At 73.1% G+C, this 57,671-nt stretch carries 39 protein-coding genes, 5 tRNA genes and 2 riboswitches (1 of these 46 running past the window's edge); of the genes, 19 read left to right on the top strand and 25 right to left on the bottom strand.

The genetic code is table 11. The annotated features are described in order from the left end of the window. Positions 1 to 586: 586 nt before the first annotated feature. On the bottom strand, positions 587 to 1,135 hold the full coding sequence (locus tag ACFVHO_RS14575) for a MarR family winged helix-turn-helix transcriptional regulator (RefSeq protein ID WP_030362703.1): 549 nt from the start codon (positions 1,133 to 1,135) through the stop codon (positions 587 to 589). A gap of 115 nt (positions 1,136 to 1,250) precedes the next feature. Here ACFVHO_RS14575 and ACFVHO_RS14580 point away from each other — a divergent pair, with 115 nt between their 5' ends. Further along, complete coding sequence (locus tag ACFVHO_RS14580) at positions 1,251 to 2,525, top strand: MFS transporter (protein ID WP_385713674.1); 1,275 nt, start codon at positions 1,251 to 1,253, stop codon at positions 2,523 to 2,525. A gap of 24 nt (positions 2,526 to 2,549) precedes the next feature. Here ACFVHO_RS14580 and ACFVHO_RS14585 read toward each other — a convergent pair whose 3' ends face one another. Then, the gene (locus ACFVHO_RS14585) at positions 2,550 to 4,235 is read right to left on the bottom strand and encodes a SpoIIE family protein phosphatase (RefSeq protein ID WP_385713495.1); all 1,686 of its coding nucleotides are present in this window, start codon (positions 4,233 to 4,235) and stop codon (positions 2,550 to 2,552) included. A gap of 260 nt (positions 4,236 to 4,495) precedes the next feature. Further along, positions 4,496 to 5,854 (bottom strand): NAD(P)/FAD-dependent oxidoreductase, encoded by a 1,359-nt coding sequence (locus tag ACFVHO_RS14590; RefSeq protein ID WP_385713497.1) that lies wholly within the window; start codon positions 5,852 to 5,854, stop codon positions 4,496 to 4,498. Positions 5,855 to 6,226: 372 nt separating this feature from the next. Here ACFVHO_RS14590 and ACFVHO_RS14595 point away from each other — a divergent pair, with 372 nt between their 5' ends. Further along, entirely contained in the window at positions 6,227 to 7,051 is an 825-nt protein-coding gene (locus ACFVHO_RS14595; RefSeq protein WP_385713499.1) for a TetR/AcrR family transcriptional regulator, read from the top strand. Between the two features lie 220 nt (positions 7,052 to 7,271). Further along, the gene (locus tag ACFVHO_RS14600; RefSeq protein ID WP_385713501.1) at positions 7,272 to 9,347 is read left to right on the top strand and encodes a sigma-70 family RNA polymerase sigma factor; all 2,076 of its coding nucleotides are present in this window, start codon (positions 7,272 to 7,274) and stop codon (positions 9,345 to 9,347) included. Positions 9,348 to 9,369: 22 nt separating this feature from the next. Here the strand turns inward: ACFVHO_RS14600 and ACFVHO_RS14605 are convergent, their stop codons facing one another. After that, positions 9,370 to 12,753, bottom strand: coding sequence for an ATP-binding protein (locus tag ACFVHO_RS14605; protein WP_385713502.1), 3,384 nt, complete (start codon positions 12,751 to 12,753; stop codon positions 9,370 to 9,372). Between the two features lie 528 nt (positions 12,754 to 13,281). Then, positions 13,282 to 15,381, bottom strand: a complete 2,100-nt coding sequence (locus tag ACFVHO_RS14610; protein WP_385713504.1) for an asparagine synthase-related protein — start codon at positions 15,379 to 15,381, stop codon at positions 13,282 to 13,284. Positions 15,382 to 16,207: 826 nt separating this feature from the next. On the opposite strand from ACFVHO_RS14610, the gene ACFVHO_RS14615 reads away from it, so the two are divergent. The 4 genes from ACFVHO_RS14615 (at position 16,208) to ACFVHO_RS14630 (ending at position 21,609) form a co-directional block, all read left to right on the top strand. Next, positions 16,208 to 17,662, top strand: coding sequence for an MFS transporter (locus ACFVHO_RS14615; RefSeq protein ID WP_385713505.1), 1,455 nt, complete (start codon positions 16,208 to 16,210; stop codon positions 17,660 to 17,662). A gap of 114 nt (positions 17,663 to 17,776) precedes the next feature. Beyond that, the gene (lhgO, locus tag ACFVHO_RS14620; RefSeq protein WP_385713507.1) at positions 17,777 to 18,982 is read left to right on the top strand and encodes an L-2-hydroxyglutarate oxidase; all 1,206 of its coding nucleotides are present in this window, start codon (positions 17,777 to 17,779) and stop codon (positions 18,980 to 18,982) included. 321 nt (positions 18,983 to 19,303) lie between these two features. Then, positions 19,304 to 20,191, top strand: a complete 888-nt coding sequence (gene trmB, locus ACFVHO_RS14625; RefSeq protein ID WP_385713509.1) for a tRNA (guanosine(46)-N7)-methyltransferase TrmB — start codon at positions 19,304 to 19,306, stop codon at positions 20,189 to 20,191. A gap of 59 nt (positions 20,192 to 20,250) precedes the next feature. Continuing rightward, complete coding sequence (locus tag ACFVHO_RS14630; RefSeq protein WP_385713511.1) at positions 20,251 to 21,609, top strand: PrsW family intramembrane metalloprotease; 1,359 nt, start codon at positions 20,251 to 20,253, stop codon at positions 21,607 to 21,609. A 28-nt stretch (positions 21,610 to 21,637) separates the two neighbouring features. On the opposite strand, the gene ACFVHO_RS14635 is transcribed toward ACFVHO_RS14630, so the two are convergent. The 8 genes from ACFVHO_RS14635 to ACFVHO_RS14670 all read right to left on the bottom strand — a co-directional run bounded on the left by ACFVHO_RS14635 (position 21,638) and on the right by ACFVHO_RS14670 (position 30,117). Then, positions 21,638 to 22,582 carry an aldo/keto reductase gene (locus ACFVHO_RS14635; protein ID WP_385713512.1) on the bottom strand — a complete coding sequence of 315 codons (945 nt, stop codon included), beginning with the start codon at positions 22,580 to 22,582 and terminating at the stop codon, positions 21,638 to 21,640. Positions 22,583 to 22,724: 142 nt separating this feature from the next. Then, positions 22,725 to 23,831 (bottom strand): M23 family metallopeptidase, encoded by a 1,107-nt coding sequence (locus tag ACFVHO_RS14640; protein ID WP_385713514.1) that lies wholly within the window; start codon positions 23,829 to 23,831, stop codon positions 22,725 to 22,727. Positions 23,832 to 23,842: 11 nt separating this feature from the next. After that, a riboswitch (cyclic di-AMP (ydaO/yuaA leader) is annotated at positions 23,843 to 23,978 on the bottom strand. A gap of 230 nt (positions 23,979 to 24,208) precedes the next feature. Continuing rightward, a complete protein-coding gene (locus ACFVHO_RS14645) occupies positions 24,209 to 25,498 on the bottom strand; it encodes a PP2C family protein-serine/threonine phosphatase (RefSeq protein WP_385713515.1) in 1,290 nt (429 codons plus the stop codon). 173 nt (positions 25,499 to 25,671) lie between these two features. After that, positions 25,672 to 26,940, bottom strand: coding sequence for an MFS transporter (locus tag ACFVHO_RS14650; RefSeq protein ID WP_385713517.1), 1,269 nt, complete (start codon positions 26,938 to 26,940; stop codon positions 25,672 to 25,674). After that, positions 26,937 to 28,109, bottom strand: a complete 1,173-nt coding sequence (locus tag ACFVHO_RS14655) for a PLP-dependent cysteine synthase family protein (RefSeq protein WP_385713519.1) — start codon at positions 28,107 to 28,109, stop codon at positions 26,937 to 26,939. Before ACFVHO_RS14655 ends, ACFVHO_RS14650 begins: the two co-directional genes overlap by 4 nt. 76 nt (positions 28,110 to 28,185) lie before the next feature. Next, the gene (locus tag ACFVHO_RS14660; RefSeq protein WP_385713521.1) at positions 28,186 to 28,569 is read right to left on the bottom strand and encodes a hypothetical protein; all 384 of its coding nucleotides are present in this window, start codon (positions 28,567 to 28,569) and stop codon (positions 28,186 to 28,188) included. 167 nt (positions 28,570 to 28,736) lie between these two features. Next, positions 28,737 to 28,810, bottom strand: a tRNA-Met gene (locus tag ACFVHO_RS14665). A 77-nt stretch (positions 28,811 to 28,887) separates the two neighbouring features. Continuing rightward, positions 28,888 to 30,117, bottom strand: a complete 1,230-nt coding sequence (locus ACFVHO_RS14670; RefSeq protein ID WP_385713523.1) for an alginate lyase family protein — start codon at positions 30,115 to 30,117, stop codon at positions 28,888 to 28,890. A 184-nt stretch (positions 30,118 to 30,301) separates the two neighbouring features. Between ACFVHO_RS14670 and ACFVHO_RS14675 the strand changes: the two genes are divergently transcribed. Further along, positions 30,302 to 31,288, top strand: a complete 987-nt coding sequence (locus tag ACFVHO_RS14675; protein WP_385713525.1) for an ATP-binding cassette domain-containing protein — start codon at positions 30,302 to 30,304, stop codon at positions 31,286 to 31,288. After that, complete coding sequence (locus ACFVHO_RS14680) at positions 31,285 to 32,046, top strand: ABC transporter permease (RefSeq protein WP_385713527.1); 762 nt, start codon at positions 31,285 to 31,287, stop codon at positions 32,044 to 32,046. Before ACFVHO_RS14675 ends, ACFVHO_RS14680 begins: the two co-directional genes overlap by 4 nt. 19 nt (positions 32,047 to 32,065) lie before the next feature. Here ACFVHO_RS14680 and ACFVHO_RS14685 read toward each other — a convergent pair whose 3' ends face one another. Then, a complete protein-coding gene (locus ACFVHO_RS14685; protein ID WP_385713529.1) occupies positions 32,066 to 35,410 on the bottom strand; it encodes a BTAD domain-containing putative transcriptional regulator in 3,345 nt (1,114 codons plus the stop codon). 202 nt (positions 35,411 to 35,612) lie between these two features. Here ACFVHO_RS14685 and ACFVHO_RS14690 point away from each other — a divergent pair, with 202 nt between their 5' ends. Continuing rightward, positions 35,613 to 36,080 carry an RICIN domain-containing protein gene (locus ACFVHO_RS14690; protein WP_385713531.1) on the top strand — a complete coding sequence of 156 codons (468 nt, stop codon included), beginning with the start codon at positions 35,613 to 35,615 and terminating at the stop codon, positions 36,078 to 36,080. Between the two features lie 86 nt (positions 36,081 to 36,166). Here the strand turns inward: ACFVHO_RS14690 and cobN are convergent, their stop codons facing one another. After that, entirely contained in the window at positions 36,167 to 39,763 is a 3,597-nt protein-coding gene (cobN, locus tag ACFVHO_RS14695) for a cobaltochelatase subunit CobN (protein ID WP_385713676.1), read from the bottom strand. A gap of 67 nt (positions 39,764 to 39,830) precedes the next feature. After that, positions 39,831 to 39,972, bottom strand: a riboswitch (cobalamin riboswitch). A gap of 63 nt (positions 39,973 to 40,035) precedes the next feature. On the opposite strand from cobN, the gene ACFVHO_RS14700 reads away from it, so the two are divergent. The 3 genes from ACFVHO_RS14700 (at position 40,036) to ACFVHO_RS14710 (ending at position 43,544) form a co-directional block, all read left to right on the top strand. Continuing rightward, positions 40,036 to 41,346 carry a precorrin-3B synthase gene (locus ACFVHO_RS14700; protein WP_385713532.1) on the top strand — a complete coding sequence of 437 codons (1,311 nt, stop codon included), beginning with the start codon at positions 40,036 to 40,038 and terminating at the stop codon, positions 41,344 to 41,346. Between the two features lie 63 nt (positions 41,347 to 41,409). Further along, positions 41,410 to 42,036 (top strand): precorrin-8X methylmutase, encoded by a 627-nt coding sequence (locus ACFVHO_RS14705; RefSeq protein WP_385713677.1) that lies wholly within the window; start codon positions 41,410 to 41,412, stop codon positions 42,034 to 42,036. Beyond that, positions 42,033 to 43,544 carry a precorrin-2 C(20)-methyltransferase gene (locus ACFVHO_RS14710; protein WP_385713534.1) on the top strand — a complete coding sequence of 504 codons (1,512 nt, stop codon included), beginning with the start codon at positions 42,033 to 42,035 and terminating at the stop codon, positions 43,542 to 43,544. Before ACFVHO_RS14705 ends, ACFVHO_RS14710 begins: the two co-directional genes overlap by 4 nt. Positions 43,545 to 43,579: 35 nt before the next feature. Here the strand turns inward: ACFVHO_RS14710 and ACFVHO_RS14715 are convergent, their stop codons facing one another. Beyond that, positions 43,580 to 44,335: a cobalt-precorrin-6A reductase gene (locus ACFVHO_RS14715; protein ID WP_385713535.1), complete on the bottom strand. Its 756-nt coding sequence runs from the start codon at positions 44,333 to 44,335 to the stop codon at positions 43,580 to 43,582. Between the two features lie 11 nt (positions 44,336 to 44,346). On the opposite strand from ACFVHO_RS14715, the gene ACFVHO_RS14720 reads away from it, so the two are divergent. Beyond that, positions 44,347 to 45,462, top strand: a complete 1,116-nt coding sequence (locus ACFVHO_RS14720) for a cobalt-precorrin-5B (C(1))-methyltransferase (RefSeq protein WP_385713537.1) — start codon at positions 44,347 to 44,349, stop codon at positions 45,460 to 45,462. A 76-nt stretch (positions 45,463 to 45,538) separates the two neighbouring features. Here the strand turns inward: ACFVHO_RS14720 and cobM are convergent, their stop codons facing one another. From cobM to ACFVHO_RS14750, 6 genes are all read right to left on the bottom strand, one after another. Then, the gene (gene cobM, locus ACFVHO_RS14725) at positions 45,539 to 46,288 is read right to left on the bottom strand and encodes a precorrin-4 C(11)-methyltransferase (protein ID WP_385713538.1); all 750 of its coding nucleotides are present in this window, start codon (positions 46,286 to 46,288) and stop codon (positions 45,539 to 45,541) included. Beyond that, positions 46,285 to 47,586 (bottom strand): precorrin-6y C5,15-methyltransferase (decarboxylating) subunit CbiE, encoded by a 1,302-nt coding sequence (gene cbiE / locus ACFVHO_RS14730; protein WP_385713540.1) that lies wholly within the window; start codon positions 47,584 to 47,586, stop codon positions 46,285 to 46,287. Before cbiE ends, cobM begins: the two co-directional genes overlap by 4 nt. A gap of 170 nt (positions 47,587 to 47,756) precedes the next feature. Then, positions 47,757 to 47,829 (bottom strand) — tRNA-Lys (locus tag ACFVHO_RS14735). 161 nt (positions 47,830 to 47,990) lie between these two features. After that, the gene (locus ACFVHO_RS14740) at positions 47,991 to 50,267 is read right to left on the bottom strand and encodes a DEAD/DEAH box helicase (protein WP_385713542.1); all 2,277 of its coding nucleotides are present in this window, start codon (positions 50,265 to 50,267) and stop codon (positions 47,991 to 47,993) included. Positions 50,268 to 50,518: 251 nt separating this feature from the next. After that, positions 50,519 to 51,088 carry a hypothetical protein gene (locus ACFVHO_RS14745; RefSeq protein WP_385713544.1) on the bottom strand — a complete coding sequence of 190 codons (570 nt, stop codon included), beginning with the start codon at positions 51,086 to 51,088 and terminating at the stop codon, positions 50,519 to 50,521. Between the two features lie 193 nt (positions 51,089 to 51,281). Beyond that, on the bottom strand, positions 51,282 to 51,632 hold the full coding sequence (locus ACFVHO_RS14750) for a metallopeptidase family protein (protein WP_016643405.1): 351 nt from the start codon (positions 51,630 to 51,632) through the stop codon (positions 51,282 to 51,284). An 82-nt stretch (positions 51,633 to 51,714) separates the two neighbouring features. On the opposite strand from ACFVHO_RS14750, the gene ACFVHO_RS14755 reads away from it, so the two are divergent. The 4 genes from ACFVHO_RS14755 to ACFVHO_RS14770 all read left to right on the top strand — a co-directional run bounded on the left by ACFVHO_RS14755 (position 51,715) and on the right by ACFVHO_RS14770 (position 53,643). Beyond that, the gene (locus ACFVHO_RS14755) at positions 51,715 to 53,274 is read left to right on the top strand and encodes a metallophosphoesterase (protein WP_385713546.1); all 1,560 of its coding nucleotides are present in this window, start codon (positions 51,715 to 51,717) and stop codon (positions 53,272 to 53,274) included. An 82-nt stretch (positions 53,275 to 53,356) separates the two neighbouring features. Then, positions 53,357 to 53,429: transfer RNA gene (locus tag ACFVHO_RS14760), tRNA-Glu, on the top strand. A gap of 38 nt (positions 53,430 to 53,467) precedes the next feature. Continuing rightward, positions 53,468 to 53,542: transfer RNA gene (locus ACFVHO_RS14765), tRNA-Asp, on the top strand. A gap of 27 nt (positions 53,543 to 53,569) precedes the next feature. Further along, positions 53,570 to 53,643 (top strand) — tRNA-Phe (locus ACFVHO_RS14770). Positions 53,644 to 54,034: 391 nt separating this feature from the next. Here ACFVHO_RS14770 and ACFVHO_RS14775 read toward each other — a convergent pair. The 3 genes from ACFVHO_RS14775 to ACFVHO_RS14785 form a co-directional block, all read right to left on the bottom strand. Further along, positions 54,035 to 54,862 carry a cytochrome c biogenesis CcdA family protein gene (locus tag ACFVHO_RS14775; RefSeq protein WP_385713548.1) on the bottom strand — a complete coding sequence of 276 codons (828 nt, stop codon included), beginning with the start codon at positions 54,860 to 54,862 and terminating at the stop codon, positions 54,035 to 54,037. Further along, positions 54,859 to 55,725 carry a DsbA family protein gene (locus ACFVHO_RS14780; protein WP_385713549.1) on the bottom strand — a complete coding sequence of 289 codons (867 nt, stop codon included), beginning with the start codon at positions 55,723 to 55,725 and terminating at the stop codon, positions 54,859 to 54,861. Before ACFVHO_RS14780 ends, ACFVHO_RS14775 begins: the two co-directional genes overlap by 4 nt. Before the next feature lie 78 nt (positions 55,726 to 55,803). Further along, complete coding sequence (locus ACFVHO_RS14785; RefSeq protein WP_385713550.1) at positions 55,804 to 56,244, bottom strand: hypothetical protein; 441 nt, start codon at positions 56,242 to 56,244, stop codon at positions 55,804 to 55,806. 83 nt (positions 56,245 to 56,327) lie between these two features. Between ACFVHO_RS14785 and hrpA the strand changes: the two genes are divergently transcribed. Next, positions 56,328 to 57,671: the start of an ATP-dependent RNA helicase HrpA gene (hrpA, locus tag ACFVHO_RS14790; RefSeq protein ID WP_385713551.1), read on the top strand. 2,622 nt of this gene lie beyond the right edge of the window; only the first 1,344 of its 3,966 coding nucleotides appear in the window; the start codon lies at positions 56,328 to 56,330; its stop codon lies beyond the right edge, outside the window.

Here is a 57,671-nt window from a genome sequence, read left to right on the forward strand (position 1 = left end):
CGCCACCGGACATGATGTCCAGTAGACGGGGTATCAACATATCTGGCGTTGACTTTTGGCACGCTGTTGAGTTCTCAAGGAACGGACGCTTCCTTTGTACTCACCCTCGCGGGCTTTCCTCCGGGCGCTTCCCTTCGGTGTTTCTTTTGTTCTTGCGTTTCCGACTCTATCAGATCTTTCCGGCTTCCCGTTCCGACCCGATTTCCTCGGTGCTTTCCGGCCTTTCGGCCTTCCGGCGATGTTGACTCTATCAGATCCTTTCGGGCCTGATTCCCAGTCAACCGGGGTTGTCCTCGCGGCTGTTGGGCCGTTCCGACGTCTCAAACTTTAGCGGATTCTCCCGGCAGTTCCTAATCGGGCCGTTTCCGGTCGCGACAAGATCAGGGAAATGAATTCGGGCGTGCCGAAATCATCCCCGGAGGGAGATCGTGCAGGTGGTTTGAGTGGCCGCGTGAGCGGCGGGAGTTGCTGTCGCAGAACCGTTACGGCTCGGCGGCAACCCGAAGAACCTTACGGATCGGGCAGACGACTGTCAACCCGCGCCGGTCGGAGGCTCAGCACCCCTCTATAGAGAGGGAGCCGAGGGTCAGTCGAGGTCGGTGAGGCGGCCGCCCGCGTCCGGCTGGGCGTGCTCGACCCGGCGGAGGAGTCGGGTGAGGACCTCGCCGAGTACGCCGCGTTCCACGGGGGTGAGGTCCTGGAGGAGGTCGTCCTCGAAGACCGTGGCGAGGCGCATCGCCTCCAGCCACTTCTCCCTGCCCTCCGCGGTCAGCTCGACGATGACGCGTACCCGGTTGTTCTCGTCGCGCTCGCGCGTGACGAGGCCTTCGCTGACCATGCGGTCGATCCGGTGGGTCATCGCGGCGGGTGTGAGGCCGAGGCGCTTGGCCAGGTCGCCGGGGCCCATTTGATACGGGGCGCCGGACAGGACCAGGGCCTTGAGGACCTCCCACTCGGCGTTGCTGATGCCGAGGGTCGCGGTCTGGCGGCCGTAGGCGACGTTCATGCGGCGGTTGAGGCGGCCGAGGGCCGAGACGATCTTCTCGACCTGGGGGTCGAGGCCCTGGAACTCCCGCTGGTAGGCGGCGATCTGCTCTTCGAGTGTCGGCTCTGTGGGGCCGGGGGTATCGCCCATGGCCGCAGTATGGCACGGGGCCGCTTGCCGTCGAAGTCCTTCGGTGTGTATTGTTTAGATCCTAACTTTAGCTTCGAAGTCTTCAGTCCTAAGGCAGGTGAAAGTGAACAAGGCGATGGGCGCTGCGATGGGCCGGATCCACGTGGGCAACGCGCTGAGTGCGTTCGGTCTGGGTTTTACCGTCCCCTTCTTGTACGTGTACGTGGCGCAGGTCCGGGATCTCGGCGCGGTGACCGCGGGCCTCGTGCTCGCCGCGTTCGCCGTGGCCGCGCTGATCGTCCTGCCCTTCTCGGGCCGGGCGATCGACCGGCGCGGACCACTGCCCGTGCTCATCGCCGCACTGTCCACCGCCGCTGTCGGCGCGCTCAGCCTGGGTCTGTCCACCAGCGCCCCGTTCGTGCTGCTCTCGGCCGGCGCGCTCGGCGCGGGTCAGGCCGTGATGCAGCCGGCGCTCGCCACGATGATCGTGGAGTGCTCCACGCCCGCGACCCGCACGCGTGCCTTCGCCATGCAGTTCTTCCTGCAGAACCTGGGCCTCGGCATCGGCGGCCTCATCGGCGGCCAGATCGTGAAGCACGAGCGGCCGGGTGACTTCACCCTTCTGTTCGCCATCGAGACCGTGATCTTCCTGGTGCTCATCGGCGTCATGCTGACGGCTCGGATACCTCGCTCGGCGCGCATCGCGGACGCCACGCCCCAGGCCGGCGGCAGCATCAGGGACGTATTCCGCAACCGCGTGATGCTGCAGCTGTGCGTCCTCGGCTTCGTGCTGTTCTTCGCCTGCTACGGCCAGTTCGAGTCGGGCCTCTCGGCGTACGGCGTCGAGGCCGCCGGGATATCCCCGTCCACGCTCGGCATCGCCCTGGCCGCCAACACCGGCGCCATCGTGATCGCGCAGTTCGCCGTCCTGCGGTTCGTCGAGCGCCGCAAGCGCTCGCAGGTGATCGCCGCCGTCGGCCTCATCTGGGCCGTGGCCTGGATAGCCGCCGGATACGCGGGGCTCGGGCACGGCAGCCAGGCCATGGCGACCGCCGCGTTCATCTCGACGTACGCGCTCTTCGGACTCGGCGAGACGATGCTCGCGCCGACCGTCGCACCGCTGGTCGCCGACCTCGCGCCGGAGTCCATGGTCGGGCGGTACAACTCCGCCTTCGCGCTGGTCAAGCAGCTCGCGCTCGCGGTCGGTCCGGCCGTGGGCGGGCCGATGGGCGCCACGCTGCACGCTCCGTACATCGTGACGTTCCTGCTCTTCTCGCTCGGCATCACGGTGCTCGGGCTGCGCCTCGGCCGACACCTCAGCCCGGCGCAGAACCACCCGCACCTGCAGAAGAGCCGCGTGGTGGCGCAGGGAGCGCCGGACGCCCCGGAGACCGTGAGCGCCCACTCCTAGGAGTGGGGTCCGCGGAATCGCCGGCTACGCGCGCGGGAGCGCGAACTCGCACCAGACCGCCTTGCCGCCCCCGGGCGTGCGCCGTGAGCCCCAGTTCGAGGCGATCGTGGCGACGATGGCGATGCCCCGGCCCGCCTCGTCGGCGGGCTCGGCTCGGCGGCGGCGCGGCAGGTGGTCGTCGCCGTCGGTGACCTCGATGATCAGGCGGCGGTCGGTGCGGCGCAGGCGCAGCCGCATTGGTGGGGTGCCGTGCTGCAGGGAGTTCGCGACGAGTTCGCTGGCCGCGAGGACACCCAGGTCGTGCAGTTCGGGCGGGAAGCGCCAGCTGGCGAGGACGCCGGTGGCGAAGGCCCGCGCGCGGGGCGCGGCCTCCACTCCGCCGAGGAGTTCGAGCGCGGCGTTGCGGAACAGGTCCGCGTGCACGCCCGTGCGGGCGGGCTGCTGCAGGACGAGGACCGCCACGTCGTCGTCGTGGTCGGCGGTCACGCCCAGGGCACGGATCAGGCGGTCGCACACCACCTGGGGCGTACCGGTGGCCCCGGCCAGGGCCCGCTCCAGAGCGGCCACGCCCTCGTCGATGTCCTCGCTGCGGCGCTCGACCAGGCCGTCCGTGTAGAGCACGGCGGTGGAGCCGGGGCCGAGCGGCAGAGAGCCGGAGGCGTGCAGCCAGCCGCCGGTGCCCAGCGGCGGGCCCGTGGGCTCGTCGGCGCGGTGGATCGTGCCGTTCTCGTCGCGTACGAGGATCGGCAGGTGGCCCGCGGAGGCGTACGCGAGGCTGCCCTCGTTCGGGTCGTGGACCGCGTACACACAGGTCGCGATCTGGCTGGCGTCGATCTCCGAGGCGAGGCCGTCCAGGAGCTGGAGGACCTCGTGCGGCGGCAGGTCGAGGCGGGCGTACGCGCGCACGGCCGTGCGCAGCTGGCCCATGACGGCCGCCGCGCGCACCCCGCGGCCCATGACGTCGCCGATGACCAGGGCGGTGCGGCCGCCGCCGAGGGTGATCACGTCGTACCAGTCGCCGCCGACCGCAGCGTCCGTTCCGCCCGGTTGGTACGTGGCGGCGATGCGCAGGTCGTCGGGCTGCTCCAACTCCTGGGGCAGCAGTGAGCGTTGCAGCGTCACGGCCGTCTCGCGCTGGGTGCGCTCGCTGGCGCGCAGGCGTTCGGCGGCCTCGGCGTGGTCGGTGACGTCGGCGGCGAAGACGAGCACACCGCCCTCGCCGTCGCCCGCGGGCCCGCCGAGGGACAGCGGCACGGGCGTGCACGTGAAGGTGTAGGAACGGCCGCCGGGCGCCTTGCGGGACTTGACCGTGCGCGGCTTGGCGCTGCGCAGGACCTGGTCGAGGAGCGGCAGCAGGCCGACCGCGTCCAGCTCGGGCAGCGCCTCGCGCGCGGGCGCGCCCACGGGGCGGTCGCCGAACGCCGTGGTGTAGGCGTCGTTGACGTACGCGATGCGGTGGTCGGCGCCGTGCACGAGCGCGACGAGGGCGGGGATGCGGTCGAGGACCTCACGGGCCGGGAGTTCGTCGACCCCGGCGGGCGTGTCCTCGAGGCTCCGCGTGTCCGCGAGGCGCTCGGCGCGAGCCGCCTCGACCCGGGCCGCGGGGACGGAGCTCTCGCCCAGCTGTGCCGGGGAACCGCCGGCTTTGGTGCGCGCCGCGGCGCGGCGCTGTGTTCCGGGGAGCCGGGCGCTCCAGCGCGTGAAGTTCACTGCGGTAGGCCTCGTGGTGTCGCTTCTGGATCGGGCGGGGGTGTGCGGCCGGGGGTCCGGCCGGTGGCGCGGCGGCTGTGGGCGCCGCCTCCCGGGAAGACACAGCATGGCGTGGAGCGGACGTTTTCTCTTGGGCGTGCCCGTCTTGGGCGTGCCCGCCCATCATGGTCACACGTCCAGTCTGGCCGACGGGACTGACATCCGTCAGACGCCGGACCCGCCCGGGCAGTTCCTGTCGGAGGTCTCGGAGGTCTCAGGGGTCATCGGGACTCCTTCGGGCGCTCGCCCCCGGCCGCGAGTTCGAACTCGGCACGCGGGTGTTCGAGCGACCCCAGGGAGACGATCTCGCGTTTGAACAAGCCGGACAGGATCCATTCGGCGAGCACGCGGGACTTGCGGTTGAGGGTGGGCACCCGGCTGAGGTGGTAGACGCGGTGCATGAACCAGGCAGGGTAGCCCTTCAGCTTGCGTCCGTAGACGTGTGCGACACCTTTGTGCAGTCCCAGGGACGCCACCGAGCCGACGTACTTGTGCGCGTACTCCTGGAGGGGCTTGTGGCGCACGCTCGCGGCGATGTTGTCGCCGAGGACCTTGGCCTGGCGCACGGCGTGCTGAGCGTTGGGGGCGCATTCCTTGCCGGGCTCGTCGGCGGTGACGTCGGGGACGGCGGCGGCGTCGCCCGCGCCCCACGCGTGCGGCGCGCCGTCTACGGCCAGCTCGGCGGTGCACTTCAGGCGGCCGCGTTCGTTCAAGGGCAGGTCGGTGGCGGCGAGCAGGGGGTGCGGTTTGACGCCCGCGGTCCACACGACGGTGCGGGTGGGGAAGCGGGCGCCGTCGTCGAGCACGGCGACGCGGTCCTCGCAGGACTCCAGGCGGGTCTCCAGGCGTACGTCGATGTTGCGTTTGCGCAGCTGGCTGACCGCGTACTTGCCCATCTCCGCGCCGACCTCGGGCAGGATCCGCCCGGACGCCTCGACGAGGATCCACTTCATGTCCTCGGCCTTGACGTTGTGGTAGTACCGCGCGGCGTAGCGGGCCATGTCCTCCAGTTCGCCGAGCGCCTCCACGCCCGCGTACCCGCCGCCCACGAAGACGAAGGTCAGGGCGGCGTCGCGGACGGCCGGGTCGCGGGTGGAGGAGGCGATGTCCATCTGCTCGATGACGTGGTTGCGCAGCCCGATGGCCTCCTCGACGGTCTTGAAGCCGATGCCGTAGTCGGCGAGGCCGGGGACCGGCAGGGTGCGGGAGATCGAGCCGGGCGCGAGGACCAGTTCGTCGTACGTGATGTCGAGCGGGCCCGCGCCCTCCTCGACGGTGGCGAGCGTGGTGAACGACGCGGTGCGCTTGGCGTGGTCGACGGACCGCACCTCGCCGACGATCACCCGGCATTTGTCGAGAACCCGGCGCAGCGGTACGACGACATGGCGCGGTGAGATCGAACCGGCCGCCGCCTCGGGCAGGAACGGCTGATACGTCATATAAGGATCTGGCGAGATCACGACGATCTCCACCGCGCCCTGCTTGAGCTCCGGCTTCAGTTTCCGCTGGAGGTGCAGCGCGGTGTACATCCCGACGTAGCCACCACCGACAACGAGAATGCGCACAGGTTCCGTCACCATCCCATGACGCACCCGCACTTCGTGTTTGTCCACAGGCTCGACAATTTGTATGACAGGAAGTCGCTGTCGGCGCCGCGCCGCCCAGCCGTCGGGGCTGATGGAATGTGCGCAGGTCAGAGAGGGCTGGCAGGGTGGTGGCGTGGGGGGCAATCGGGTGGGAAACGGTGCGTACTCCGATCGGGGGGCTCCTTGTGCGGAACCCACCCCTTCTGAATTGACTCTGGCTCAACTATGTTCGTGTGACGTCGGGGTGTCGGGGGATGCGCTCGTCGGGTCCGGTTTGCCGGACTCGTGGAGGAGCTTCACCCGCACGCCGGTCATCGATGGCGGGGAGTGTCTCCGGGGGGAGACGTCATTACCGGGGGAACGTATATGCACATTCAGGACTCTCACTGGACTTCCGCGACCGCGTCGGCAGCTGCCGTCGCCACGGGCGGAAACGGCCGCGACCTGGCAGACGGAGCGCGTTCGACACCGCTGCGCGTGGACGCGCAGCGGAATCTCGAACACGTGCTGCGCGCGGCGCGTGAGGTATTCGGAGAGCTGGGGTACGGCGCACCGATGGAGGACGTGGCTCGCCGCGCCCGCGTCGGTGTGGGAACGGTCTACCGCCGCTTCCCCAGCAAGGACGTACTGGTGCGACGGATAGCCGAGGAGGAGACCTCCCGGCTGACGGAACAGGCCCGGGCGGCGCTCGGCCAGGAGGACGAGCCGTGGTCGGCGCTCTCGCGCTTCCTGCGGACGTCGGTGGCGTCGGGCGCGGGGCGGCTGCTGCCGCCGCAGGTGCTGCGGGTGCAGAACTCCGAGGGTGCCGACGGCACTGATGGCGCCGAGGGCATCGCGGGTGCGACGGGAGCGGCGGGCATCGCCGGGACGGTCGGCTCGGCGGAGGCCCGGGTGCCGCAGCAGCGGCAGGTGACCTCGCTGTCCGGGCCCGAGCTGCGGCTCGTGGAGCAGCGGCCGGCTCCGGCGGCGGAGAGTGACGACGCCGGAGCGGCGGCGCTGCTCGAGGTCGTCGGCCGGCTCGTGGAGCGGGCGCGGGCGGCCGGTGAGCTGCGCGCGGACGTGACGGTGTCGGACGTGCTGCTCGTGATAGCCACGGCGGCGCCCTCGCTGCCGGACGCCGCGCAGCAGGCGGCGGCCTCGTCGCGGCTGCTCGACATCCTGCTCGAGGGGCTCCGGTCCCGGCCCGCATAGCCGTTCACGTGGGACATTCGGGCCCTGGCAAGCCCTGAATGCTCAACTCCCGTTCTTTCCACGGGAGTTGAGCATTCCCCGAATGAGTGAACGCTAGTGCTCCATTACGGGAACCCGCCCCGGACGGGTGGTTGCTCGTCCTCGCTATTCGATGGAGCGCGACCGTGTGGCACTCTTGCCCGGTGTTCGGGTCCGAGTGTGCATGCGGAGGCTTTCCGCGATGAGTGTTGACGGGCGGGACGAGCCCACCCCCGGTGGGGGTGAGTCGAGCGGGCTTCCTCCCCGGCAGGTGCCGAACCAAGGCGGTCCCGGTAGCAGTGGCGGGGCCGCGGGCTCCGGCGCCGCGGGTGGTCCGGCGGGCGGATCGGCGGGCGGTGGCTCCGGCGGGTCCGGGGCGGCCGGGCCCGATCCCAGTGTGCCGACGCAGCGTGAGCGCGGGTCGGAGACGGCTCCGGGAGCCGGTCCGGCCGGTGGCCCTGCGGGCGGTTCCGCCGGGGGCACGGAGGCCGTGGTGCCCGGTGCCCGCATCGGCCCCGACGTCCCGCCCTCCGACGCCGACCTCATCGAGCGCATGCGCGCGGGCGACGACTCCGCGTACGCGGAGCTGTACCGCAGGCATGCCGAATCGGTACGCCGCTACGCCCGCACCTGCTGCCGCGACGCCCACACCGCCGACGACCTCACCGCCGAGGTGTTCGCGCGGATGCTGGGAGCCGTGCGCTCCGGCTCCGGGCCCGAGCACGCGGTGCGCGCCTATCTGCTGACCACGGTGCGGCGCGTCGCGGCCGGGTGGACGAAGTCCGCGAAGCGGGAGCAACTGGTCGACGACTTCGCGGTCTTCGCCGCGCAGGCCGCCCGGGGCTCCGAGGTGTCCGACGACACCGCGGCCATGGGCTCCTTCGGAACGGGTACGGACCTCGGCGCGGACGTGCGCGCCATGCACGAGGCCGAGCAGTCCCTGGCCATGCAGGCGTTCCGCAGCCTGCCCGAGCGCTGGCAGGCCGTGCTGTGGCATACGGAGGTCGAGGACGAGTCCCCGAGCGACGTCGCCACGCTCTTCGGCCTGGACGCCAACGGCACCCGCGTGCTCGCGAGCCGTGCCCGCGAAGGCCTCAAGCAGGCCTACCTCCAGGCCCATGTGAGCGCCACGCGCACCGAGAGCGAGGAGTGCGCGCGCTACGCCGACCGGCTCGGCGCCTACGCCCGCGGCGGACTGCGCACCCGTGCCGAGCGCGGACTGCGCAAGCACCTGGAGGAGTGCGCCGACTGCCGGGTCGCCGCCGGTCAGATCAAGGAAGTCGCGAGCAGCATCCCCGCCGTCGTGCCGATCGCCGTCATCGGTTGGTTCGGTGCCGCCGGGTACGGGAAGGTGGCCGCCCTCGTCGGCGGCGGCGTCGCGGGCGCGGGTGCGGCGGGGGCCGCCGGGGCCGCGGCGGGTGGTGCCGGTTCGGCCGGGGCCGGGGGCGCGGCCGCGTCCGAGGGGCTCGGCGCGCCCGCCAAGGCCGGGATCGCGGCGGGTGTCGTCGTCGCGGCCGGGGTCGCCGTGGCGATCGCGCTCGCCGGTGACCCCAAGCCCAAGGAGGACCCGCCGAAGGCGAAGGCACCGGTATCCGCGCCCGTCCTGCCGGACGATCCGCCGCCCCCCAGACCCGAGCCCAAGCCGGAGCCGCCCGCTCCGAAGCCCAAGCCGCCCCCACCACCGAAGCCGACGCCGAAACCCACCCCCAAGCCGACGCCGAAGCCGACCCCGAAGCCGAAGCCGCCTCCGGAGAAGCCCAAGCCCAAGCCGCCCCCGCCGCCCAAGCCGAGGCCGACACCTCCCAAGCCGACCCCGAAGCCACCGCCCCCACCGCCGCCCGCGCCTCGGGTCTTCCAGTGGAACCAGCTGGAGTACGGCCTGGGCGGCGACGGCACCAAGCCCGAGATGCGGCTCGGCGAGAGCAGCTGGGTGTGGCAGCGCTGGGGCATGTCCGTCGCCGACAAGCGCTACGGCCACGGCGTCACCGTCCACGGCCGCTCCTCGGTCACCATCGACCTCAACCGCAAGTGCTCCTCCTACGAGGCACTCGTCGGCGTGGACGACATGACGATGGGCCTCGGCAAGGTGCGCTTCTCCGTGTACGGCGACGGGGTGCCGCTGTGGCGCTCCCCGCTGATCAAGGGCGGCGACGCGGCGGTACCCGTACGCGTCGGCCTGACCGGCCGCAAGACGATCCGCCTGGTCGTCGAGCCCCACACGCCGTTCTCCTCGACGGCCCTGGCGGACTGGGCGCAGTCGCGGCTGTCGTGCATCTGAGCCACCGGGGCGACTCAGGCCTTCAAGGGCTCAGGTCCTCCAGGGCCTCGGCCATCGTCATCTCGCCGCCCGCGGTGCTCTGACGCTCGTACGCCTCGGCGCCGAGTGCCGCGCGGGCCGCTCCGGCCGTGTGCTCGGCCTCGACCCGATCCGGCATGGGGCGTTCGTGACCGCCGCGCCAGTGGGTGGCGAAGGCCAGCAGGCGGGCCGCGCGGGAGTGGTCGCCGGCCTGTGACTTCAGCAGGGCGGCGGCGTCGATCAGGCCCGCGATGACCATCTCCGAGCACCGCGTGCGCATGGCCTCCGGCAGCACCTCGGTGAGGACGGCCAGACCGGCGTCCGGGCCGGACTCGGCCGCCGTGATCCGGGCGTCCACACCGCCGAGGCCCGCGGCGAACTGGGGCGGCAGCGTGCCGCGCTCGGACGCCTCACGGGACTCCACCCACAGGGTGCGAGCCCGCGCCACGTCGCCGTCGTGCAGCGCCATCTCGGCGCTCATGAGGCGGACGAAGGCACGGGAGTCCATGACGCCGTACTGATCGCCCGCGGCGTTGGCCTCGTCCAGGCCCTTCACGGCCAGGTCGCGGTCGCCCGAGCGGTAGGCGATCTCCGCCAGGCGGGCGATCAGGAAGGGCGCCTCCGCGTGCGCGCCGACCTCGTAGGCGAGCCGCAGCGCCTCGTCGTACTCCTGCCGAGCGGCCTCGTACCGGCTGCGGGCCATCGCCGCCTCCCCCGCCGCGCTGCACACCTGCGCGCGCAGCCACCGGTCGCCCACCCGTCTGCTCAGCCCCCGCAGCTCCACCAGGTCGTCGTCGACACCGCTCAGGTTGCCCTGTCGGTCGACGCTGGTGTGCACCCGGAACATCAGCGTGATCGCGACCTCCCAGTCGCCGCCGAACCGGCGGCAGTTGGCGACCGCCAGGTCCAAGTACCCCAGGACGTCCGCCTCCCGGCTCAGGGAGTCCTCGAAGTAGAGCGTGAACGGCCACACCAGGCCGGGAAACCGGCCGCTCTCGGGCACCGGACGGGTGAACACGTTCCGCACCCGCAGGATGTAGTCCGGCTCCAGGTCACCGTCGAGCACCTCCGAAGGCCTGGCCTCCACCGTCAGGAACAGATGCAGCATGCGCAGGCGCATACGGGGCCAGAACACCGGGGCGTCCTCGTCCGCGAGGTCCGCGTCCAGGCCGGCGGCACCCGCGGTGAGCGACGCGGCGCTCGCCCCGGACCCGTCGAAGGTGCCCGGCGGCAGCGTCAGGGCGAGGACGCGGCCGACCCACACCGCGCCCTCCGTGCGGTAGTTCCGCAGCCACCAGAACCAGCCGAGGCCCAGGGCCAGCGCCGTGGCCAACGCCTCGTCGCGGGACTCCACGGAGCGCTGCAGGGCCGCGCGGAGGTTGTCCAGCTCGGCCTCCAGGCGGTGGATCCACGGCAGTTGCTCGGCGGAGCGGAGCAGCGGCTCAGCCTTCTCGACCAGCACGCGGAAGTACGCGCTGTGCCGCCGCTCGGCCTCGGCGCGCACCTCGGGGGTCTCGGCGGCGCGCTCCGTCGCGTACTCGTGGATGGTCTCCAGGAGGCGATAGCGCATCCCCGGGCCCGCGCCGCCGGTCCGCCCGCCCTCCCCCGCCGGGTCGTACGCGTCGGCGACGACCAGGGACTTGTCGACGAGCGCACCGATGAGGTCCGCGGCCGATCCGGAGCAGACCGCCTCGGCGGCCTCCAGGTCCCAGCCGCCCGCGAAGACGGACACCTCGCGCAGGACCGTGCGCTCGGCGGCGTCGAGCAGGTCCCAGGACCAGTCGACGACCGCCCGCAGGGTCTGCTGGCGGGGCAGGACCGTGCGGGAACCGCTCGTGAGCAGGCGGAAGCGGTCGTCCAGACGGTCGGCGATCTGGCGGGGCGTGAGCAGCCGCAGGCGGGCGGCCGCCAGCTCGATCGCCAGCGGCAGGCCGTCGAGGCGGCGGCAGATCTCCGTCACCGACTCCGCGTCCCCGGCCGCGTCGAAGCCGGGGCGCACGGCCGCCGCCCGCTCGGCGAACAGCCGGTGCGCCGGGTCCGGCGGGAGCGGCTCGACCGGGCGCACGCACTCGCCCGGCACGCCGAGGGGCTCGCGGCTGGTCGCGACGATGGTGAGCCCCGGGCAGCGGGTGAGCAGCGTCTCCGCCAACTCGGCGGCGGCGCCGATGACATGCTCGCAGTTGTCAAGGATCAGGAGCAGGCTGCGCGCTGCGCAGTACTCGACGAGCAGGGCGAGCGGGTCGCCGTGCGGGATCGTCAGCTCACTGGTCATCAGCACGGTCTCGCGCAGGCCGAGGGCGCTGACGACCGCTCCGGGGACCGCCTCCGGCCGGTCGAGCGGGGCGAGCTCGGCCAGCCACGCGCTCGGATGCCCGGCGGCGGCTTCCTCTGCGAGGCGGGTCTTCCCGGAGCCGCCCGGTCCCGTGAGCGTGACCAGACGTGCCCTCCGCATATCCGAACGGATGGCCCCGAGTTCGGGTTCCCGCCCCACGAAGGAAGTCAGCCGGGGGCGGAGATTTCCCTGACGCTCGGCGGGGGGACGGGGGGTTGAGGGGGGTGTGGTGCTGGTGGGGCGCTCGCTGTCCGAGGGACGCACGGGCTGGGGCGCGACCTCGTCCCACGCGCTGGCCCGCTCCTTGCCCTGCGCCTCCCTCGACTCCGACGGCTTCGACGGCTCGGCCAGCAACTCCGCGTGCAGGGCGCGCAGTTCCGGGCCGGGGTCCGTGCCGAGTCCCTCGGCGAGGGTGCGGCGGGCGTCCTCGTACGCGGCGAGGGCGTCCGCGCCGCGGCCCGCGTCGCGCAGGGCGCGGATGAGGAGGGCGCGCAGGGCCTCGTCGTACGGCTGGTCGGCGGTCAGCTCCCGCAACTCCGGTACGACGTCCTGGGCGTGGCCGAGCAGCAGTTCCGCCTCGACCCGGGCGCGGGTGGCCTCCTGGCGGCGGGCCTCCGGGCGGGTGGCCGCGGTGCGGTCGGGGAGGTCGGCGAGGGCCGGGCCGTGCCACAGGGCGAGGGCCTCGCGCAGGAGGCGGGCGGCGGTCGCCGGGTCGTCGTGGGCCAGGGCGGTGGTGCCCTCGCGGGTCAGGCGTTCGAAGCGGTGCAGGTCGACCGCGTCGGGCGGGGTGATGAGGCGGTAGCCGCCGGGGCCGGAGGCGATGGTGTCCCGGCCGAGGGCCCTGCGGAGCCGGCCCACGAGGGCCTGGAGGGCCGCGGGGGCGTCCGCCGGTGGCGCGTCCGCCCAGATGTCGTCGATGAGGGTGTCGACCGGGATCGTACGGTCGGCTCTCAACGCCAGGGCCGCGAGCAGCGAGCGCAGGCGGGGGCCTCCGACGGGCAGGGGTGCCCCTTGGTCGTCGTGCGCCTGCGTGGCGCCCAGGATCTGGTACCGCACTGGGTCATTGTGGCCGGTGGGGGGCGACTGCGTCGCGCAGGATTCTGGCGGGGCGCCTTGGGGGGTGGGGTTCGCCGGGGCGGCGGAGAGTGTGGGCGTGTGGCGCCGCCGGGGTGGGGTGCGCTTGGCGTCGCGGTGCTGTGGGGCTGGGGGTGCGTCTCCCCTGACGTCGGGGGGCCGTCGGCCTCCGGACGGGCGTACGTGGCACCGCTGTGGCAGCCCACCCGCAGCGACAGCCCGGCCAGGCACCCGACTACGGCCCGGAGGCTGATGTTCCAGTAAACGGGATGGGGGTCCCCTGCTCCTTAAGAGCTTGGGGGAGGGTGGGAGAGATCCGCCGCGGAGCGGTGGGGCAGGTGGGGCCCGCCCCGGGGTCGGCCAGCTCCACGCCGAGGTCGGCGGCCCCACGCCGAGGTCCAGAGCCCCGCCCCGGGGTCCAGAGCCCCACGCCGAGGTCCAGGGCCTCGCCCCGAGGTCCAGAACCCCGCCCGGGGTCGCCGCCCCCGTCCCCCGAGCCCCGCGCAGCGGCTAGCGGCCCGCTCCCAGTGCCCCCCGCTGCGGCACGACGGAGCCCGTCGGGACGGCGCGCTGGCGGGCGGGGGTGCCGGTCCAGCAGGTGCCGCGGCGGGCGAGGAGGCGGCGGAGCCAGATCTCGGTGGAGACGAGGTCGGCGAGGCCGTCCAGCGGCAGGTGTTCGCCGTCGGCGGCGGCCCGCAGGGCCTTGCGGACGACGCGGGCCTCGACGAGGCCGGCCTGCGCGAGCAGAGGCGTGTCGAAGAGGTCGACGAGGTCGTGCACGGCGGCCCGGAGGCCGGTGCGGGCGGCGGCGGCCGCGGAGGCGTGCGAGGGGGCGCCCCAGCCGGGCGGGAGTTCGGTGACGCCGGCGCCTTCGAGGACGCTGCGGAGGATCGCGGCGCGCGCCCCGGGCTGCACCCGCAGGGACTCCGGCAGCGCCCGGCAGGCGCGTACGACCTGGTTGTCGAGGAACGGCGCGTGCAGCCGCTGGAAGCGGACCTCGGCGGCCTGCTCCAGGACGCGCAGGTCGGCGGCGTGCCGGAACAGCGCGGCCCGCGCGCGGAACTCACCGGGCCGCTGCCCGGGCCCGGGGCCCGGCCGCATCGCTGTCTCCTGGAGGCGAACCGATACTTCAGCGAGGGCCTCACCGGTCAGCCAGCGCGCGGCCGGCCCCGGTCTGGCCCAGGCCAGGGCGGCGAGCGAGGCGCCCACGGCCCCGCCGGGCTCCTCGAAGTGGCGGTGGAGCAGGCGGTCGGCGAGGGACTGCACACCCGCGCGGTGCGTCGTACGGGCGAGCTTGCGGGCGGCGCCGTACACGCGCGCGGGGACCATGACGGAGCCCTCGGCCTTGGCGAGGGCCGTCACGGGCCGCACCAGGTGCCGCCGCTTGCGGTCCATCAACAGGTCGGCCAGGCGCGCCGGATGGGCGTCGAGGACCTGCCGCGCGCCGTACCCGGTGAAGTGGTCGGCGCTGCCCGCGGCGAGCCGTGCGCGGTGGCGCTGGGCGGTGACGATGACGGCACTGGGCTCGTCGGTGAGCGGCCCGTCGAGGTCGGCGTACGGCAGGGCCTCCTCGCCCGCCGCGACGACGACGTGGTGCAGCCGGGGGTTGGCGGCGATGGCGCCCGCGCGCTCCAGCTCGGCCTCGCGGCCGCCGGACACGAGGTCGTTGAAGGTGACGGCGAGGAGCCGCTCACCGGCGCCGGTGCCGTGCCCGAGGACCGTGCCGGGCATCCCGGGGAGACCGGCGGCAAGGAGAGCGAGGGTTCCCGATGCGGGTCCTCCGGAGAGGTCGGCTCCGATGCCGGGCACGGGCATGCCCCGCGCGGCCCGCCGCTCGGCGGGCCCCATGCCGGGCACGGGCCCGGGGTCGATGTCCGTGCCGGGTACGTGCCGGGGTGCGCGCAGCCGCGCCCGTACCGCCTCGACGAGGGCGTCCCTGACGCCGCCGAGCGCGTCCTCCTCGTCGGCCGCGGGCGCCGCGACGGCGAGCGAGGCGACGGGTTCGTAGCCGGCGATCTCCCGTGCGCCCGCGCGGAGGATGAGGGCATGCCCCGGGGGCACGCGGCGCACGTCCTGGTACGGGGTGGAGTCCTGCAGCGCCTCCGGGACGTCGGGGGCCGCGAGCAGCGCCGCGATGTGCCCGATGTCCAGGTTGGCCTCGATGAGGTCGGCGAGCGGCAGCGCGGCCGTGGCGTACGCCGTGCCGCCCGCCCACGGGGTGAAGAACACGGGGCGCGCGCCCGCGAGGTCACCGGCGATCATCACGCGGCGGCCGACCTGGACGACGGCGGTGTAGCTGCCGGGCCAGGCCGTCAGGTGCCGCAGGGCACCGCCGCGCGCGGCGAACAGGCTGACCCGCAGCTCCTCGTCACTGGCGCCGCAGGTGCCGAGCACCGCGATGCGGGTCCGGTCGTCGGCCTTCACCGTGCGCACCTCGTCGGCGCGCCAGTCGCCGACCGCCCACAGCGGGTCCGGGTCGCCCCAGAGCAGCTGGGACCCCACGGGGTGCAGTGTCTCGCCGTCGGCACCGGTGGCACCCGCCGTGCCGACGGCGGCAGCGCCCACGGGGGGTCCAGTGGTGGTACTGCTCCACCCCACCAACCACCGCATCGCCGCCTCCACAGGCTGTGGACGGCCAGTGCGCCCAGGAACCGCTCCGGCACGCGTGACACGCATCCGGAACCGATCCGCGACTGGTCCGCCCGAGTACGGAAACCGGGGTTGGGGGGCCGTGGACGGCACCAGCGCACCCGGGAACCGAGGGACCGGGGTCCCATGCTGCCACGAAGGAGGCGCGCAAGAGTGCCTGCGGCGGCGCTCACACCGGCGCGAACGCGCCCTGGGCGATCGGTCGTTGATACGGCAACGGCACCGACAAGGGGACGTGGGACGGCTTGAGCACACTTTCGTGGGATCGATTTTCGGCCAAATCAGCCATGGCCGAACACGCCCCACCGCGCCGTGACACCCACGCACAGCCCGGGAGGCGGTGTGCGCCTCCCGGACCGGTCCGCCGCCCGCGGGGATGGAGGCGGCGGTGTCCCCCAGCCCACTGACTCCAGCGCAGCGGGCCGACCCACGCACCGACCATGGAACCGCTCCCCTCATGGCCGGAGAAGAGCGCACACATAGGCGCACGGCCACACACCCGGAGCGCGCGGCGACACCTCCGCACTCCCGTACGGACAACAATCTCGCCATCCGGAACTGCGCCTCTTAACGCTTGGGATCCGTGGAACTACGCTGGGTGTGCTGATGTTTTCGCGGAGGCATATTCCTGGGGGCTCGGCCAAGTGCTCTTGCGGCCGGGGATCGGGGCCGCGGCGCACGACACGCCGACGGGCCGGGCACCCAGTCGCTGTCCCCCGGGGGAACACAGCACGAATGCCGTGCGGTCGAGCCACTGCCCGGCAGCCGTCTGTGTCGAGGGGTGGCCATGTCCAGGGAGCAACGCGGGCCGAATGAGAAGCTCGGCACCGTTCTCGCCCTCGCGGGAATCAGCAACGCGGGACTCGCGCGCAGGGTCAACGACCTCGGCGCGCAACGCGGATTGACGCTTCGTTACGACAAGACCTCGGTGGCCCGCTGGGTGTCCAAGGGCATGGTGCCGCAGGGCGCCGCCCCGCACCTCATCGCCGCCGCCATCGGGCAGAAACTCGGCCGCCCCGTGCCGCTGCACGAAATCGGCCTCGCCGACGCGGACCCGGCCCCCGAGGTGGGCCTCGCCTTCCCGCGCGACGTGGGCGCCGCTGTGAAGGCGGCCACCGAGCTGTACCGCCTGGACCTGGCCGGACGCAGGACCGGCGGCGGCATCTGGCAGTCCCTGGCCGGCTCCTTCGCGGTCAGCGCGTACGCCACGCCCGCGTCCCGCTGGCTGATAACCCCGGCCGACAGCTCCGTCGCGCGTGACGCCTCGCACGCCTCTCTCGACGGGCCGCCCGACGCGGCCCACCAGGACGACGGCGGACCGCCGATGAAGGTCGGCCACAGCGACGTCCTGAAGCTGCGCGAGGCGGCCGAGGACGCGCGCCGCTGGGACTCCAAGTACGGCGGCGGGGACTGGCGTTCCTCCATGGTCCCCGAGTGCCTGCGCGTCGAGGCGGCGCCGCTGCTCCTCGGTTCGTACTCCGACGAGGTCGGACGCGCCCTCTTCGGAGCCAGTGCCGAACTCACCCGGCTCGCCGGCTGGATGGCCTTCGACACGGGCCAGCAGGAGGCCGCCCAGCGGTACTACATCCAGGCGCTGCGGCTCGCCCGCGCGGCGGCCGACGTGCCCCTGGGGGGATACGTCCTCGCGTCCATGTCCCTCCAGGCGACGTACCGCGGCTTCGGCGACGAGGGAGTGGACCTGGCGCAGGCCGCGCTCGAACGCAACAGGGGCCTCGCGACCGCCCGCACCATGAGCTTCTTCCGGCTCGTGGAGGCGCGCGCGCACGCGCGCGCCAACGACGCGCCCGCCGCCGGGGCCGCGCTGCGGGCCGCCGAGGGCTGGCTGGAGCGGGCCAGGGACGGCGACAACGACCCCTCCTGGCTCGGCTTCTACGGCTACGACCGCTTCGCCGCGGACGCGGCCGAGTGCTACCGCGACCTCAAGGCGCCCCGCCAGGTGCGCCGCTTCACCGAGCAGGCCCTGTCGCGGCCCACCGAGGAGTTCGTGCGCTCGCACGGATTACGGCTCGTGGTGTCGGCCGTCGCCGAGCTGGAGTCGGGCAACCTCGACGCCGCGTGCGAGCAGGGGGTGCGGGCCGTGGAGGTCGCCGGGCGGATCTCGTCCGCGCGGACCACGGAGTACGTGAAGGACCTGCTGCACCGCCTGGAGCCGTACGGCGACGAGCCCCGGGTGGTGGAGCTGCGGGAGCGGGCGCGGCCGCTGCTGGTCGCTCCCGCGTAGCCGGGGCCCGCGGCAGGTCGCCCGCCGCGGGCACGGACGTGCTCCGGCTCTCCCCGATCGCAGGTTTGGCGGGGATGTCAGTGGCGCAAGGCAGTATCGGGGGTGGGAGGTGCGATGGGGCGAGGTGCTGTGGCGTACGACTGTGACGTGCTCGTGGTCGGGGGCGGGATCGTCGGGCTCGCGGCGGCGTATGCCCTGACCCGGGCCGCGCCCGGCACCCGTGTCACCGTCCTGGAGAAGGAGCGCGGCCCCGCCCGCCACCAGACGGGGCGCAACAGCGGCGTCATCCACAGCGGGATCTACTACCGCCCCGGCTCCCTCAAGGCACGGTACGCCGTGCGGGGCGCCGCCGAGATGGTCAAGTTCTGCGCGGAGTACGGCATCCCGCACGAGGTCACCGGCAAGCTCATCGTCGCCACCGACCGCGCCGAGCTGCCCCGCCTGCACGCCCTCGTCCAGCGCGGCCGGGAAAACGGCATCCCGGTCCGCGAGCTCGGCCCCGCCCAGATCGCGGAGTACGAACCCTGTGTGCAGGGCCTCGCCGCCATCCACGTCGGCACCACCGGGATATGCGACTACGGCGCCGTCGCCGCCCAGCTCGCCCGCGCCTCCGGCGTCGAGGTGCGCTACGGCGCGGAGGTCGTGCGCGTCGACCGGCGCGCCGACCTCGGCGTCGCCGTGCGCACCGCCGCCGGGGACGTCGTGCGCGGCAAGGTCCTCGTGAACTGCGCCGGGCTCCACTGCGACCGGATCGCCCGGCTCACCGGCGACGAACCCGACATGCGCATCGTGCCCTTCCGCGGGGAGTACTTCACGCTGGCGCGGCCCGGGCTCGTGCGGGGCCTCGTGTATCCCGTGCCCGACCCCGCCTTCCCCTTCCTCGGCGTCCACCTCACCCGCGGCGTCGACGGCGGCGTGCACGTCGGGCCCAACGCGGTGCCCGCGCTCGCCCGCGAGGGGTACGGCTGGTCGGTCGTCCGGCCCCGGGAGCTCGCCGGGACGCTGGCCTGGCCGGGGGCCTGGCGGATGGCTCGGGAGCACTGGCGGTACGGGGCCGGGGAGATGCGGCGGTCGCTGTCCAAGGGGGCCTTCACCGACGCCGTGCGGCGGCTGCTGCCCGCTGTCCGGGCCGAGGATCTGCTGCCTGCGGCGGCTGGGGTGCGGGCGCAGGCCGTGCTGCGGGACGGGTCCCTCGTCGACGACTTCCTCATCCAGGAAGGGGCTCGCGCCGTCCACATCCTCAACGCCCCCTCGCCTGCGGCGACGGCGTCGTTGCCGATCGGGCGGGAGGTGGCGCGGCGGGTGCTTGCGGCGCTGTGAGCGGTGCCCTCGCGGGGGCGCCCCAGGCCCACCCCTTCACCGAAACCGGGGGCTGCGCCCCCTGGACCCCGCTGACCGGCTGATGAGGTGCGGGGGGAGGTCCCGGGCGGGTGGGACGGGCCCCCGCCGATCGGCGCTCCGCGCCTCGTCCTCAATCGCCGGACGGGCTGGGACGTTGCCGGGGCGGGCTGGAAGTGTGCCGGTGGAATTCAGCCCCTCCGGCGTTTGAGGAGCGGGGTCTGGGGCGGAGCCCCAGTTCGGGAAGGGGCGGGACTGGGGCGCCCCCGCGAGGCCCCACCCCCCGGTAAAATCGCCCCCACTGTGTCTGAGAACCCCCGCCCGAAGGGCACCCCCCGCTTCCCCGACGGACCCGCCCCCGACCCGACCGGGTCGAGGTTCGAGCGGCGGATCCGCAGCTTCACGCCGCGCCGCAGCCGCGTCACCACCGCCCAGGGCGAAGCCCTGCGCAGGCTCTGGCCCCAGTGGGGGCTGGACATCGACGGCAAGGAAGTCCTGGACCTGGACGCACTGTTCGCGGCGGACGAGCGGCCGGACGGACGGCCGGGCACCGCCCCGGTGGTCCTGGAGATCGGCTTCGGCATGGGCGAGGCCACCGCCAAGATGGCCGCCGCCGACCCCGGCACCCGCATCCTCGCCGTGGACGTGCACACCCCGGGCCAGGGCAACCTGCTCAATCTCGCGGAGCGGAACGGGCTGTCCAACATTCGGGTGGCGAACGGCGACGCGGTGATCCTCCTGACGGAGATGCTCGCCCCGGAGGCCCTGGACGGCGTCCGGGTGTACTTCCCGGACCCATGGCCGAAGGCCCGGCACAACAAGCGCCGCCTGATCCAGCCGGAATTCCTGAGCCTGCTCGCACCCCGCCTCAAGCCGGGCGGGCTGCTGCACTGCGCGACGGACTGGGAGCCGTACGCGGAGCACATGCTGGAGGTGCTGACCGCGCACCCGGACTTCGAGAACGTCCAGGAGGACGGCGGGTACGCGCCGCGGCCCGACTTCCGCCCGCAGACCCGCTTCGAGGGCCAGGGCCTGCGGAAGGGGCACGTCGTCCACGACCTGCTGTTCCGCCGCGCCGCCACCCTCACGGAGCAGCCGCAGCCGACCCCGGCGGAGCAGCCGGAGCAGCCGGAACCGGCCCCGGCGGAATCGAAGGAACCGGTCGCCCCTGAGGACCCGCCCCGCTCCTGAGGCCCGCGGACCCCGAGGCACCATCGCGGTCCGCCGCAACCCTCGTTACTGTCAAAGCCGTGGCCACCAGTCCCGCGTACCCGACGAACCCGGCGCCCGCCGGGCCCGCCGGAGCACCCGGGTCCCGGCATCCACGCTGGTGGCAGCGGCGGGCCATCCGGGCGGCCGCGCCGGTCACGCTGCTCGCGCTGTCCGGCCTGGTGATCCTCGCCCTGGTGCGGCAGCAGACCGGAACCGAGGGGTTCCTGGTGGGCCTCGGCCTCGCCACGCTGCCGGTGCCGCTGCTCGTCGCCGCGTTCCGGTGGCTGGACCGGGTGGCTCCGGGGCCGTGGCGGAACCTGCTGTTCGCCTTCGCCTGGGGCGCCTGCGCGGCCGCGCTGATAGCGATCGTCGCGAACAGCTTCGCGACCCGCTGGATAGCGACCGCGACCGCCGACCCGACGAGCGCCGACACGCTCGGCGCGACCGTCATCGCCCCGATCGTCGAGGAGACCGCGAAGGCGGCAGCCGTGCTGCTCGTCTTCCTCTTCCGAAGAGCGGACTTCACCGGTGTCGTCGACGGCTTCGTCATAGCGGGCGTCACCGCGACCGGCTTCGCCTTCACCGAGAACATCCTCTATCTCGGCAACGCCTTCGGCACCGACCAGCTCAGCGGCGAGACCGGCCTCGCGTCGGTGACGGCCGCGACGTTCTTCGTCCGGGTCGTGATGTCGCCGTTCGCGCATCCGCTGTTCACCGTGCTCACCGGCATCGGCTTCGGGATCGCCGCCCTGAGCGGCGAGCGGCACACGGCACGCCGGATAGCCCTGCCGATCGCCGGGCTGCTGCTCGCCATGGGCCTGCACGCCTTCTGGAACGGCTCGGCGAGCTTCGGCGAGTACGGCTTCTTCGTCGTGTACGCGACGTTCATGCTGCCCCTGTTCGGGCTGCTGTGCTGGCTCGCCGTCTGGCTGCGCCAGCGCGAACTGCGCCTGGTGCGCGCCGAGCTGCCCGCCTATGTGGCGGCGGGCTGGCTGACCGCGGCCGAGCCGTTCGCGCTCGGCTCGATGTCCGCGCGGGACCTCGCCCGCGACTACGCCACGCACCACCTGGGCAGGCCGGGCGGGCGGACCGTCGTCGCGTACGAGACGTACGCGACGTCGCTCGCGCTGCTCCGGCACCGGGCGGGCCGGGGCCGGGCCCGCGCGGACTTCGCCGTCCGGGAACGGGAGCTGCTCGACGCGCTGTGGGCGCGCCGCGAGGTGGTGCGCCCGGCGCTCGCGTACGCGGCGCGGGTGACGGCGCCGGTCGTGGTGCCGCTGCCGTACACCGCGTACGGCCCGCTGCACAGCACCTACGCCGCGCCGCACAGCCCGTACGGATCACCGGACGCCGCGTACGGCCCCGCCTACCCGTCGTACAACCCCTACCGCACCTGACGCACGGACCGGCACGCGCCGGATCCGCTCACGCCGACGCGGCGGTGAGGCGGGCCACCTCGTCCTCGGTCAGGTCGAGGTCGGCCACGTCGAGGAGCGCCGGGAGCTGTTCGACCGTGCGGGCGGAGGCGAGCGGGGCCGCCACCGTCGGCTGGGCGGCGAGCCAGGCCAGGGCGACCGTCGCGTGCTGGACGCCGCGTTCCTCGGCTATCGCGTCGAGGGCGGCGAGGACGCGCCGCCCGCGCTCGGTCTCCAGGTGCGCGCCCGCGTTGCCCGCCCGCGCGCTGTCGACCTCGGCGCCGGGGCGGTACTTGCCGGTCAGGAAGCCGGAGGCGAGCGAGTAGTACGGGATGGCCGCGAGGCCCGAGCGGGACGCGACCTCCTGGAGCGGGCCCTCGTAGGTGTCGCGGGAGACCAGGTTGTAGTGCGGCTGCAGCGCGACGTACCGCACCAGGCCCTCGCGGTCGGAGAAGTCCAGGGACTCCTGGAGGCGTTCGGCGCTGATGTTGGACGCGGCGATCGCCCGGACCTTGCCGGAGCGCACCAGTTCGTCGAGGGCGGTGACGAACTCCTCGACCGGCACGGACGGGTCGTCGTAGTGGGTGTAGTAGAGGTCGATGTAGTCGGTGCCGAGGCGGCGCAGCGACTCCTCGACGCCGGACTTGATGGTGTTCGCCGCGAGGCCCTTGTAGTCGGGGTGGGCGCCGACCTTGCTGGCGATGACGACGTCGGAGCGGTTGCCGCGCGCGGCGAGCCAGCGGCCGAGGACGGTCTCGGACTCGCCGCCCTTGTTGCCGGGTGCCCAGGCCGAGTACACGTCGGCGGTGTCCACGAAGTTGCCGCCCGCGGCCGTGTAGGCGTCGAGGACGGCGAAGGACTGTGCTTCGTCGGCGGTCCAGCCGAAGACGTTGCCGCCGAGGGCGAGGGGGAAGACTTCGAGGTCGGAGGAGCCCAGCGGGCGGAGTGTGGTCATAAGGGGCTCAACATCCGCACCGGGGAACGAATTCCGTGTGTGGCCCACGGAAATCCGCGGCTCCGCTCCGGCCGCCGTGGGCCCCGACCGGCGGCCCTGGCGTCGGGGGGTCGTCGCCAGGACCGCCGGAGCCGGTGGGGTGTTACGGGTTGAGGCCCTTGCCCTGCAGCCAGGCCAGCGGGTCGATGTTGGCGCCGCCGCTGGTGTGGACCTCCATGTGGAGGTGCGGTCCGGTGACGTTGCCGGTCGCGCCGACGCGGCCGATGACCTCGCCCGTGGTGACCTTCTGGCCGACGCTGACGCTCATCGAGGACTGGTGGCAGTACCAGATTTCGGTGCCGTCCTTGAGTTCGAGCACCGTGCGGTAGCCGTACGAGCCCGACCAGCCGGCCGACTTGATGGTGCCGGTGTGCACGGCCTTGAGCGGCGTGCCGGTAGGGGCGGCGAAGTCCAGGCCGGTGTGCTGGCCGGAGGACCACATGGATCCGGAGTCGCCGAAGTGCGAGGTGAGGGTGTACGAGGAGGTGGGCAGCGAGAAGCTCTTGGCGAGCTTGGCGAGGCGCTCCGCCTCGGCCTTCTTGCGCGCGGCCTCTTCCTTCTTGCGCTTCTCCTCGGCGGCCTTGGCCTTCGCGGCCGCCTTCGCCTTGTCCTGCTCGGCCTTGGCCTGCTCGGCGGCCTTCTTCACGGCGGCGTCCTCGGCCGCGATGCGCTGGGCGTCCTCGGCCTGGTGCTGCTGGTTCTCGGCCTGCTGCATGATGCGGGCGCGCAGGGCCTCGCCGGCGCCGGTGGTGCCGCGCTCGGCGTCGGCGGTGGTGACGCCCGCGGAGCTGAGCGGCGCGGCGGCCGCGACGGTGGTCGTGTCGGAGCCGTCGTCGGAGCCGTCGGATATCAGGGAGCCCACGCCCGGCAGGGACTTGGCCTCCGGGAGCTGGTCGGTGACGGCCGACATGTCCGGCATGGCGATGGAGACCGGCGGCTTGCCGCCCTGCGCGGTGGCGATGCCGCCCGCGCCCACGGCCGCGATGACGCCGACGCCGAGGACGGTGGAGCTGCGCGCGAGTCCGCCGCCGCCCTTCTTGTGGACCCGGTGCCGGCCGCGCACGGGGCGGATGGACTCCGCGGTGGGGTTCCACTCCTCCCACGGCTCCTGGGGGGCGTACCCGCCGAATCCCGCGGGACCTTGCGGTCCTTCTTCGGAGTCGTCGTTCGGTACGTAGAGCGCTTCGGGGGCAGGCCGGTTGGACGCCACTGGGGCGCACTCCTTTCCTTCCTTCTCGCCTACCGGGTTAGCTGACGGGTTCGGAGCAGGAAGGTCTCCTACGGGCGTGGTGCGTGCCCGATTCACCCCAATGTGGTGGTTCCCCGGCTCCCTTGCGGGATTAGGCGCGTGCGCACGGAGCCGACTTGAGTGCCGGCTGGGACGACCGCGCTGCGTTATCGAACGTTAATAGACGGCGGTGCCGTATTCCAAGCCGTTCCGACTGATCGTTAACGCTTACGCTACGAACACAAGGGACATCAGCGGCTGGAGTAGGGCGAGTTGAGCGGAGACCATGACGCACCGCAGCGTTCTGGATCTCCACGGCTTGCTGACATCACGTCAATCACGCTGCGGAGGGGTGCCCTTCAGTCACCGACCGTCACCGGACGGCGTACGGCGAGCATCGCCAGGTCGTCCGTGGCGCCGCCCCCGGTGTGCCGGCGGACCTCGTCGACGAGGGTCGCGAGGAGCGAGTCGGGGCCCGCGGGGCCGGGAAAGATCCGGCCGCCGAGCCGGGTGGCGGGGACGTAGAACTCGCCGTCCTCGTCCCTGGCCTCGGAGAGCCCGTCGGTGTAGAGCAGCAGCGTGGCCCCCGGCGGGAACGGGCTCTGGTCCGCGCGGTCCGGCCAGGTGCCGAGTTCGCCCATGCCGAGCGGCAGCGCGGGCTCGGACGGCGACAGCACGCACAGCCGCCCGTCGGCGCGCAGCATCAGCGGTTCGGGGTGGCCGCGGTTGATGATCCGTACGGTGCCCTCGTCGCCGCGCGGGACCTCCACGAGGACCGCCGTGGTGAACCCCTCGAAGGCGTCGAGCCCGTCGCGCCGCGTCCCCTCCCGCGCAAGGGCACGCTCCAGGCGCTGCGCCACCGCCTCCAGCGTGGCCTCCTGCTCGGCGGCCTCCCGGAAGGCGCCGATGACGACGGCGACGGCGGCCACCGCGCCCATCCCCTTGCCCCGTACGTCACCGACGACGAGCCGCACCCCGTGCGGGGTGTCCTGCACGGCGTACAGGTCCCCGCCGATGAACGCGTCGGCCTCCGCGGCCTCGTACCGCGCGGCGATGTCCAGGCCGCCGATCCGCGGGTCGGGCTGCGGCAGGACCGCGCGCTGGGTGGCCTCGGCGATGGAGCGGGCGGAGGCGAGGCGGGCGTCGCCGCGGCGGACGACCCGGTTGATGACGACGGCCAGCGCGCCGACGGTCAGCATCGTCAGGAACTCGGTGATGACCTGCACGTCGGCGGCGCCGTCGACGCGGTGGCTCAGGCGCAGCAGGAGCATGGCGGCGCAGGACACGGCGGCGGTCGCGACGGTGGTCCGAAGCCGGAAGAACGGGGCGGTGATCAGGGGTGCCGCGGCGAACAGCGGGGACGCGGTGAACTCGGGCGGCGTGAGCATGTCGAAGCAGATCCCGGCGACGAGGAGGAGCGGGGGCAGCGCGCGGACGAGGGCCCGCTCGCGGGGCAGGGCGCGGGTGGTGTCGCCGGGGGCGACGGTCGGCCGGGGGCGGCGTGCCTTGCGGGGGCGCGGACCGGGGCCGGGGCCGGGACGGGGACGGCCTGGGCCGGGACCGGGGCGGCCTGGGCCGCCGGACTCCCCGCCCCCGGTCCCCGGGCCACCCTGCGCACCGTCCGGCCCCCCACCACGCACAGCAACCACCACCACTCCACTCCACCGCATCAGCGCCGCGTCGGCCCGTCCAGGCTTCCCGCAGCGGGGGCCCGGGGCGACCTGATGTGGGCCGAGTGGGTGAGCCGCGTGGTGGGGCGGGGACGCGCCCGGGGGCGTGGGGCCGAGCGGAACCGGCACCGCACGCCCCGGGCGCGCGAGGGTCAGGCGGCGTCACCCCCGAGCACCGGCACCGGCGCAGCGAGCCGACCGGATCTGCCGAGCGAGCGCAGGGCCAGCGCGCAGCCGACGCCGAGGACGGCGAGGGCGAGCCACGGCACCGCGGGCAGCCCCCGGTTCTCCGCCACGTCGAGCAGCGCGCCCATCGCGAGGTTCCCCGCGGTGATGCCGACGCCGCAGACCGTGTTGTAGAGGCCGTAGTGCGTGGCCACCCACTTCTCCCCCGCGAGCGAGACGACGGTGTCCATCTCGAAGGGGTAGAGCACCGCGTTCGCCGCCGCCAGGGCCGCCGCGCACAGCAGCAGCGCCGTGACGCCCGCGTACCCGGGTCCACCCAGGGCGGGCGGCAGGAACGCGGCCCCCATCAGGGCGAGCCCGGCGACCAGACACTGCTCCCGCGTCCACGTGCGCTTGCACCAGTCGGTGATCCGCAGCTGGCCGACGAGCGCGACGAGCCCCGACACCACGAACAGCGCGCTGGTCGCGACCGTCGTGGCCGTGCCCCCGCCGAGCAGCCGCTCCACTTCGAGGGGCAGCGCGAGGTACACCTGGAACGACAGGACGTACGAGCCGGTCATGGCGAGCGAGAACAGCCAGAACGGCCGGTTGCCGAACACCGCCCGCCACTGTCCCTGCCCGGTCCCGGCGGCGCCGTCCGCGGTCGCCGCCTCCCCCTTGCGCACCGGCAGGCGCAGCACCTGCACCACCGAGAGCAGGGCGAACAGGACGGCCGCCACCGCGCACGTGAGCTTGAAGTCCACGCCGGTCAGGGCGAGTCCGACGAGCGGGCCGAGCAGGATGCCGGTCTGGTAGAAGACGTTGAACAGCGCGAACGCCTCCACGCGGCGCTCCGGTGTGCCCGCCTCGGCGGCCACGTACGCGCGTACCGCCGGATTGAACAGCGCCCCCGCGAGCCCGGTCGCCGCCGACGCCGCGATGAGCACGGGCAGCGTCTGCGCGAACGCGAGCGCCGCGAAGCCGCCGGTGCGCAGGGCGCATCCGGCGACGATCATCGGCTTGTACCCGAGCCGGTCGGCGAGCGCCCCGCCGACCAGGAACATCCCCTGCTGGGAGAGGTTCCGCACGCCGAGCACCAGGCCCACCGCCCAGGCGGCGAGCCCGAGTTGACCGGAGAGGTGGGCCGCCAGGTACGGCATCAGCATGTAGAAGCCGAGGTTGATGCTGAACTGGTTGACGAAGAGGAGTTGCACGGCGGGCTCGAAGGTGCGCGCGCGGGCCCAGACCTGGGTCACTGGACGACGCCTTCGCCGGGTACGGCGACGGGGTGGCCGTGGGCGCCGACGGGTTCGCCGGGGAGTCCGGAGGCACCGGACCAGCCCACCTCACCCCGCACGTCCCACCGCGGAGCCGTCGCGCACCGTCCGGCCCGCCACCTGCTCCACGCCACCACCCCGTCCCCGGGGCCGGGCACCTCAAGGGGCTCGTCCGGGATCGTGCCGGGGCGGCCGAGCAGCCCGTGCGCCTCGCAGTACTCGTCGTTGAACACCGTGTCGAAGTAGCGCTGCGGCCCGTCCGGGAACACCGCGGCGATGCGCGTCCCGCGCGGCCTGGTGCGGGCGAGCCACGCCGCGACGAGCGCGACCGCGCCCACGCTCCAGCCGCCCGAGGCGAACTGCCGCCCGGCGAGCCGCCGCGCGCTGCGCACGGCCTCGGCGGGACCCACCCAGTGGACCTCGTCGAAGGCGGCGTGGTCGACGTTGCGCGGGTGGATCGACGAGCCGAGTCCGCGCATCAGGCGGGGGCCCGCGGCGAGCCCGAAGATGGTCGAGGCGACGCTGTCCACGCCGACCAGTTCGAGGCCGGGCAGGGCGGCGGCACGCAGGGTCCTGGCGATCCCGGCGGAGTGCCCGCCGGTGCCGACGGCACACACGAGGATGTCGAACTGGCCGATCTGCCGGACGAGTTCGTCGGCGAGGGGCCGGTAGGCGGCCTGGTTCTCGGGGTTGTGGTACTGGTTCGGGCACCAGGCCCCGGTGAACTCGGGACGCTCCATCAGCGCGGCGACCCGCTCGACCCTGGCCTGCTGCCAGCCGCCCACGGGCCCGGGTTCGCGGACGAGGTGGACGCGGGCGCCGTGCGCGGTCAGCATCCGCTCGACGATGGGTTCGAGGCCGGGGTCGGTGACGATGTGCACGGGGTGGCCGTAGTGCACGCCCGCGAGGGCGAGGCCGAGGCCGAGGGTTCCGGAGGTGGACTCGACGATGGGCGCGCCGGGCCGCAACTCGCCGCGGGCGCGGGCCCGTTCCACCATGTGGAGGGCGGCCCGGTCCTTGATGCCGCCGAAGTTGAAGCCTTCGAGCTTGGCCCAGTAGCCGCGGCCGCCGTCGGGCGAGGGTTCGTCGATCCAGAGCACGGGCGTGTTGCCCACGGCGGCCGCCGCGGGCTGAAGGTTGCCGATCATGCGGGTGTGTCCTTCGGTGCTTCGGTACGTGGATGGGGGGTGGCGTGGGAGTCCGCGCGGGAACTCCGGAGCACCCTCAGTTCCGGTCCACTCCGATGGCGAGAAGGAGCCGCTGGCCCGACTCCGGACAACAGGGCCCTGCGCGGGGCGGCACGCACCGGGCGAGCCGGGCCGCCGTGTCCGCCGCCAGTACGCCGTCGAGGGCGTCCTTGCCGGTCTTGCCGCCCTTGCCGCCCGCCCCGTCCTGCCGCTCCCGGTCGGCGGGCTGCGCGGCGAGCGCCGCGGGGTGTGCCGAGCCGGCGTGCTCGCCGTGGCTCGGGCCGGGGCAGGCGTGGTGGACGGGCGGGGTGGCGGTGACCGCGGTCGCGGCGGTGAGCCCGTGCGGCCCGTGGCACACACCGGCGAACAGCGCACAGGTGATGAACAGCACCACCGAGACCAGGTACCGCAGCCGACCCATAGTGATCACAAAGCTACGCACGGCACACGAGTCAGCGCAAAGCCCTCCGCCGACAACGGCGCGAAACAACGCCACGTACAGCCGAAACACATCCACCCGACGCGGCCCCGGTGCCACACATGCCGAAGGCCCGGAATCGATGAACGATTCCGGGCCTTCGGTTTCAGTAGCGGGGACAGGATTTGAACCTGCGACCTCTGGGTTATGAGCCCAGCGAGCTACCGAGCTGCTCCACCCCGCGTCGGTGAACCCAACAGTACGCCATCCGACGTGCGGAAAGCGAACCGGTTACGAACAGCCCCCTCGGCGGGCCCGCCGTCATGTGTTCTCGGCGTGCGTCAGCGTCTCCCAGGCCACGAACAGGTCGTCCGTGCCCTCGGGCCGCCGCTCGGTGGTGAGCCGCTCGGTCTGGGGGAGGTCGAGGCCGAGGCGGCCGCGCAGGTGGTTGAGGGCGACCTCGGTGTCGGGCCCCATGTCGCGCTGGACCCTGCCGCCGCACAGCCAGCCGGGCACGGCGGCGCCGAGCTGGTAGCGGGAGTGGAACTCCAGGGCGGCCTTGAGCCGGTCCTCGGCCTCGCCGTACAGGTCGACACCTTGGTGCCAGGCGGTCTCGGCGATGTGCGCGGTGGCGGCGAGCGAGTAGCTGGCGTGCTTGAAGTTGCGGCAGGTCTCCTGGGAGAGGCCGTCGGCGAAGGTCTTCTGCCCGAACCAGTACTTCTGGAGCTGGGCCTCGGTGGTGATGTCGCTGCCCTCCGGCGACACGGGGAGCTTTCCGTCGGACTTCAGGTAGAAGTAGGCGGGGACGCGGGTGCGGAAGTGGTGGACGGCCCGTTCGAACGACTCGTGGTCGTCGAGGAAGACGGCCATGCCGATGGTGGCGTCGGCCATGACGAGGTCCCAGTTGCCGTTGAAGTCGGCCGATCCGTCACGGACTTGGGGCAGGTAGGCGTTGCGGAGCATCCGCTCGAAGCGCAGCAGTTCGCCGTCGGTCCAGCCGTCGTAGGTGTAGCGCACGGCCTCGGCGGCGCGGGCCCAGGAGGTGGCGGCCCAGGCGGTCTGGAGCCCGGCGTTCGCCTCCGTGTGCCGGGTGAGCACGCGGGACCAGGCGTCCATGATCTGCACGGCCTTCGCGGCGTGGGCGCGGTCGCCGGTGATGTTGTAGAGCAGCGCGTGCGTGTACGCGGCGAGCGCGTCCTCGCGCTCCTCGACGCACCCCTGCCCGGGCCGCAGGTCGGGCGGGCAGGCCACGACGGCGTACGGCTTGGCCGTGTAGTCGTTCGCGGCGTACTTGCTGGCCCGCATCTGCTGGAACGCCTTGAACCAGGGCTCCTCCCGCGCGGCGACATGCGCGCGGACCCGTTCGAGCTGCTTCTTGCTGACGAGCACCCCGGGGTGCGAGAACGGCAGATCGGCGGCACGAGCCCGCCGTACCCCGTCGCCCTCTCCTTCATCACCACCACACCCCGCGCCACCGATCCCCAGCCCCAGGATCAGCACCACCACGACCACCCCCCGCACCCCACGTCTCCTTCGATCCGCCGCCGCCATCCCGCACCTCCGTATCGGGCGTATCGGGTCGCGCCACTGGCAGCGTGTCGTGGGGTGGGTGGGGGCGCAGGGGGTGATGGGCCATGCGGGTGACGCGCCCCCCGATGCGGCGGAACACCCGTGTCAGGACCCGTGTCAGGGGCGTGACAGGGCCGTGACAGGTGGGGTCGCGACCTTAGGGGGCATGAAGACTTCGGCAATCGCGGTCTCGGGACTGCGCAAGGCGTTCGGTGACAAGGTCGTGCTCGACGGCATCGACTTCGATGTTCCGGCGGGATCGGTCTACTCGCTGCTCGGTCCGAACGGGGCGGGCAAGACGACGACGGTGAACATCCTGACGACGTTGATGACGGCGGACGCCGGGCTGGTGCAGGTGGCCGGGCACGACGTGGTCAGCGGGACCAAGGGGGTGCGCGCGGCGATCGGTGTGACGGGGCAGTTCGCCGCCGTGGACGAGCTGCTTTCGGGGCGGGAGAACCTGCTTCTGATGGCGGAGCTGAAGCGGGTGCGCAACAAGGAGAAGCTCATCGCGAGCCTCCTGGAGCGGTTCGACCTGGTGGAGTCGGCGCAGAAGCTGGCGTCGACGTACTCCGGCGGCATGCGCAGGAAGCTGGACCTGGCGATGACCCTCGTCGGCAGCCCGGAGATCATCTTCCTGGACGAGCCGACGACCGGCCTCGACCCGCGCAGCAGGCGCACCATGTGGCAGATCGTCCGTGAGCTGGTGTCCGAGGGCACCACCATCTTCCTCACCACCCAGTACCTGGAAGAGGCCGACCAGCTCGCCGACCGCATCGCCGTCCTGAGCGGCGGCAGGATCGCCGCCGAGGGCACCGCCGACGAGCTGAAGCGCCTCATCCCCGGCGGCCACGTGCTCCTCCGCTTCACCGACCCGGCCGCGTACCGGCACGCCGCCTCCGCCCTGCGCGAGGAGGCCACCAAGGACGACGAGGCGCTGTCGCTGCAGATCCCCAGCGACGGCACCCAGCGCGAGCTCCGCTCCATCCTCGACTGGCTGGACTCGGTCGACATCGAGGCGGACGAGCTGACCGTGCACACCCCCGACCTCGACGACGTCTTCCTCGCCCTGACCGAGCGCACCGGCTCGGGCCCCGGCACGACCACCGGCACCACCACCAACTACACCGACAAGGCGGCGATCTCCCAGTGAGCACTGTTTCCACGGCCATGGCCGACTCGGCGATCATGCTGCGCCGCAATCTGAAGCACACCCTGCGGAACCCGGTCACGGTGTTCAACGCGATCCTGTTCCCCATCGTGATGATGCTGCTGTTCGTCAAGGTCCTCGGCGGCGGCTTCGACGTCGGCGTCCCCTACATCGACTACGCGACGCCCGGACTGCTCGTGATGACCATCAGCTACGGCCTCGGAGCCACCTCCACGGCCGTGAACGACGACATGGCCAAGGGCATCATCAACCGGTTCAAGACCATGGACGTCTCCCGGGGCGCCATGCTCACCGGCCACGTCGTCGTCACGACGGTGCGCTGCCTGGTGGCCTGCTCCGCCATCGTCGGGGTGGCCTTCCTGATGGGGTTCGACCCGGGCGCGAGCGCCGCCGACTGGCTCGGCGTGCTCGGTCTGATCCTGCTGGTCAGCTTCGCCGCCAGCTGGCTCACCGTCGCCCTCGGCCTGGCCGCGAAGTCCCCGGAGTCGGCGGGCATGGCCACCGTGCCGCTGATCATGCTGCCGTTCCTGAGCAGCGCGTTCGTCCCCTCGGACACGATGGGCACGGGCATCCGGCAGTTCGTGGAGTACCAGCCCTTCACCCCGATCATCGAGACGCTGCGCGGGCTGCTCGCGGGCGACCCGTCCAGCGGCGACACGATCGCGGCGGTCGCCTGGAGCGTCGGCTTCGCCGCCGTCGGGTACCTGTGGGCGGTCTCCTCGTTCAAGAAGCGAGCGTGATCCACGTCCGCGTCCACGCTCAGGAAGCGAGCGTGGCCCCGGCCAGGTCGGACCAGCCGGTCCGCCTCCCCTCCCGAGCCGCCTCGGCGAACCGCGTGTCGCCGAGGCGGCTCCGCGCCGTCCGCTCGATCCGGGCCGCGTCCGGGTGGGAGCGGTCCTTGAGCCCGAGTACGCCCTCGCTCGCGGCGAGCAGCCGTACGGCCTGCTCGTGCTCACCACGGCGCAGCGCCAGGTCCGCGACCCCGACGAGTGCCCGCGCGATCACCGGCGCGTGCCCCGCCTCGGCGGCCGCCGCGCAGGCCGCCGCCCGGTGCTCACGGGCCTCGCCGAGGTCGTCGGCGAGATACCCGAGCAGGTCGTACGTCATGGAGCGGATGTTGGCCCGCTCCGCCTCCTCGCCCAACAGGGCCTTCACGACCGCGAGTTGCGCGCGCGCCTCCCGGGTGTCGCCGCCCCACCGGGCGAGTTCGGCCTTCGCGAAGGCCAGGACGGCCAGCGAGCCCGGCCAGGTGACCCGCTCCGCGCACCGCTCGGCGTCGGCGAGCGCGGCCGCGCTCGCGTCCTCGTCGCCGAGGAGCCGGTACAACTGCGCCTGCGCCGACCGGATCGGGATGACGTCCTCGGTGGCGCCGACCTCGGCGACGGCCGTGATCGCCTGCTCGTAGTGCTCGCACGCCTCGGCGAACTCGCCGCGCACGGCGACGCGGGCCGCGAGCTCCGTGCGGGCGAAGGAGATCCCGAACCGCTCGCCGAGCGCGCGGAATTCGGCGACGGCCTGTTCGAGGTGCGCGTCCGCCTCCCGCCCGTCCTCCGCGAGGGGACCGCCGCCCGACCCGCCTTGGCCGCCCTGCCGGTCCTGCCGGTCCTGCCCGAGCATGATCCGCATCTTGCCCATGTGCAGCCGGGCGATCGCCCGCGCCCAGGGGTCCTCGTGGTCGAGCAGCGCCTCGAACGCGGACACACTCGCGCCGGGCTCCCGCAGCAGGTGCTCCAGCGGGGCGACGAGCCCGATGAGCGGGTGACTGCGCAGACCCGGCCGACCCCGCCGACTGAACTCGTACGCCTTGTGGATCCACTCCGCGGCCTGGTGCTCGTCACCGGGCCCGGACGTCACGAACAGCACGACCAGCGCGTACACCGTGGCCCGTACGTCATCCGTCACCTCGCCGGGCGTCCGGACGGCCGCGGTGATCAGCTCGAAGCCCTCGGTCCTGTGCCCGCTGAGCCACCAGTACCAGCCCGCGCCCGCCGCGAGCCGCATCGCCGCCTGCGCCTCGCCCGCGGCGAGCGCACCGCGCATCGCCGCGCCGATGTCGTCGTGCTCGGCGTCGAGGACGGCGAGCCACTCCAGTTGCTCGGCGCGGCGCAGGTGCGGCTCCGCGGTCTCGGCCAGCTCGGACACGTGGGCGAGGTGCGCGTGCCGCGCCAGGTCCGCCTCGCCCGCCTCCGCGAGCCGCTGCCCGGCGTACTCCTTGATCGTGCCGAGCATCCGGTAGCGGGGCGCGCCGCCGCCCTCGGCGCGCAGCAGGGACTTCTCGGTCAGGGTCGTGAGCAGTTCGAGCACGTGCTCCGGCGCGACACCGTCGCCACCAGCGGATACGTCATCGGCGTACCCCGCGCAGACCCGTTCCGCCCCCTCCAGGCTCGCCCCGCCGGAGAACACCGAGAGCCTGCGCAACACCGTCCGCTCGGCGTCGGTGAGCAGCTCCCAGCTCCAGTCGACCACCGCGCGCAGCGTCTTGTGCCGGGGCAGGGCGGTCCGGCTGCCGCTGGTCAGCAGGCGGAACCGGTCGTCGAGCCGGTGGGCGAGCTGGTCGACGGTCATCGTGCGCAGCCGGGCCGCGGCCAGCTCGATCGCCAGCGGCATCCCGTCGAGGGCCCGGCACACGCGCACCATCGTCGCCAGCGTGCGGCCGTCGTCGGCGAGGCCCCGGCGCACGGCCCCGGCCCGGTCCCGCAGCAGCCGCACGGCGGGCGAGGACGCGATCTCGTCCGGGCCCGCGCCGCCGTCCGGCAGGGCCAGCGGCTCGACCTGCCACAGCGCCTCGCCGGTGATGCCGAGCGGCTCCCGGCTCGTCGCCAGGATCCGCAGCCGCCGGCACTCGCCGAGCAGCCGGTCGGCGAACACCGCGGCGGACTCGATCACGTGCTCGCAGTTGTCCAGGATCAGCAGCGCGTCCCGCTCGCGGCAGGCGGCGACGAGCCGGTCCGTCAGGTCCGCGTTCGGGGCCCCGCCGAACAGGGCGTCCCGCAGGTCGAGCCCGGCGAGCGTCGCCTGCGCCACGTCACCGTCCGGGCCGATGGCGGCGAGCTCCACCAGCCAGGCCCCGTCGGGCAGTTCACCGAGGAGCGTGCGCGCGGTCTCGGTGGCGAGCCTGGTCTTGCCCGAGCCGCCGGGGCCGATGAGGGTGGTGAGCCGGTGCGCGGCGACGCGTTCGCGCACCGCGGCGATGTCGGCCTCCTTGCCGACGAAGCTGGTCAGCTCGGCCCGCAGATTGGTCCGCCGCCGCCCCTGCCCCGACCCGCCCCCGTCCCGCTCGACGCCGCCACCCCTCGTGGCCCCCGCACGCCTCTCCGCCGCCCCCGCCCCACCCAACGCACCCAACTCGCCCGGTCCGCCCAACGCACCCAACTCCCCCCGCAACACCGCCCCATGCAACGCGGCCAGCGCGGGCGACGGATCGATGCCCAGCGCGTCGGCGAGGGCTTCCCGCGCGTTCTCGTAGGCCGACAGCGCCTCCCCGGTGCGCCCGGCGGCGACGAGGGCGCGCATCAGCGCGGCGACGAGCCGTTCCCGTACCGGATGCGCGGCGACCAGGCCGCTCAGCTCGGTGACGAGCTCCGCACCGCGTCCGAGGGCGACCTCCGCCTCGACCCGCTCCTCCGTGGCGGTCAGCCACAGCGCGTCGAGCCGGGCGACGGCGGCGTCGAAGGCGGCGCTGTCCCGCACGCCCACGTCCTGCAGGGCGGCACCGCGCCACAGGTCGAGCCCTTCACGGAGCAGCCGCACCCGCTCGGCACGATCGGTGACCGCCTGCCCGGCGGCGACAAGGCGCTCGAACCGCGGAACGTCGACCGCGTCGGCGTCGGCCGGGACGGCGAGGCGATATCCGTCGGTCCGGGCCTCGACCACCCCGTCCGGCAGCAGCTTCCGCAACCGCGACACCAGCCGCTGCAAGGCGTTCGTGGCGTCGGCGGGCGGGGACTCCCCCCAGATCCAGTCGACGAGCACGGCCTTCGGCACGGCCTGCCCCGGCCGGAGCGCGAGCGCGGCCAACAGCCCACGCAGCCGCGCCCCGGGAACGTCGACCGTCCCACCGCCGTCGGTACGCACTTCGAACGGCCCCAGCATCCCGATCTGCACCAGCCGAGTTTGCCATGTGCGCGCCGAGCTCGATCCGGGGCCGTATGTACCGGGGGAAGCGGGAATCGGCCATGGTCGGAGGGGTGACCTGGCCGGTGTGGCCGGGGGGTCCTAGCGTCCTGGCGGAGTGAGGGGCGGCGGCGCTTCGGTGCGCGCTGCGCCGTCGAGTGCCGTGATTCGTCGTGAAGGAGAGTGCGTTCGCATGACCAGTGATGCGCAGTCCGTCGAGGTCCCGTCCCGGGCCCGGATCATCGCCAAACACAGCGGCAAGGTCGTGTGCGTGGGCGAGGCGTCCACCGCCGACGGGGCCCACGTGATCCAGTTCACGCGGGGCACGAGCGGGAACGAGAAGTTCTCGTTGGAACCGGCGGGCGACGGCTACCACCACATCGTCGCCCGGCACAGCGGCAAGAACCTGGGCGTCGAGGACGTCTCGAAGAAGGAGGGGGCCGGCCTGATCCAGTGGAAGCGGGTCGGCACCGATAACGAGAAGTTCCGCTTCGAGCCCCAGCCCGACGGCACGTTCCGGATCCTCATCAAGCACAGCGGCCAGTACGTGGACGTGTCGAGCGGGTCCGACGGCAACGGCGCCCGCATCATCCAGTATCCCCGCAAGGACGTCGACAACCAGCTCTTCCGGATCGAGGCCGTCCCCGACGCCGACTGGTAGGCCCACAGCCTGGAGGGGACTGCCCGGACGAGTCCGGACAGTCCCCTCCAGTACGACGGCCCCTGGTAAGGGACGGCGCGGGTCGCTCAGCCCTCGCCCTCCAAGTCGCCCTCCGTCTCCAGGTACGCCTGGCGCAGGGCGTCGAGCACGGCCGGGTCGGGCTTGGCCCACATGCCGCGGGACTCGGCTTCCAGGAGACGCTCGGCGATGCCGTGCAGGGCCCACGGATTGGCCTGCTGGAGGAACTCGCGGTTGGTGGGGTCCAGGACGTACGTCTCGGTGAGCTTGTCGTACATCCAGTCGGCGACCACACCCGTCGTGGCGTCGTACCCGAAGAGGTAGTCGACCGTGGCGGCGAGTTCGAAGGCGCCCTTGTAGCCGTGGCGGCGCATCGCCTCGATCCACTTGGGGTTGACCACGCGGGCGCGGAAGACGCGTGAGGTCTCCTCGACCAGAGTGCGGGTGCGGACCGTCTCGGGACGGGTGGAGTCGCCGATGTACGCCTCCGGGGCGCTGCCCTTCAGCGCGCGGACCGTGGCGACCATGCCGCCGTGGTACTGGAAGTAGTCGTCCGAGTCGGCGATGTCGTGTTCGCGGGTGTCCGTGTTCTTCGCCGCGACCTCGATGCGCTTGTACGCCGTCTCCATCTCCGCACGCGCCGGGCGGCCGTCGAGCTCGCGGCCGTACGCGTACCCGCCCCACACCGTGTACACCTCGGCGAGGTCGGCGTCGGTGCGCCAGTCGCGGGAGTCGATGAGCTGGAGCAGGCCCGCGCCGTAGGTGCCGGGGCGGGAGCCGAAGATGCGGGTGGTGGCGCGGCGTTCGTCGCCGTGGACCGCCAGGTCGGCCCGGGTGTGGGCGCGCACGAAGTTCGCGTCGTCGGGCTCGTCGAGCGACGCCGCGAGGCGGACCGCGTCGTCCAGGAGGCCGATGGTGTGCGGGAAGGCGTCGCGGAAGAAGCCACTGATGCGCAGCGTGACGTCGATGCGCGGGCGCCCGAGTTCGTCCGCGGGGATCGCCTCCAGGCCCGTGACGCGGCGCGACGCGTCGTCCCACACCGGCCGGATGCCCAGCAGGGCGAGGGCTTCGGCGACGTCGTCACCGGCGGTGCGCATCGCGCTCGTACCCCACAGGGAAAGGCCGACCGAGGTCGGCCAGTCGCCGTTGTCGGTGCGGTAGCGCTCCAGGAGCGAGTCGGCGAGGGCCTGACCGGTCTCCCAGGCGAGGCGCGACGGCACCGCCTTGGGGTCGACGGAGTAGAAGTTGCGGCCGGTCGGCAGGACGTTGACCAGACCGCGCAGCGGGGAGCCCGAAGGCCCCGCGGGGACGAAGCCGCCCTCCAACGCGTGGACGGCGTGGTCCAGTTCGTCGGTGGTGGCGGCCAGGCGGGGCACGACCTCGCGGGCGGCGAAGTCGAGGATGTCGGCCACGGCCCGCGGGTGCCCGTGGGCCACCTTCGCCACGGCATCCAGGTCCCAGTCGGCGTCCTCCATCGCCTGGACCAGCGCGCGGGCCTGCTCCTCGACCGCGTCGGCGCTGGTGCGGGTGGCCGCCGACTCGTCCAGGCCCAGCGCCTCGCGCAGGCCGGGCAGGGAGGCCGTGCCGCCCCAGATCTGGCGGGCGCGCAGGATGGCGAGGACCAGGTTCACACGGTCGGCGCCGGACGGGGCGCCGCCGAGGACGTGCAGGCCGTCGCGGATCTGGGCGTCCTTGATCTCACAGAGCCAGCCGTCGAGATGCATGATGAACTCGTCGAAGCCCTCGTCCTCGGGACGGTCCTCGATCCCCAGGTCGTGGTCGAGCTTGGCCGCCTGGATCAGGGTCCAGATCTGGGCGCGGATCGCCGGGAGCTTCGCCGGGTCCATCGCGGCGATCTGGGCGTGCTCGTCGAGGAGTTGTTCGAGGCGCGCGATGTCGCCGTAGCTGTCGGCGCGGGCCATCGGCGGTACGAGATGGTCCACGAGGGTGGCGTGGACGCGGCGCTTGGCCTGTGTGCCCTCGCCCGGGTCGTTGACCAGGAACGGGTAGATCAGCGGCAGATCGCCGAGGGCCGCGTCGGGGCCACAGGCGGCGGAGAGCCCCGCGTTCTTGCCGGGCAGCCACTCCAGATTGCCGTGCTTGCCGAGGTGGATCATCGCGTCGGCGCCGAAGCCGTTGTCGTCGGCGGAGGCGGCGATCCAGCGGTACGCGGCCAAGTAGTGGTGCGAGGGCGGCAGATCGGGGTCGTGGTAGATCGCGATCGGGTTCTCGCCGAAGCCCCGCGGCGGCTGGATGAGGATGAGCAGGTTCCCGCGGCGCAGGGCGGCCAGGACGATGTCGCCCTCCGGGTTGCGGGAGCGATCGACGAACATCTCGCCGGGCGCGGCACCCCAGTGCTCCTCGACGGACGCGCGGAGCTCGGCGGGAAGCGTGGCGTACCAGCGGCGGTAGTCGGCCGCCGGGATCCGGACCGGGTTCCGGGCCAGCTGCTCCTCGGTGAGCCACTCCTGGTCGTGGCCGCCCGCCTCGATCAGGGCGCGGATCAGTTCGTCGCCGTCACCGGACACGAGGCCGGGCACCTCCTCGGTGCCGAAGTCGTAGCCCTCGCCCTGGAGTCGGCGCAGCAGCGCCACGGCGCTGGCGGGGGTGTCGAGGCCGACCGCGTTGCCGATCCGGGAGTGCTTCGTCGGATACGCGGACAGGACCAGCGCGATCCGCTTGTCGGCGGCCGGGATGTGGCGCAGCCGCGCGTGCCGTACGGCGACGCCCGCCACGCGCGCCGCGCGCTCGTCGTCGGCGACGTAGGCGGGAAGTCCGTCCTCGTCGATCTCCTTGAACGAGAACGGCACGGTGATCAGACGGCCGTCGAACTCGGGGACCGCGATCTGGCTGGCGGCGTCCAGCGGGGAGACGCCCTCGTCGTTGCCTTCCCAGTCGGTGCGCGAGCTGGTGAGGCAGAGGGCCTGGAGGATGGGTACGTCGAGGCCGCTGAGGGCTCCGGCGTCCCAGGACTCGTCGTCGCCGCCCGCCGAGGCCTCGGCGGGCCGCGTGCCGCCTGCCGCGAGGACCGTGGTCACGATGGCGTCGGCGGCGCCCAGCGCGTCGACGAGTTCGGGTTCGGGGGTGCGCAGCGAGGCGACGTACAGCGGCAGCGGGCGGGCGCCCGCGTCCTCGATCGCGCGGCACAGGGACTCGATGAACGCGGTGTTGCCGCTCATGTGGTGGGCGCGGTAGTAGAGCACCGCGACGGTCGGTCCCTCGACCTGACGGCCGGTACGCTCCAGCGGTCCCCAGGACGGTGCGGGAGCGGGCGGTTCGAAGCCGTGGCCGGTGAGCAGGACGGTGTCGGAGAGGAACCTGGCCAGTTGCTCCAGGTTGCCGGGGCCGCCGTGCGCCAGATAGGCGTGGGCCTCGGCGGCGATGCCGATGGGGACGGTCGACGCTGCCATCAGCTGGGCGTCGGGGGCCTGTTCGCCGGTGAGGACGACGACGGGGCGCCCGGTCGCGAGGACTTGGTCGAGGCCGTCCTGCCAGGCGCGCACACCGCCGAGGAGACGCACGACGACCAGGTCGGCGCCGTCGAGGAGTTGCGGAAGGTCCTGCAGCGGAAGCCGGGAGGGGTTCGCGTAGCGGTAGGCGACCGGCCCGCTTGCGGCACGGGCGCTGAGCAGGTCGGTGTCGGACGTCGACAGGAGCACGATCATGCGGCGTCGGGCCTTCCTCGGGGTGTCCACGCCCCGGGTGGTGTCGCAGTGGGTCTCCCCTGCTCGAACGAGGCCGAGGGTGCGGGGAAGGGAGTTCCTGACTCGCCCTGCCGGTACGACCGGGCTCACAGTGGCGGGACCGCGCCGGAATCACACCGGGCTTCCTCCCCTTGTCGCCGTCTTTGGCGACCACGGGCCGTACGGCCCGTCGGTAGGCATAGTAAGGGGCACCTGGCTGCCAGGGGCCTACGGACCTGTGGTGACGGGTCGCTATGCTCGCCGCCATGCTCCCATCGGCCATCCCGCCCCCAGTCCCGGGGGACGCGTCTGCCCGGGACCGCGGTGATGCCTGCCCCGGAACGCTGCGGCTGCACCGGGCGGACGACGGGGCACTGGCACGTGTCCGGGTACCCGGCGGTGTGCTCACCGTGGCGCAGGCGGACGCCCTCCAGGAGGCGGCCGGGCGGCTGGGGGACGGTGAGCTGCATCTCACTTCGCGCGGCAACGTCCAGCTCCGCGGCCTTGGTCCGGACTGCGGGGGCGAACTGGCCCGGCTCCTTGGCGATTCCGGGCTGTTGCCCTCGGCACGTCACGAGCGGGCCCGGAACATCGTGGCCTCCCCTCTGTCCGGGCTCGACGGCCGGGGGGAGAGGGACATCCGTGGCTGGCTGCTCGCCCTGGACCGACTGCTGTGCGACAGCGACGCGGCCGCCGGGCTGTCCGGCCGGTTCCTGTTCGCGCTCGACGACGGCCGCGGCGACGTGGACGCGCTCGGCGCCGACGTGACCCTGCTGGCACGCGGCGACGATCACGCGCTCCTGCGGATCGGTGCCGCAAAGGGCGCGGTTCTGATCCCTGGCGCGCAAGCGCCACAAGCCGCCCTGAGCGCCGCCGAGACCTTCCTGGAGGAGGCAGCCGACTCGGGCGCCTGGCGGGTGGCGGACCTGCCCGGCGACGCCGACTCCCTCCTCGGCACGGTCGTCGGACGCCTGCGGCAGGCCGGGCTCGACACCACCGTGACCGCGGGCCCGGCCCGCCCACAGGGCTCGGGCGCTCCCGCCCTCGGCGTGGTGTCCGGCCCGCCGGACGAGGCCGCGCTGTCCGTCGGGCTGCCCTTGGGACGCGTCAGCACGGCACAGTGGCAGACCCTGACGGCCACCGCTCGCCACCAGGGAAGCGGCGAGCTGCGGCTGACCCCGTGGCGCGGGGTCGTCGTCCCCGGAGTCGGGCAACGGCAGGCCGCGGACCTCCTGGACGCGCTGTGCGCCGTCGGCCTGATCGGCGGCCCCTACTCGCCCTGGACCGGCGTGGGAGCCTGTATCGGCCGGCCCGGCTGTGGGCGGTCGCTGGCCGATGTGCGGGCCGAGGCGACGGCCGCGTTGGGTGCCGTGGGGGCGCTGCCCGTGTACTGGTCCGGGTGCGAGCGCCGGTGCGGGCACCCCCGCGGTGAGTGGGTCGACGTGGTCGCCACTCCCGACGGGCACCGGATCTCCCTCACGCGGGACGGGGAACGCCACGGCCCGGTGGACGTCCCGGGTGGCTCCCGCGCACTGGCCGCCGCGGTGGCCACGGCCCGCCGCTGACACCGTATGAACGACATCGCGACACCTGACTGTTCCATGCCCTATCAAGAGAGCGAACGCACCGTGCACGAGTACGAGAAGGACGGACCGGCGATCTACCGCCAGTCCTTCGCCACGATCCGCGCGGAGGCGGACCTGGCGGACCTGCCCGCCGACGTGAGTCAGGTCGCGGTCCGGATGATCCACGCCTGCGGCATGGTCGACCTCGTACGCGACCTCGCTTTCACGCCGGACGTGGTGGCCCGTGCCCGCGAGGCACTGCGCGCGGGCGCACCCATCCTGTGCGACGTGGCCATGGTCGCCAGCGGCGTCACCCGCAAGCGGCTGCCCGCGGACAACGACGTGGTGTGCACGCTGTCCGACCCGACGGTGCCCGCCCTCGCGGCCGAGCTCGGCACCACCCGCAGCGCCGCCGCCCTCGAACTGTGGCGCGACCGGATGGAGGGTGCGGTCGTCGCCGTCGGCAACGCGCCCACCGCCCTGTTCCGCCTGCTCGAAATGATCGAGGAGGGCGCCCCGCGTCCCGCCGCCGTCATCGGCGTACCGGTCGGATTCGTCGGTGCCGCGGAGTCCAAGGACGCCCTGGCCGCGCACCCGTCCGGCCTGGAGCATCTGATCGTGCGGGGCCGCAGGGGCGGAAGCGCCATCGCGGCGGCCGCCCTCAACGCGATCGCCAGTGAGGAAGAGTGAGCGTGAGCGAGCACAAGACGGGTCGCCTGTACGGGGTCGGGCTCGGCCCCGGCGATCCGAGCCTGATGACCCTGCGCGCGGTGGAGATCATCGCCGAGGCCGACGTCGTCGCCTATCACAGCGCCCGGCACGGACGGTCCATCGCGCGGTCCATCGCGGCGAAGCACATCCGCGCCGACCACATCGAAGAGGCCCTGGTCTACCCCGTCACGACGGAGACCACGGACCACCCCGGCGGCTACCGGGGCGCCATGGAGGACTTCTACGCCGAGGCGGCCGCCCGCCTGGCCGCGCACCTCGACGCCGGCCGCACGGTCGCGGTACTGGCCGAGGGCGACCCGCTCTTCTACGGCTCGTACATGCACATGCACAAGCGCCTCGCCGATCGCTACCGCACCGAAGTGGTCCCCGGAGTCACCTCCGTCAGCGCCGCGGCCGCCCGGCTCGGCACCCCGCTCGCCGAGGGCGAGGAGGTGCTGACCATCCTGCCCGGCACCCTGCCTGAGGAGGAGCTGACCGCTCGCCTCGCCGCCACCGACGCCGCCGTGGTGATGAAGCTGGGCCGTACCTTCCCCTCGGTGCGCCGTGCCTTCGACGCGTCCGGACGGCTGCCCGAGGCCCACTACGTCGAGCGCGCCACCATGACCGGCGAGCGCGTCGACGAGCTGGCCGCGGTCGACGCCGGTTCCGTGCCGTACTTCGCGGTCGCGGTCCTGCCCAGCAGGATCGGCGCACCGCGGCCCGAACGCGCCCCGGACACCGGCGAGGTGGCCGTGGTCGGCACCGGACCCGCCGGGCCGCTGTGGCTCACGCCCGAGACGCGCGGGGTGCTGGCCGCCGCCGACGACCTGGTCGGCTACACCACCTACCTGGACCGGGTGCCGGTCCGCCCGGGGCAGGTGCGCCACGGCTCCGACAACAAGGTCGAGTCGGAGCGCGCCGAGTTCGCCCTGGACCTGGCCCGGCGCGGCCGACGCGTCGCCGTGGTCTCCGGCGGCGATCCGGGCGTCTTCGCCATGGCGACGGCCGTCCTGGAGGTGGCGTCGCAGGAGGAGTACGCGGACCTGCCGGTGCGGGTGCTGCCCGGGGTGACCGCGGCCAACGCGGCCGCCGCCCGCGCGGGCGCGCCGCTGGGCCACGACTACGCCGCGATATCGCTCTCGGACCGGCTCAAGCCGTGGGAGGTCATCGCGGAACGGCTGCGGGCGGCCGCCTCGGCGGACCTGGTGCTCGCGCTGTACAACCCCGGTTCCCGCAGCCGGACCTGGCAGGTCGGCAAGGCTCGCGAAGTGCTTCTGGAGCACCGCGCGCCGGACACTCCGGTGGTGTTGGCCCGTGATGTCGGCGGCCCGGCCGAGAGCGTACGCACCGTGCGGCTCATCGATCTCGATCCGGCCGAGGTCGACATGCGCACGATCCTGCTCGTCGGGTCCTCCCGGACCCGCTGGGAGCAGCGGGGCGACGGACGGCAGATCGTGTGGACGCCCCGCCACTACCGGCAGGACTGAGCCGGGGGCGGTCTTCGACTACCCCTGCCGGTCGACTACCCCTGCAGGTCGAAGCGTTCGCGCAGCCAGGTGACGGCCAGACCGGGGGTGGCGACCACCGCGACTCCCTCCGGAACCGGTGGTCGGCGCACCACGACGACCGGGATCCGCGCCTCGCGGGCGGCCGCGAGTTTGGGCGCGGTGGCGGCACCGCCGCTGTCCTTCGTGACGACGACGTCGATGCGGTGGCGGCGGATCAGCTCGCGCTCCCCGTCGAGGGTGAACGGGCCGCGGTCGAGCAGGACCCGCATCCGCACGGGGTGCGGGGACTCCGGGGCGTCCACCGAACGCGTCAGGAACCACAGGTCGTCGAGGCCCGCGAAGGCGGCGAGACCCATGCGTCCCGTGGTGAGGAAGACGCGCCGCCCCAGTCCGGGCAAGGCAAGGGCCGCTTCGGTCAGGGAGCCGACCGGGTGCCAGTCGTCGCCGTCGCCGGGCGCCCAGCCCGGTCGGCGCAGTGCCAGCAGGGGAACATGGGCGGCGGCGGCAGCGGCGGCCGCGTTGAAACTGATCGTCCCGGCGAAAGGATGGGTGGCGTCGATGAGCGCGTCCACCTGGTGCGTCCGCAGCCATGCCGCCAGCCCGTCGGCCCCGCCGAAGCCGCCGACGCGGATCTCACCCGGCGGCAGTCTCGGACTGGCCACGCGCCCCGCGAGCGAGCTGGTGACCCGGGCCCGCGCGGGCAGCTCCGCCACGAGCAGTTCGGCGAGGCGGCGGGCCTCCGTGGTTCCGCCCAGTACGAGCACGTGCATGAGGTCCATCCATGAGTGAGGCGAAGGGCGGGCGCAGCGCCCAACTCAAGCACACCGGTCTGCGGCCCGGCTGGACGACCGGTGCCTGCGCGACCGCGGCGGCCACGGCCGCCTACACGGCCCTGCTCAGCGGCGACTTCCCCGATCCGGTGACCATCGCCCTGCCCAAGGGACAGACACCGGCCTTCGCCCTGGCGGTCGAGGAACTGAACGGGGAACGGGCGACTGCGGGAGTGGTCAAGGACGCGGGCGACGACCCCGACGTCACGCACGGCGCGCTGGTGCGGGCCACGGTGCGGCGGCTGCCGCCGGGTTCGGGCGTGGTCTTCAGGGCGGGGCCCGGCGTGGGCACGGTCACCCTCCCCGGCCTGCCCCTGGACGTCGGCGAACCCGCGGTCAACCCGGTGCCGCGCCAGATGATCCGCGACCACGTCGCCCGGGTCGCCGCCGAGCACCGGGGCTCGGGAGACGTCGAGATCACCGTCTCCGTGGACCACGGCGAGGAGATCGCCCGCTCCACCTGGAACCCGCGCCTCGGCATCCTCGGCGGCCTGTCGATCCTGGGCACGACCGGCGTCGTGGTGCCCTACTCCTGCTCGGCGTGGATCGACTCGATCCGGCGCGGAGTGGACGTGGCGCGCGCCGCGGGGCACACCCACGTGGCAGGCTGCACCGGCTCGACGTCGGAGAAGACGGTGGTGGCCGAGTACGGGCTGCCGGAGATCGCCCTGCTCGACATGGGGGACTTCGCGGGCGCCGTCCTCAAGTACGTCCGCCGGCATCCGGTGGACCGGCTCACGGTCTGCGGCGGGTTCGCGAAGCTGTCGAAGCTCGCCGCCGGACACCTCGACCTGCACTCGGCCCGCTCCCAGGTCGACAAGCCCTTCCTCGCCGGTCTCGCCCGCCGGGGCGGCGCGGACGAAGCCCTGGCGGCCGAGGTGGCGAACGCCAACACGGGGCTTGCCGCACTCCAGTTGTGCCAGGCACGGGGTGTTCCGCTCGGGGACCTGGTGGCCGTGGCGGCCAGGGACGAGGCGCTGTCGGTCCTGCGGGGTGCGCCGGTCGCCGTGGATGTCATCTGCGTCGACCGGGCGGGCACCGTCGTCGGGCGCAGCAGCGTGCGCTGAACGATCCCGCCACCCCGCCGGACAGAGCCCGCCGCCCCACCGGACAGAGGCGGAAGCCTCCGGCGGGGCCGCTCCGCTAGCAGGCGTGACGCTCGCGTGCGGGCGAGTAGAGATGGCTGTCGCGGAACTGCTCGGCGCCCAGCGTGCGGCCCACCATGATGACGGCGGTACGGATCACGCCCGCCGCCTTCACCTGCTCCGCGATGCCGTCGAGGGGACCGCGCAGGATGAGCTCGTCCGGACGGGAGGCCAGCGCCACGACGGCCGTCGGGCAGTCGGCCCCGTAGTGCGGCAGGAGCTCCTCGACGACCCGGTCCACGTACTTGGCGGCCAGGTGGAGCACGATCAGGGCGCCGCTGCGCCCCAGCGTGGCCAGGTCCTCGCCCGCCGGCATCGCGGTGGCGCGGTTGGCGATCCGGGTGAGGATGACGGTCTGGCCGACGGTCGGCACGGTCAGCTCCCGCTTGAGCGACGCCGCGGCGGCCGCGAACGCGGGGACGCCCGGCACCACTTCGTAGGGCACACCGGCCTCGTCCAGGCGCCGCATCTGCTCGTTGACCGCGCTGAAGACGGAGGGGTCGCCCGAGTGCAGCCGGGCCACGTCGTGGCCTTCCCGGTGGGCGCCGACGAGTTCGGCGGTGATCTGGTCGATGTCGAGCTGAGCGGTGTCGACCAGCCGGGCGTCCGGAGGGCACTCGGCGAGCAGTTCACGGGGCACCAGGCTGCCCGCGTACAGGCACACCCCGCAGGCGGCGAGCGTCCGCGCGCCGCGCACCGTGATCAGGTCGGCCGCGCCGGGGCCCGCGCCGATGAAGTACACGGTCATCTGTTGTCTCCTGGGTGTTCTGCGGGGGCTTGTGCCGAGTGGTCTGTGGTGGCGGGCGTCGACGGCTTGCGTACGGACCACTGGGTGACGGGCATCGCCTGGCGCCAGCCGGTGAAGCCGCCGACGGGCACGGCGTGCGCCACGGCGAGCCGGACCAGGTCACCGCCGTGCCGACGGTAGTGCTCGGTGAGCAGCGCCTCTGATTCCAGGGTGACGGTGTTGGCGACCAGGCGGCCGCCGGCGGGCAGCGCCTCCCAGCAGGCGTCGAGCAGGCCGGGCGCGGTCAGCCCGCCGCCGATGAACACGGCGTCGGGAGCGGGCAGCTCGGCGAGGCAGTCGGGGGCCCGGCCGGTGATGACGCTCAGGGCGGGGACACCCAGGTGTTCGGCGTTCCGCTCGATGCGCCGCGCCCGCACCGGGTCGCGCTCCACGGTGACCGCACGGCAGGAGCGGTGGGTGCGCATCCACTCGATGGCCACGGACCCCGAGCCGCCGCCGATGTCCCACAGGAGCTCGCCGGGGGCGGGCGCGAGCACGCCGAGGGTGGCGGCCCGCACCTGGCGCTTGGTGAGCTGGCCGTCGTGCTCGTACGCCTCGTCGGGCAGACCGGGCACGGCGCCCAGACGCAGGGCGTCGGGTGCCCTGCGGCACTCGATCGCGATGACGTTCAGAGGGTCGCCCGGCGGGTGCGTCCACGTGTCCGCGATCCCTTCGGCGCACGCCTCGTCCTCGCCGCCGAGCTGCTCCAGGACGCGCATCGCACTCGGCCCGAAGCCGCGTTCCCGCAGCAGCGCGGCCACCGTGGCGGGTGTGGTGGCGTCCGCGCTGAGGACCAGCAGTCGGCGCCCGTGGTGCAGGGCCGCGGCCAGCCGGGACGCGGGCCGCCCGACCAGCGTGACGACGTCGGTGTCCTCCAGGGGCCAGCCGATGCGGGCGCAGGCGTAGGACACGGACGACGGGTGCGGCAGGATGCGCAGCCGGTCGCTGCCGAGGATTTCGGTGAGGGCCCGGCCGATGCCGTAGAACATCGGGTCGCCGCTGGCCAGTACGGCGATCCTGCTCCCCGCGTGCGCGGCGAGCAGCCCGGGAACCGCGGGCCGCAGCGGCGAGGGCCACGGCACGCGCCGTCCCGCGCACTCCGGCGGGAGCAGACCCAGCTGCCGCTCGCCGCCGATCAGCACCTGCGCGTCCACGAGCTCCGTGCGCGCCGCGTCCGGAAGTCCGGCCCACCCGTCGGCTCCGATCCCCACGACGCTCACTGCGGGTCCTGCGGGGCGTGCGACGGGTGTGGGGGTCACGGACGGTACCTCGGTGTTCGGGGGGCTGACGCAGCCGAACTCTACTGTCCGGCCTCCGACCGACTCCGGTCAGGTGGTCACCGCCGCACCCTTGTCGCACATGGGTGGCGATCGAAGTCCAGGAACGCCGCAGGCCCAGGTCGGCGACTGCCTGACCTGGGCCTGAGAGGTAGACCGTGTGGGACTCGAACCCACAACCAATGGATTAAAAGTCCACTGCTCTGCCAATTGAGCTAACGGTCCTCGCCGACAAGCTGTCGGCGCACCCATGAGCATAGCCCGCCCGGCCCCGGCTTCCGATCGGGTATCGCCCTTGAGGAGCGTCGAAGTGCGGGGCGAACGGAACGGGCCCGCCCCCGAGTGGGGGCGGGCCCGTTGCCGTGGTGCGGGTGGGCGCTCAGGCGTCAGCCGTTGCGCTTCCAGCGCGGCTTGTCGTCGCGGCGGCCGAAGGAGCCGGTGCCGGAGCCGGAGCCGCGGTTGTACGACGGGCGGTCGTGGCCGCCGGCGCGGTGGCCGCCGGCGGGGCGGTCGTCGCGGCGGTCGCGGTTGAACGGGCGGTCGCTGCCCCGGTGACCGGAGGGACGGTCGTCGCGGCGGAAGCCGCCACGCTCGTCACGGCGCTCGAAGGAACGGCCACCACGGTCGCCGCCACGGTCGTCACGACGGTCGCGGTTGAAGCCGCCACGGTCGTCGCGACGCTCGAAGGAACGGCCACCACGGTCGCCGCCACGGTCGTCACGACGGTCACGGTTGAAGCCACCACGGTCGTCACGGCGCTCGAAGGAACGGCCGCCGCGGTCATCGCGGTTGAAGCCGCCGCGGAAGCCGCCACGGTCGTCGCGGTTGAAGCCGCCGCGCTCGTCACGACGGTCACGGTTGAAGCCACCACGGTCGTCGCGACGCTCGAAGGAACGGCCACCACGGTCGTCACGACGGTCACGGTTGAAGCCACCACGGTCACCACCGCGGTCGTCGCGGCGGTCGAAGGAGCGGCGCTCCTTCTCGTAGTTGCCGCGCTCGTCACGGGCCGGACGGCGCTGCTCGTACGAGGGACGGTCCTCGCGGGCGGGACGCTCGTCGTCGCGCTCCGCGACCGGCTGCTCCGGCACCGACACCGCGGCGGACTCGCCCTCGGTCGCGGCGGCCTCGGCGACCGCGGCCGCGGGGTCCTCGCCGCGCTCGCGGGCGGCGCGGGCGGTGAGGCGGTCGGCCTCGTCGCGCAGCTCGGCGGCGCGGCGCTGGGCGCGCTCCAGGTCCTTGGTGAGGTCGCGGACCTCACGCTCGGCCTGGGTGGCCGCGTTGCCCGCGGACTCGGCCTGGACCTCGGTCATGGAGCGGGCGCCGGTGATCTCGGCGACCTCCGGGTCGAACGCGCCGCCGCCGTTGATGATGTGGCGCGAGGCGTCGACGCCCGCGTCCTCCATGAGGCGGAAGATCTGGCGGCGCTGGTGCGGCAGGGACAGGGACACGACCGTGCCGGAGCGGCCCGCGCGAGCGGTACGGCCGGAGCGGTGCAGGTAGTCCTTGTGGTCGCCGGCCGGGTCCACGTTCAGGACCAGGTCGATGCCGTCGACGTGGATGCCGCGGGCGGCTACGTCGGTCGCGACGAGCGCGTTGACGTAGCCGTCCTTGAAGTCGGCGAGGGTGCGGGTGCGCGCGCCCTGCGTCATGCCGCCGTGCAGCGCGTCGGCCTTCACACCGGCGTCGCGGAGCTGCTCGGCGATGCGGTCGGCGCCCAGCTGGGTGCGGACGAAGATGATGGTGCGGCCCTTGCGCGCGGCGATGGCGGCGGTGACCGGCGCCTTGTCGCGGGGCTTCACGATCAGGATGTGGTGCGTCATGGTCGTGACAGCGCCCTGGGCGGCGTCGACCTCATGCGTCACCGGGTTGTTCAGGTAGCGCTTGACCAGCGTGGAGATCTCGTTCTCCATCGTGGCCGAGAACAGCATGCGCTGGCCACCGACCGGAACCTGGTCGAGCAGCTCGGTGACCTCGGGCAGGAAGCCCAGGTCGGACATCTGGTCGGCCTCGTCGAGGACGGCGACCTCGACGTTCTCCAGGGAGCAGGCGCCGCGGTTGATGATGTCGCGCAGACGGCCCGGGGTGGCGACGAGGATGTCGACGCCGCGCTCCAGGGCGTAGATCTGGTTGCCCATGGACGTACCGCCGCAGACGACCTTCATCTTGAGGCCGAGGACGTCGCCGTAGGGCTGGAGGGCGTCGGCGACCTGCATCGCCAGCTCGCGGGTCGGGGTGAGGATGACCGCGCGGGGCTTCTTCTTCTCGGTGTGGCCGTCGGCGAGGCGCGCCAGGGTCGGCAGACCGAAGGAGAGGGTCTTGCCGGAGCCGGTGCGGCCACGGCCGAGGATGTCCTTGCCGGCCAGGGCGTCCGGGATGGTCGCGGCCTGGATCGGGAACGGGGTGTGCACGCCGTTGCGGGCGAGCTTGCGGACGACGCCGTCGGGCAAGCCGAGGTCACCGAAGGTGATCTCGGGCTCGGCGTCGGCGTCGGCCTCGACGGCCTCGGCGACGGCGTCGGTGGTGACCTCGGTGACGTCCGCGGCCTCGACGGTCTCGGCGGCCTCGGGGGCCTCGGCGACAGCCGCTACGGCGTCGCTCTCGACGGCCTCGACCGACTCGTTCTCGGGCAGGACGGCGTGGTCAGAACTGAAAATGGACATGCGAAATGCGAAACCTTCCGGAGTCTCGGCACGCGCCCGTCAACTCCGTGATTTCGCAATGGACCGCCTCTATGCGGTCAGCCACGGCAAGGGAGAGTACGCGCCACGCGGCGCTCTTCTGTGGCTTTTCCACCAAGAGGGCCGGGCAAATGGGATCAAACGATCTACCACCATACGCACCCACCACCCCAATTGGCAAACGCCCACCATATCGGGGCTTTCCCAAGGCCCCGACGACGGCTCCACACCCCCTACGCGGGCCCGGCCTCAGGCGAAGGCTCCCCGCGCCCCGCGGGCTCCCCCACCCCGCCGTGGGCGGACGACGACGGCTCCGGGGGCGTCGGCTCCTGCGTCGGCGTGGGCGTCGCGGACGTCGGGTCGGGGGCGGGGGTGCTCCGGGTCGGCCGGGGCCCCGGCCGCGTACGGGTCGGCGAGGGCTTGCCGCCGTCGCTGGTGGGTTCGACGGTCGAGCCGCCGCTGGCGCCCCCCTTCGAGGGCTCGTCGTCCGGCGCGGCGTCCTTCCCGCGCCCGGCGGCCGGGCTCTTGCCGTCCTTGCCGCCGCCCTCGTCGCCACCCTTGGCGTCCTTGCCGCCCTTGCCGTCCTTCTCGCCGCCCCGGCGGCCGTCCGCGCGCCCGTCGGCACGGGAGCCGCCGGGCGTGACGCTCCCCCCGTCGGGGGCGGCGGCCCCGCTCCGCTCACCGGCGGACCGTGCGGGGACGGGCGCGCCGCTCCCGTCGTCGCCGATGCTCATACAGCCCGCGGTGGCCGCGACGGCCACGACGGCCGCGGCCCACCGAACGGAAACGTACACATGGCGCACGGCCGAGCACCTCCGAAGGCGCTGGGGGAAGGAACGCCCTGCCCAACTCCCGCGCCCCGCAAGAGGACACGGAAAGCCCGCGCCCGCACCCGACCTGTGACCGAAGCCTCAGACCGCCCGCACCGGACCGACGCCCGAGCCCCCGGAGCACCCCCGAGAAGTCACCGCACCCCCGGAAGCCCAGCCGCACCCGTCAGCCGTACCCCAGGGCATGCAGCCGCTCGTCGTCGATCCCGAAGTGGTGCGCGACCTCATGCACCACGGTGATCTCGGTCTCGGCGACGACGTCCTCGCGCGACTCGCACATCCGCAGGGTGGGCCCCCGGTAGATGGTGATGCGGTCGGGCAGCACCCCGGCGTACCACTCCCCGCGATCGGTGAGCGGAGTTCCCTCGTACAGACCGAGCAGCTCGGGGTCGTCGCGGGGCGGTTCGTCCTCGACGAACACCGCGACGTTGTCCATGAGCCGCGTCAGCTCGGGAGGAATCCGGTCGAGCGCCTCGGCCACCAGTTCCTCGAACTCCTCGCGCGTCATCTCCAGCACACACCCATTGTCCGCCACACCCCGCACCCACCGCCGCCCCGGCGCGGGCATAGCCGCCACCGCGCATGGGCATACGGCCCCAATGGGGCGCGACTGGACGGTCGTTCTGCGGAACCTGCGCGGCCTGCGCGGGGCGACGACCGCTCTCGTCAGCCGCTACCGCGCGGCACACCCACCCCCCACCACGAACCTCACCAGCACCCCGCACCCGTTCGGCCGTGCGGTGGGCCTGGTGGCGGTGGTGCTCCTGGGGGCCTGGCTGGGGCTGCTGATCGTCGGCAGCGTACGGACGTCCGTGGGGCCCATGGACACGCGCATGCAGCTGCGCCCGTCCCTGACCGGCGGCACGAAGATCGACGTGTCGCCGCTCGGCGCCCTCGAACTGCGCTCGCACGTGGCGCCGATCCGCCTGGACGTCGAGGTGGACCGCCTGGACCCGGTGCGCTCGGAGGCCCTCGTGGACCATCCGGAGCGGATCTCGGGGATGCAGGAGGAGGTGGCGGAGGACGTCGTGACGGGCACGCTGAACCTGGCGGTGCGCTCCTGCGCGGCCGTGGTCGCGGGCGCCACGGCGCTCGGCCTCGCGGTGTACCGCAGACCGCGCAGGGCGCTCGCGGCGGGCGGCCTCGCACTCGCGCTCCTGGCGGCCTCCGGCGCGGCGGCGTACGCGACCTGGAACCCCAAGTCGGTCCTGGAGCCGAAGTTCTCGGGCCTCCTGAGCAGTGCCCCCTCGGTCGTCGGCAACGCCCGCAACATCGTCAGCGAATTCGACGTCTACCAGCGGGAGTTGGCGCGCCTGGTCACCAACGTGACGAAGCTGTACGACGTGACGTCCACCCTCCCCGCGTACGAACCGGACCCGTCCACGATCCGCCTCCTGCACGTGTCGGACATCCACCTCAACCCGGCCAGCTGGAAGATCATCTCCTCGCTCGTCGAGCAGTACGAGATCGACGTCATCGTCGACTCCGGCGACACCATGGACCACGGCACCGCCGCCGAGAACGCCTTCCTCGACCCGATCGAGGACCTGGGCGCGCCCTACGTGTGGGTGCGCGGCAACCACGACTCGTTCGCGACGCAGCGCTACATGAAGAAGCTCAAGAACACCCACGTGCTCGACGGCGGCAAACCGGCCGACGTCGCGGGCCTGCGCTTCGCGGGCATCGGGGACCCCCAGTTCACTCCGGACCGCTCCGTGAAACAGGAGGGCAACCCGGTGGAGGAGATGGCGGGCATCAACCTCGCCACCTCGCTCCGCGAGCAGGCCGCCAAGGGCACGCCGGTCGACATCGCCGTCACGCACAACCCGACGGCGGCGCGGAGGACGGACGGCACGGTGCCGCTGGTCCTCGCCGGGCATGTGCACCACCAGGAGATGGAGGTCATGGAGGACGGCACGCGGCTGCGCGTCGAGGGGTCGACGGGCGGCAGCGGGCTGCGCGCGGTCGAAGGGGACCACCCCGACCCGGTGGAGACATCCGTCCTCTACCTGGACCGCGCCACCAAACGCCTCCAGGCCTGGGACGAGATCAAACTGGGCGGGCTCGGCCTCACGAAGGCCGAGGTCAGCCGCCATCTGCCCAAGGAGAACCAGCCCGGGGCCGACCCCTCGACGCCGCCCCCGGTGCCACCCTCGTAAACCGTTTTGGCGATCCCTCCCCCCATCCCATATGCTTCTCACGTCCCCGACGCGCTGCAAAGCGCCCACGGCGGGCCTCTTAGCCCTCATCGTCTAGTGGCCCAGGACGCCGCCCTTTCAAGGCGGTAGCACGGGTTCGAATCCCGTTGGGGGCACGCAACACCTGTGCGAGACTTGTGCTCGCACAACGCTTGGTCCTGTGGAGCAGTTTGGAGTGCTCGCCACCCTGTCAAGGTGGAGGCCGCGGGTTCAAATCCCGTCAGGACCGCTTGCAGATCACCTCGGTGAGCTGCGTGGCTGGGTAGCTCAGTTGGTACGAGCGATCGCCTGAAAAGCGATAGGTCGCCGGTTCGATCCCGGCCCCAGCCACCTCCAGAAGGCCCCGTCCCCGGACGGGGCCTTCGCCGTTTCCCCCTCCCCCGCACATCACACGGACCGTCGTCCCCGGGGCCGTGCCCCTACTCCCCCCAACATCAAGGGCGCCGTCGGCCGGGGCTGTGCCCACCCGTTCCGCCCTCTGGGCGGCCCAGCTGCCCACAGCGGGGGGGGCGGCAGCTGGAAGTGACAGCACCCCCACCGGACCGTTCGCCGCCATCCGAACCGGAGGGGACGTGCCGGTATGTCCGCGCGCAGCTCGGACGACCACGACGGACGTACACACAACGCGTACCAGGCCACACACGCGAGCACGGACATACCGGCGCGGCCCCGCCCCACGACCGGAGCGGAGGCGAGGGACCGCAACCCCCACAGACCCCGGCTAGCCCGACGCGGCGGACCGGCGGCGCCGCAGCAGGACCACACCGCCCACCACCACGACGACCCCCACCAACATCACCCAGTCCGGCACAGCGTCCCCGAGCCGCCCCGCCCACTCCTGCACGGCGAACGAGTCGTCCACATCCAGCAACCCGGGCAACGCCGCAGCCCCGTCGTACGCCAGGAACAACGCCCCGAGCAGCACGAAGAACAGCCCGGACAGCACGGACGTCGTATGCAGCTCGAAGCGCCCCACCCGGAACACCCGCCCCCGCAGCCACCGCCGCCGCCCCAACTCGAACCGCTCCCACAGCACAGCGAGAACGAACAGCGGCACAGCCATCCCCAGGGCGTACACGGCAAGGAGAGCGCCCCCGTACACGGGGCTCCCACTCACGGCCGCCACGGTCAGCACACTCCCGAGGATCGGCCCCGCACAGAACCCGGCAAGCCCGTACACAGCCCCCAGCGCGTACACCGACACAGCCGTCGTGGGCCGGATCCGCCCGGACAGCTCGGCCATGCGCCGCGAGGCGAACCCGAGGCCCACCACCTGCGCGACACCGAGCGCGATGATCAGCCACCCGGCCCAGAACACCAACTGCTCCCGGTGCCCGAAGAAGAACCGCCCGGCCACGGACCCGGCGGCGCCGAGCGGCACCAACGTCGTGGCGAGCCCGGCGTAGAAGATCCCGGTACGGGCGAGGAGCCGCGAGGTGGAGTCGATCGAGTAGGCGAAGAAGGCGGGCAGCAACAAGGCGCTGCACGGACTGACCAGGGCCAGCAACCCCGCCAGGAAGGCGGCGAAGTACCCGACGTCGGCGCTCACTTCTTCCTGCCCTCGGCCGCCCCGGCCTTCGCAGCCTCGGCCTTCGCCGCGTCGATGGCCTGCTCGAACACGGCATCCGGCTGCGCCCCGGCGATCGGCTGCCCGTTGACGATGAACGACGGTGTGGAGGTGGCACCGAGCTTGTACCCCTCCTCCTGGTCCTTCTTCACGGCGGCCCGAGCCGCGTCGCTCCCGGCGTCCCGGGCGAACCGCTCGACGTCCCCGACCCCGGCCTCCCGGGCCAGCTCCTTCAGCCGCCCGTCCCCGAAGCCCTTCTCCTTGGCCCCGTCCGCGTACGCGGCCTCGTGGAACTCCCAGAACCTGCCCTGCCTGCCGGCCGCCCAGGCCCCGCGAGCGGCCCGCTCGGAGTCCTCGCCGAAGATCGGGAAGTTCCGCCACTCGATGCGCAGGGTGCCGTCCTCGACGTACTTCTTGACCAGGTCGGGCTCGGTGTCCCGGGCGAACTTCCCGCAGAAGCCGCACTTGAAGTCGGCGTACTCGATCATGACGACGGGCGCGTCGGCCTTGCCCTGGGCCAGCGGGTCCTTGGCGTCGCGCCGGGCGAGGGCGGCCAGCTCGGGGTAGACGCCCTCGCGAGGAGCGGCGGCGGAGTCGCCGGAGCCGGAGGACTTCTCGGCGGTGGCGGTGGACGACTTCCCGGGCTTGGAGGCGGTGTAGGAGGCGACACCGAGGATCGCGGCGACGGCGACCACACCGGCGACGACGGCGATGTTCTTCTTCTTGCGGGCGGCGGCCTTCTCGCGTGCGGCCTGCTGCGCGCGGGCGGCCGCCTTGCTGGTGGACGCGGAGGACTTGCCCGTGGACGCGGAGGACTTGCCGGTGGATGACGACGATGACGACATGGTGATGCACTTCTCCTGATGCGCGTGATGCGTACGTGTACGTGTGCGTAGCTGAGGGACCCCTGGGACAGGGGCCTCCTACACGCGCAGAACGGAGAGGTCTATCGGCGAGGGCGGCACGAGCGCGGGCGGCGCGCGGCCGGGCGAGAGCGTCAGGACGGCCTGGTCGGCGAGCCAGGAGCCGGCGGCGGGCCGGGTGTCGTAGAGGGCGGGCAGCAGCTCGTAGGAGCTGGGGGAACGCGGCGGCGCGGCGGGCCGCTGCACGTCACCCTTGTCGCCACCCTGCCCGCACCCGGGCACACCTTGGCCTTCGGCGACGAACACCGGCGCTTCGGTGACCCCGGACGACACGACCGTCTCGGACACCCCGGTCGCCCCGGACACCCCGGTCGCCCCGAACACTCCGGTCGCCCCGGACACCCCGGCAGCCCCCGCGGAACCACACAGCACCCCGAGCCCGAGCACGACGACCAGCACCCCCACCAGGGGGCACCACGCAAGCCGGGCCCGGGACCACATGCCCGGAATCGTACGTGTTCCCGCGTGCCCCACGGGAAATCGGTTGGCCGTTCCCGAGCACCGGGTGAGATCCTGGACCGCGTATGTCTACGCAGCCCGCCCTCACCCTCGACGCCCTCGCCCCCCGCCTGACGGAGCTCTCGCTGCGCGATGAGCACCGGATCGGCAGGCGGCTCGAAGGTGCGCGCCGGATCCGCAAGCCCGAGGCCCGCGCCGCCGTTCTCGCGGAGATCGCGGACGACGTCGAGAAGGCCGCGGCCCGCATGGCGGGCCGCGCCACCGGCGTGCCCGCGATCACGTATCCCGAGCAACTGCCGGTCAGCCAGAAGAAGGACGACATCCTGGCGGCGATCCGCGACCACCAGGTCGTGATCGTCGCGGGTGAGACGGGCTCGGGCAAGACGACCCAGATCCCGAAGATCTGTCTGGAGCTCGGCCGGGGCGTGCGCGGCCTGATCGGGCACACGCAGCCGCGCCGCATCGCGGCCCGCACGGTCGCGGAGCGGGTGGCCGAGGAGATGAACACGCCGCTCGGCGAGGCCGTCGGCTGGAAGGTCCGCTTCACGGACCAGGTGAGCGGCGACACGTACGTGAAGCTGATGACGGACGGCATCCTGCTCGCCGAGATCCAGACGGACCGCGAGCTGCGCGCGTACGACACGATCATCATCGACGAGGCCCACGAGCGGTCTCTGAACATCGACTTCCTGCTGGGCTATCTCGCCCAGCTGCTGCCGAAGCGCCCGGACCTGAAGGTGGTCATCACCTCCGCGACCATCGACCCGGAGCGCTTCGCGCGCCACTTCGGGGACGCGCCGATCGTCGAGGTCAGCGGCCGGACGTATCCGGTGGAGGTGCGGTACCGCCCGCTCCTGGAAGAGGACAACGACGACCCCGACCGCGACCAGATCACCGCGATCACGGACGCCGTCGAGGAGCTCCAGGGCGAGGGCAAGGGCGACATCCTGGTCTTCCTGTCCGGTGAGCGCGAGATCCGCGACACGGCGGACGCGCTGAACAAGAAGAACTACCGCTTCACCGAGGTCCTCCCCCTCTACGCCCGGCTGTCGCACGCCGAGCAGCACCGCGTGTTCCAGCCGCACACGGGACGAAGAATCGTCCTGGCGACCAACGTCGCCGAGACGTCCCTGACGGTCCCGGGCATCAAGTACGTGATCGACCCGGGCACCGCCCGCATCTCCCGCTACAGCCACCGCACGAAGGTGCAGCGCCTGCCCATCGAGGCGGTCAGCCAGGCCAGCGCCAACCAGCGCAAGGGCCGCTGCGGGCGCACGTCGGACGGCATCTGCATCCGGCTGTACAGCGAGGAGGACTTCCTCGCCCGCCCCGAGTTCACGGACGCGGAGATCCTCCGTACGAACCTGGCCTCCGTCATCCTCCAGATGACCGCGGCCGGGCTCGGCGAC

Origin of the sequence: Streptomyces sp. NPDC127108 (genome assembly GCF_042677545.1) — a bacterium.
In the GTDB taxonomy this organism is placed as follows: Bacteria; Actinomycetota; Actinomycetes; order Streptomycetales; family Streptomycetaceae; genus Streptomyces.

Coding starts and splice junctions, on each gene's coding strand:
- cobN (WP_385713676.1), bottom strand. CDS start 39,763: ATGATCGTGCTCCTGTCGACGTCCGACACCGACCTGCTCAGCGCCCGT.
- ACFVHO_RS14675 (WP_385713525.1), top strand. CDS start 30,302: ATGAAGACTTCGGCAATCGCGGTCTCGGGACTGCGCAAGGCGTTCGGT.
- ACFVHO_RS14670 (WP_385713523.1), bottom strand. CDS start 30,117: ATGGCGGCGGCGGATCGAAGGAGACGTGGGGTGCGGGGGGTGGTCGTG.
- cobM (WP_385713538.1), bottom strand. CDS start 46,288: ATGACCGTGTACTTCATCGGCGCGGGCCCCGGCGCGGCCGACCTGATC.
- ACFVHO_RS14600 (WP_385713501.1), top strand. CDS start 7,272: ATGAGTGTTGACGGGCGGGACGAGCCCACCCCCGGTGGGGGTGAGTCG.
- ACFVHO_RS14615 (WP_385713505.1), top strand. CDS start 16,208: ATGTCCAGGGAGCAACGCGGGCCGAATGAGAAGCTCGGCACCGTTCTC.
- lhgO (WP_385713507.1), top strand. CDS start 17,777: ATGGGGCGAGGTGCTGTGGCGTACGACTGTGACGTGCTCGTGGTCGGG.
- ACFVHO_RS14590 (WP_385713497.1), bottom strand. CDS start 5,854: ATGGTGACGGAACCTGTGCGCATTCTCGTTGTCGGTGGTGGCTACGTC.
- ACFVHO_RS14785 (WP_385713550.1), bottom strand. CDS start 56,244: ATGTGGTCCCGGGCCCGGCTTGCGTGGTGCCCCCTGGTGGGGGTGCTG.
- ACFVHO_RS14595 (WP_385713499.1), top strand. CDS start 6,227: ATGCACATTCAGGACTCTCACTGGACTTCCGCGACCGCGTCGGCAGCT.
- ACFVHO_RS14610 (WP_385713504.1), bottom strand. CDS start 15,381: ATGCGGTGGTTGGTGGGGTGGAGCAGTACCACCACTGGACCCCCCGTG.
- ACFVHO_RS14755 (WP_385713546.1), top strand. CDS start 51,715: ATGGGGCGCGACTGGACGGTCGTTCTGCGGAACCTGCGCGGCCTGCGC.
- ACFVHO_RS14700 (WP_385713532.1), top strand. CDS start 40,036: ATGCTCGCCGCCATGCTCCCATCGGCCATCCCGCCCCCAGTCCCGGGG.
- ACFVHO_RS14635 (WP_385713512.1), bottom strand. CDS start 22,582: ATGACCACACTCCGCCCGCTGGGCTCCTCCGACCTCGAAGTCTTCCCC.
- ACFVHO_RS14660 (WP_385713521.1), bottom strand. CDS start 28,569: ATGGGTCGGCTGCGGTACCTGGTCTCGGTGGTGCTGTTCATCACCTGT.
- ACFVHO_RS14655 (WP_385713519.1), bottom strand. CDS start 28,109: ATGATCGGCAACCTTCAGCCCGCGGCGGCCGCCGTGGGCAACACGCCC.
- ACFVHO_RS14740 (WP_385713542.1), bottom strand. CDS start 50,267: ATGTCCATTTTCAGTTCTGACCACGCCGTCCTGCCCGAGAACGAGTCG.
- ACFVHO_RS14780 (WP_385713549.1), bottom strand. CDS start 55,725: ATGTCGTCATCGTCGTCATCCACCGGCAAGTCCTCCGCGTCCACGGGC.
- ACFVHO_RS14575 (WP_030362703.1), bottom strand. CDS start 1,135: ATGGGCGATACCCCCGGCCCCACAGAGCCGACACTCGAAGAGCAGATC.
- ACFVHO_RS14580 (WP_385713674.1), top strand. CDS start 1,251: ATGGGCGCTGCGATGGGCCGGATCCACGTGGGCAACGCGCTGAGTGCG.
- ACFVHO_RS14715 (WP_385713535.1), bottom strand. CDS start 44,335: ATGCACGTGCTCGTACTGGGCGGAACCACGGAGGCCCGCCGCCTCGCC.
- ACFVHO_RS14720 (WP_385713537.1), top strand. CDS start 44,347: ATGAGTGAGGCGAAGGGCGGGCGCAGCGCCCAACTCAAGCACACCGGT.
- ACFVHO_RS14690 (WP_385713531.1), top strand. CDS start 35,613: ATGACCAGTGATGCGCAGTCCGTCGAGGTCCCGTCCCGGGCCCGGATC.